Genomic DNA, 56335 nt, shown 5'->3' on the forward strand with positions numbered 1-56335 from the left:
GGCCAGCAGCCATTCGGCGGGTCGCGGGCCTCGGGCACCAACGACAAGGCCGGATCGGCGCTGAACCTGTTGCGGTGGACGTCGGCGCGGTCGATCAAGGAGACGTTCGTGCCGCCTACCCATCACGACTACCCGCACATGGAGACATGACGTGGGCCTCTTCGAGCGGTTCGCACGCCCGATGATTCTGGCCGCAGGCAGACGCGAGGGTCTGCGCCGGGCGGCCGAGCGGCTGCCCCTGACCCGCGAGGTCGTGCACCGGTTCGTCCCCGGTGACACGGTGGACGACGCACTCGACTCCGTTGCCGCGCTTCGCTATTCGGGACGGCTGGTCTCGATCGACTACCTCGGCGAGGACGTCACCGACGCCGGGGCCGCGGATCGAACGGTCGGGGCCTACCTCGAGCTTCTCAGCGCACTGGCGCGCCGGGACGAGCCGGCGACCGATGTCCGGCCTTTGGAGGTGTCGCTGAAGCTGTCGGCGCTCGGTCAGGCGCTGCCGCGTGACGGGGACAAGATCGCCCTGGAGAACGCACACGTCATCTGTGAGCGGGCGCAGCGCGCCGGTGTCTGGGTGACGGTCGACGCCGAGGACCACACCACCACCGATTCCACCCTCTCGATCGTGCGCGACCTGCGCACCGAATTCGATTGGCTGGGCGCGGCTCTGCAGGCCTACCTGCGGCGGACCGAGGCCGACTGCCTCGACTTCGCCGGGTCGCGCGCGCGCATCCGGTTGTGTAAGGGCGCCTACGACGAACCCGCATCGGTGGCCTACCGCGACCGCGACGACGTGACCGACTCCTACCTGCGCTGCCTGCAGGTGCTGATGGCCGGGGGCGGCTACCCGATGGTGGCCTCGCACGATCCGGCCGTCATCGCGGCGGTACCGGCGATCGCCGCCCAGAACGGTCGTGGCCGAGCGGATCTGGAGTACCAGATGCTCTACGGCATCCGCGACGCCGAACAGCGCAGGCTGGCCGATGCGGGCCACCAGGTGCGGGTCTACCTGCCCTTCGGCACGCAGTGGTACGGCTACTTCGTCCGCAGGCTCGCCGAGCGGCCCGCGAACCTGATGTTCTTCGGCCGGGCGCTCGTCGAGAACCGGCGCTGGGACTAAGCCGGGCGTGCCCCGACGGGCATCACCACCGTGCCGCGGCACGGCCCGGACAGGATCTCGGTGTGCCACGTCCCGAACAGGGTGCCGTCGAGGTCGGGCGCGTAGAACACCCGCGAGCGCGCGGGAGCGTACTCGCGGGGCAGCCCGTCACCGCGGAAGCACTCCCACTGCCAGTTGTAGGCGTACTGCCATCGTGACCCGTCCCAGGTGTACCGGATCGGTTGCGGGATGGACGGATTGCCGGGCGCGGGCCCGTCGACGACAGTGGCCACGCACAAGCCGCTCGAGCAGTCGGTGGCCAGTGTGTATTGCGCGCTGAAGTCCGGCTCGCGCTGCGCTGCCGCCACGCTGGTGCCCATCTTCTCCGATGCATACGTGATGATCTGATAGCGCCCGTTCCACCCCGGGTCCGCCGCGTCGGCCGACGGCGACGCCGAAAGGCCGGTGGCTGCAACGCACGACGTGCCGAGCAGCACAGCCAGGAGTCGACGGACAGACATGAGTCGGACGGTAGTAGGCCGCAGCGCCGTAGCGCCCCGCGACACGGTCCGCTCCCGGCTACGAGACGGTCACGGGTTGGTATCGGCGAACGAATGATGTTCGTGGGTAACGACCCAGCGCCCGTCACGTTTGCGCAATCCGATGGTCAGGCGCAGCCGGTTGTCCGGGTCGGCTGCCAGGTCGACGGGCTTGCCGCAGCGCAGCAGCGTCCACGCGAACGCCACGTCGGTACCTGTGGTGACCTGCAGTTCCTCGATCTCGAACACCGCGCCCTGGCGCTGCCATTCGAAGAACGGCGGCCACGACTGCCGGTACTGTTCGAGTCCCCGGTTGCCGCGGTGCGGCGGGGGTACGTCGAACATGACGATATCCGGATCATGGTCGGCCAGAACAGCACTCAGATCACCGGTGTGTACGGCATCGGTCCACTTGGCGATGAGTTCCCGGATGGCTGCTTCGTCACTCATGAAGGAATAGACCATCACCGGGTCCGGAATTCATCGCCGTTCATCGAGCAACAGCAGTGCCCATGCGGCGATCGACTGCGCGTCGGTGATCTCGCCGGAGCGCATCATCTGCTCGACCTGCCGTCGGGTGAACCACTCGCTGTGCATGTCCTGCTCTTCGTGCTCACGGTCGTGGTCACCCTCGGTGAGGCCGGTCGCCAGGAACACCCAGCCGCGCTGACTGCTCATCCCGGGCGCGACGTCGAGCAGCCCAAGGAGGGCGTAGTCGCTGGCGTGCAAGCCGGTTTCCTCGCGGAGTTCGCGCGCCGCGAGGTCGACGGGCTCGAGCTGCTCCTGGTCGGGAGCGGTGCCCTGCGGAAACTCCCACCGCCGCAGGCCCAGTGGGTAGCGGAACTGCTCGACCAGCCGGATCCGGTCGCCGTCACACGCGATCACGAGCGCGTAGTTCGGCTTGTCGACGACGGCGTAGACCCCGTCGCTGCCGTCGGGGCGGCGGATGTCGTCCTCACGCAGCGTCAGCCAGTTGTTCCGGTAGACCTGCCGCGACGCAAGCGCAACGATGTGGTTCACGCGCCCAGTATCGCCGAGCCGGTTGTGGGTAATGTCGCTGGTTATGCTGCTGGCTTCGCTGAACCCCGCCGCGGTCGCGGGCGGCGCCGACATCGACGACGCGGTGCGCATCGACGGTGCGACGCTGAGCCGCAGCGATCTGGTGGGCGCGGCCACCTCGGTCGCCGAGCGGGTCGCGGGCGCGCGTCGGGTCGCGGTGCTGGCCTCGCCGACCGCCACGACCGTGCTCGCGGTGACGGGCTGTCTGATCGCCGGTGTACCCGTCGTGCCGGTGCCCGCGGATGTCGGGGCTGCCGAGCGCAGGCACATCCTGACCGACTCCGGTGCGCAGGCCTGGCTGGGGGACAAGCCGGTGGACACCGACGGCCTGCAGCACGTGCCGGTGCGGCTGCACGCCCGCTCGTGGCACCGCTACGCCGAACCGCCTGCCGAGTCGACGGCCCTGATCATCTACACCTCCGGCACGACGGGCCCGCCCAAGGGTGTCGTTCTGAGTCGCGGTGCGATCGCTGCCGACATCGACGCGCTCGCCGAGGCGTGGCAGTGGACCCCCGGCGACACCCTGGTGCACGGCCTACCGCTTTATCACGTGCACGGGCTGGTGCTGGGCCTGCTGGGTTCGCTGCGGGTGGGAAACCGGTTCGCGCACACCGGGAGACCGACGCCGCAGGCGTATGCGGCGGCCGGTGGATCGCTGTACTTCGGGGTGCCGACGGTGTGGTCACGGGTCGTCGACGACTCGGCGGCGGCAGCGGCGTTGGCGTCGGCCCGGCTGCTGGTATCGGGCAGCGCGCCGCTGCCGGTGCCGGTGTTCGACCGACTCGCCGAACTGACCGGGCACCGGCCGATCGAGCGCTACGGCACCACCGAGTCGCTGATTACCATCAGTACCCGCGCCGACGGCGAGCGCCGACCCGGCTGGGTGGGGTCACCCGTGCGCGGCGTTCAGACCCGACTCATCGGCGAGGACGGCGGCGAGGTCCCTCACGACGGAGACACCATCGGGCAGTTGCAGGTCCGCGGGCCCACGCTGTTCGACGGCTATCTGAATCGGCCCGACGCGACGGCCGAGGCGTTCGACGCCGACGGCTGGTATCGCACCGGCGACGTCGCGGTGATCGACGGCGACGGCATGCACCGGATCGTCGGCAGGGAGTCCGTCGACCTGATCAAGACGGGCGGCTTCCGGGTGGGTGCCGGTGAGATCGAGACGGCGCTGATGGGCCATCCCGGAGTGCGCGAGGTTGCCGTGGTGGGCGTCGCCGACGCGGACCTGGGCCAGCGCATCGTCGCGTTCGTCGTCGGTGACGCCGCTCCGGAAGCGCTGATCGAGTTTGTGGCCCATGAGCTTTCGGTACACAAGCGGCCGCGCGAGGTGAGGCTGGTCGACGAGTTGCCGCGCAACGCCATGGGCAAGGTACTCAAGAAGGAGCTGACACGATGACGCTCGCGTTCGACGAGATCTGCATCGACGCGCACGACGCCACCGCACTGGGCCGCTGGTGGGCGCAGGTGCTCGGCTGGAGACACGACGTCGACGACGACGGCGACGTGGTGCTGCACGCCCCGCCCGGTGCAGGCCCCAACTGGTTGTTCCTGGCCGTGCCCGACGACAAAGTCGTCAAGAACCGCATCCACTTCGACTTCCGGCCCGACGACCAGGCCGCCGAGGTGGAACGGGTGATCGGTCTGGGCGCCCGGCACGTCGACATCGGCCAGGGCGACGAGAGCTGGGTGGTGCTGGCCGATCCGGAGGGCAACGAATTCTGCATCCTGGCCGCCCACGCTTGAGGCACCCCCCTCCTGTTGCGCGAGCGTGCGTGTCTGTACACGACACGCCGCGCAAGTTGGGCACTTTCCGCACGCTCGTCGTGGTGTCAGCGTGCGTTCTTGCCGCCTGCGGCACAACCGAACCGCCGCCGCCACCCTCACCGCCGGTCGGCCAGGAACCGCTGCGCATCGGGCCGGCCGCCCAGGACACCGTCGGCGGCTGGCTGCCCGACGGGCGCACCCTGAGCCCGTTCGACGTCGACCATCCCATCGTGGGCTGGCTGGATCCCGCGCTGCGCACGGCGGTGCAGGACGCGGCCCGGCGCGCTGCGGCCGACGGCATCGAGATGCGCATCACGTCCGGCTGGCGGTCGAAGGGGTTCCAGGAGCGGCTGTTCGCCGACGGCGTCGCGACATACGGAAGTGTCGAGGCGGCAAGGGAATTCGTCGCCTCACCCGAGAAGTCGAAGCACATCACCGGCGAGGCCGTCGACATCGCGCCGTTCGCGGCCGACCGGTCATTGATCGCCAACGGCGCGCCATTCGGCCTGTGCCAGATCTATGCCAACGAGATCTGGCACTTCGAACTGGCCGCCGTCGACGGGCGCTGCCCGCCGTTGAAGCCCAACGCGGCGGCGGGGTGAGCACGCTCAGGCAGTGGCGAGCGTGCGCGAACTGCTGAAACTTCGCGGCGTGTCTTGTGCAAACACGCACGCTCGCGCAATACCCGGTCAGTTCTGGTGCAGCGCCTCGTTGAGCGTGATGCCGGTGCCGTCGCGCTTGACCACCTCGACGGCCCCCGACACCGAATTGCGCCGGAACAGAAGGTTGTTAGCACCCGACAGCTCGCGTGCCTTGACGGTCTGGCCGTCCGCCGTCTGCACCTTGGTGCCTGCTGTGACATAGAGACCGGCCTCGACCACGCAGTCGTCGCCCAGCGAGATACCGAGCCCCGCATTGGCGCCCAGCAGACATCGCTCGCCGACCGAGATGACCTCGGTGCCGCCGCCAGACAGCGTTCCCATGATCGACGCGCCACCGCCGACGTCAGAACCGTCGCCCACCACGACGCCCGCGGAGATGCGGCCCTCGACCATCGACTTGCCGAGCGTGCCCGCGTTGTAGTTGACGAAGCCCTCGTGCATGACGGTGGTTCCCGCCGCGAGATGCGCACCCAGCCGCACGCGGTCGGCGTCGGCGACCCGCACACCCGGCGGCAGCACGTAGTCGACCATGCGCGGAAACTTGTCGACGCCGTAGACCGTCACCGGCCCGCGTCGACGCAGCCGGGCGCGCACCGACTCGAAGCCGTCCACCGCGCACGGCCCGTGATTGGTCCACACCACGTTGGTCAGCACGCCGAAGAAGCCGTCGGCGTTGAGCCCGTGCGGCGCCACCAAGCGGTGTGACAACAGGTGCAGCCGCAGGTAGGCGTCGTAGGCGTCGGTGGCCTTGTCGTCCAGCGATGCGATCGTGGTGCGAACGGCGACGACGTCGACGGCGCGGTCCTCGTCGCGGCCGGTCAGCGCACCCAGTTCCTCCGGAACCTCGGCGACGGACAACCGCACGGTGCCCGACGGCCCGTCGCCGTTCAACTCGGGCGCCGGAAACCACGTGTCGAGGACGGAGCCGTCGGCCGCGATGGTCGCCAGCCCGATACCTGAAGCAGAAGTCACGCGCGTCAGACTAACGTCAGCCCTGTGAGCCTCGACTTGCACGGCGACCCTGTAGCCTTGACCGCGGCGCTGGTCGACATCCCCAGCGAGTCGCGCGGGGAGCAACGCATCGCCGATGAGATCGAGGCGGCGCTGCGCGAGCAGACGAGCGGGTTCGAGGTCATCCGCAACGCCGACGCCGTCCTCGCCCGCACGAACCTGGGCCGCTCATCGCGGGTGCTGCTCGCCGGCCACATCGACACCGTCCCGGCGGCCGACAACCTGCCGAGCCGGCTGGCCGACGGTGTGCTGCACGGCTGCGGCACCTCGGACATGAAGTCCGGCGACGCGGTGTTTCTGCACCTCGCCGCCACCATTGCCGAGCCGGCGCACGACATCACGCTGGTGATGTACGACTGCGAGGAGATCGAGGCGTCGGCCAACGGTTTGGGCCGCATCGAATCGGAGTTGCCCGACTGGCTGCGCGCAGACGTGGCGATCCTCGGGGAACCGTCGGGCGGCTACATCGAGGCGGGCTGTCAGGGCACATTGCGCGTGATCGTAAGCGCCACCGGCACCCGCGCGCATTCCGCCCGATCCTGGCTGGGCGACAACGCGATTCACAAACTCGGCGAGGTCTTGGCGCGATTGTCGGCGTACCGGGCGCGCAGTGTGGAGATCGACGGCTGCACGTACCGGGAGGGGTTGTCCGCGGTGCGTGTCGACGGCGGCGTCGCGGGCAACGTCATTCCCGATGCGGCGTCGGTGACGGTGAACTTCCGCTTCGCGCCGGACCGCAGCGTCGACGACGCGCTCGCCCACGTGCACGACGTGCTCGACGGCCTCGACGTGCACATCGAGATGACCGATGCGGCGCCAGGGGCCTTGCCCGGCCTGACCGCACCGGCCGCCGCGGCGCTGGTCGAGGCCGCCGGTGGGCAGGTACGCGCGAAGTACGGGTGGACCGACGTGTCCCGGTTCGCCGCGCTGGGCATCCCGGCGGTGAATTACGGTCCGGGTGACCCGAATCTGGCCCACCGCGCCGACGAACGGGTCGACGTGGCCGCGATCACCGCTGCCGCCGATGTGCTGCGGCGCTATTTAACCGCTTGACGCCGCCCCTAACCTGAAGGCATGTGAGTCGACGACGCCGCCGGTGTCCCACCGGGTCGAGCCGTCCATTCGTGAATCCCACCTCGAGGCATTCCCTCTTGTGATTCACCCCGAGGCATTCCCTGGAGATCTCACATGTCTTCCATTGTCTGCTCCAACCTGTCGTTCGCCTGGCCGGGCGACTCCCCGCTCTTCGCCGGGCTCTCCTTCGCCGTCGGCGACGGTCGCACCGGCCTCGTCGCGCCGAACGGGGCCGGAAAGAGCGTGCTGCTGAGGCTGATCGCCGGTGAGCTGCCACCGGCGGCCGGCTCGATCACCGTCGACGGCACGCTCGGTTACCTGCCGCAGTCCTTGCCGTTCGCCGGCGACGCGACCGTGGCCGACGTGCTCGGAGCCGCGGCGGCCATCGAAGCCCTCGAAGCCCTGGCCGGCGGCGAGTTCGGTGACGCGGTCTTCGCCGCGATCGGCGACGACTGGGACATCGAGGCGCGCGCCCTGGCGCAATTCGACCGGCTCCGCCTTGGCCACATCACGCTCGACCGGCGGGTCGACTCGCTGTCCGGCGGCGAGATCGTCGCCATCGGCCTGGCCGGGCAACTGTTGAGGCGGCCCCGCGTCCTGCTGCTCGACGAGCCGACCAACAACCTCGACGCCGACGCTCGCCGCCGGCTCTACGCGGCGCTCGACGAGTTCACCGGCTGCCTGCTGCTCGTCAGCCACGATCGATCGCTGCTGGACCGGATGGACCGGATCGCCGAGCTTCGCGATGGCGAGATCCAGTTGTACGGAGGCGGTTTCACCGCCTATACCGAGGCGGTCGAGGACGCGCAGCGCACCGCAGCAGCCAAGGTGAGCAGTGCCGAGCAGCAACTCAGGCGGGAGAGACGCGACAGGCAACTGGCCCGCGAACGCGCCGCGCGGCGGTCGTCGACCGCAGCGCGCAACTCCAAGGACGCGGGCCTGCCGAAGATCGTCTCCGGAGCGATGAAGCGCCGCGCACAGGAATCGGCCGGGCGCATCGACGGCGTCAACGCCGCCAGGGTCGACGACGCCGCGTCCCGGGTCGCCGAGGCCGAGCGAATGCTGCGCGACGACGACGCCCTCACCCTCGACCTGCCCGATATCGAGGTACCCGCCGGGCGGAACCTGCTGACGTGCAGCGGTATTCGCGCCGTCGACGGCGGCAGGGTGTTGTTCGACGACGTCGACCTCGCCATCCGCGGCCCGGAGCGCATCGCGCTGACCGGTCGCAACGGGGCGGGCAAGTCGACCTTGCTGCGCATCTCGGCCGGGGCCGTGACGCCCGAATCGGGAACGGTTCAGCGAGCGCACGGCCGCGTGGCCTACCTGTCGCAGCGCCTCGACCTCCTCGACCCGCAGCGCACCGTCGCCGAGAGCCTGGCCGTGTCGGCGCCCGGCCTGACCACCACCCGCCGGATGCACCTGCTGGCCCAGTTCCTGTTCCGCGGCGATCGCGTCGACCTGCCGATCGGTGTCCTGTCCGGCGGTGAACGCTTGCGCGCCACGCTCGCGTGTGTGCTTCACGCCGAACCCGCGCCGCACCTGCTCCTGCTCGACGAACCCACCAACAACCTCGACCTGAGAAGCATCGGACAACTGCAATCGGCGCTTGGCGCGTACCGCGGCGCCCTGCTTGTCGTCAGCCACGACGAACGCTTTCTCGAGAGCGTCGACATCCGCCGCTGGCTGCGGTTATCCGATGGCCGGCTGGACGAATCAGCGGAACGGCGGCCACCGGAGACACGGTAGATTCGGTAGCCGGACCGGGTCACGCAGGAAGGGGGCCGCGCCTTGGCGATCGAGCCGGATTCCAGCCCGTACGGCGGGCAGACCGTGACCGGTCTCGGCTGGCCGAACGTCGACGAGGAGGTCCTCGCTGCCGCCGCGGCCTCCTACGAGCAGCTGGCGGCGAAGATCAGCGGCACCGTGGTGCCGCAGCAGCAGGGCCAGCTGATGAAGCTCTCCGACGTCTGGCAGGGCGCCGGTGCGTTGGCCGCGGGCGGTGAGGCGAGCACGATCATCGGCGGCCACGAGGCCAACGCCGCTCAGGCCGCCGCGATCGCGGCCCAGTTGCGCGCCATGGAGGTCACAGTCGTCAAGACGAAGCTGCTGGCCAACACCATCGCCCAGGAGGTCCAGCACGAGTGTGAGGCCCTTTCGGCGATGCCGTTGCGCAACGCCCAGGAACTCGTGCAGAGCCGCATCAAGATGGGGCTGTCGCAGAACATCGCGAACGTCACAGCCAACACCACCGAACTGGCCAACATGCTCGGCGTACCGCCCAGCATCCCGTTCCCCGGCGCCCCGCCGGTGCCGGGTGCCAAAGAAGCGAAGGACAGCGGGGAAGAGGCCGCCGAACAGGCTTCTCAGGGACCCACGCAGGCGATGCAGATGATGAGCCAGATGGGTGCTGTGGCCACGCAATTGCCGATGCAGCTCGGCCAGTCGCTGATGCAGCTGCCGCAACAGATGGGCCAGCAACTGCAGCAGTTGTCCCAGCCGCTGCAGCAGTTGACGTCGATGTTCGGCCAGGGCGGCAAGGCGGACTCGTTGGGTGCTGCGGGCCTGCCGTTCTCGACGTTCTCGAACCATCCCGCGGCCGGCGGTTCGGGTGCGGGCGGCGGCTCGGGCATGATGCGGGCCGCTTCGCCGCCCGGCTCCGGCGGGACGCCGCTGCAGACGCCGCAATTGGCCCACCTGGTCGGCAGCAAGGCGGTCAGCACCGCGCCCCCCGAGGGCGCGACGGCCGGATCCGCCGCGGTCGGCGGCGTGGCCCCGATGGCTGCGGGTGCCGGCATGGGCGCGATGGGCGGAATGGCGCCGATGATGGGTCAACGCGGTCAAAGTGGCGGGACCACAACGGGGTTGGCGGTGCCCGCACCGCTCGATCACGACTTGGCCGAGGACGACGTGGACGACGACTGGTGAGGACGAAGTGCGATGTCTGGTGAGGTGCGCAAGCCCGAGGGCATCGGCTGGAATGCGGCGTCGGTCGAATTGCCGCCGGTGCCAACCGTTCCCGCCGGGCCGGATTCGATGAGCTCGACCATCGCGGCGGTGCTGCCCACGCTGGCCGCCCAGCTGACCGCGAACGTCGCGACGTTGTCGGCCAAGGAGACCACCTTCTCCGGCAAGGTCGGCGCCGCGCAGGCGGCCTACCAGAATTCCGACGACGCCGGCTCGCAATCGGTGGGGCAGGTCGTCGGGATGCTCGGCCAACTCGGTCAGCAGGCCGGTCAGATGGGCCAGTCGGCGCGTGCGCCGATGCAAGCGCTGAGCGGGCAGACCGGAATGTTCGGCTCGCTCATGCAACAGGCCGTGCAGGGCCAGCAAGGGCGCGAGGACGCCGACGCACGCCAGCCGCTGCAGCGCGCCGACGACCAGGCTGTGCCCGGGGCCGGGCCTGGGCATGGCGATTCCCGCGCCGCACCGCTCACGCCGCCCACGCAGCAGCACTACGACGACGACGTCGCCCGCAACCTCTGACCTAGTAAGCCTGCGGACGCGTCTGCGCCGGCTGTGGCCGGTCAGCGGTCGATTGGCCGGGCGCGGGGCCACCGCTGGCCGAATCGCCCGCGGATGCACCAGTCGGCGCGGGCCGCTCCGGCACCGCTTCGGCTGGGCGTTCGTTCGGTTCGGGCGATGTCTCGGCGTCCTCGTCGGGCTCTTCCCCGCCCCGTCGGCTTTCCGGCTTCCCGCCCGGCCGCGGCTGGTCGGTGGCTGCGCCGCCGAGCGCCTGCATGACCTGCTGAGGTACCTGTTGCAGGCCCTGCGCGAAACCCGCGAGCGGCTGCGCCACCATGCCGGCCACCTGGCCCGCCTGCTGTCCGACCTGGCCCAGCAGCTGGCCGACCATCCCGGCGCCCGCTCCTGCACCGCCTGCCGGCGAAGCGGGCGCCGTCGATGCGCCACCGCCGCCCTGCAAGACCTCGGCCGCCGCCCGCAGTTTCTCGGCGCCTTCCTCGTCACCCTGTTCGTACAACCGAGCGGCCTTCTGCAGCAGTTCGGCGATGGTGGCACCGGACGCCGCGGTGCCCTGCACGGTGCTCTGCCGACGGCCGAGGGCACCCGACAGCGCGTTGTCCACCGCGGCCGCGATCGGGCCGTGGGTGGGCTGCGCGCCCGCCGACTCCAGCGCCGCGGCGCCCACCACCTGCGACAGGTCCGCCGCCACCTGATCGTGGATCCGGGCCGACGACCGCACCCCGTCGGTCTGTACGGACAGCTCGCTCATGGACACCTCTTCCGGCCGATATGCCTAGAAAGTCTAGGTCCGCCCGCACGCCGGGCCGCGCACGAGTTTCAGCGGTGGTCGCGGCTCTGAGCGCCGGCGTCGGCGGCCGCGCCGTGCCATCCCGCGGCGGCGTAGCGATCGGCGACCTCAGCCAGCGCCGTCGCGTCGCGGGCCGCCAGCGCCCGCCCGTGTTCCAGCGCCAATCGGCCTGCCGGACAGGGGCATTCGGCGCTGAGTCGGGAGAGGGAGTCCAGCGCTCGCAGGTCACCGAGGCGCACGCTGTCGAGCAGGGCCCGCAGGGCGACCGCGGTCTGCCCGCCGCGCTCGGCGTTGCGGACGGCCTCGCGGGCCGCGCCGACCGCGCCGTGTGTGTCGCGGCGTGCGTGCATCGTCCATGCGCGCGCCAGCGCCAACTCGGGGGCGAACAGCATCGACTTCAGACCGTGTCTCGATTCCGCACGCGCAAGGGCTTTTCCGGCGTCGACCGGTGCACCCTGCTGGCCCAGCGCCTGGGCCAGCAGCATCCAGGCCAACGGGCCCCACGAGTAGCCCGTGGGCGCCAGCGCCGCGGCCGCGCGGCGCAGCAGGTGCACCGCCTCGTCGAGTTGGCCCTTGGCGATCAGCACGTCGGCCACCAGCACCTCGCCGATCGCGCGCCCCGGCTGCTGCAACTGTGCGAAGTCGGTGAGCCGCTGGCCCAATGCCTGGGCCCGATCCAGCTCGCCGCCCATCAGCAGCGCCGTCGTCTGGCCGAATCCGCTGGTGAACCGAAGCAATCCGGGCGCGACGATCGCCCGTTCGGCCAGCGCGTCGACGTCGGCGAAACGTCCCATCCGCGCCGAGCTCAGCGCCGCGGCGGCCGCGGCCCAGCCGACCGCGGTGTCGTCGGCAGCCGGTGACGTCAACACCTCGTCGGCGATCTCCCGCGCATGCTGCGGTTTGCCCGCGTTCATGGCGAACGTCGCCGACAGCGCGTCGAGCGTCGTCCGAGCGGTGGGGGTGGACACCCGGTTGCGCGTCGCGCGCAGAAACGCCGTCGCCCGCTCCGGCTCCGACAGCATCCAGAACTGATTGGCCGCCCGCGGCAGCGCCCAGGCCATCAGGTCGGTTTCGCTCAGCGCGGCCGGATCCACCGCGTCGAGTACCGCGTCGGCCTCGCGGCCACGGCCCTGCCAGGCCAACGCGTACGCCAACGCCAGGCGCGTCCGCAGATCCGGAAACCGCTGCAGCGCCGCCCGGCCCAGCCGCTCGCTCAGCGCGAGATCGCCCAGCCGCAGCGCCTCCTCGGCGGCGGCCACCTGGTCGGCCGGCTGCTGCGGGCTGTCGCAGTCGAGGGCGAGTTCGGCGAGACGCAGTCGCGCGACCACCCCGCCGGCCGCCCGGGCGCCGAGCAGATCGACGAGTTCGGTTCGCAGCCGGCGCAGGTCGGGCCCGCCGAGCGCGTCGCGGACCGCGTCGGCGAACAGCGGGTGGGCCGGCCGCACCCGCGATCCGTCGACGACGACCGCACCCGCGGCCTGGGCCTCGTTGAGCGCCGCCGGCCCGGCAAGAGCCTCGAGCTCGTCGAGCGTCAGCGGGTCGTCGGCCGCCAGGTACTCCAGCACTCGGTGCGCCCCGGTCGGCAGGGCGCCGACGAAGTCGTCGACCACCGTGGCCAGCCTGCTGTCGTCATGGCCCGCCGGGTCGACATCGATCCGCTCCAGCAGCCCGTCCTCCCAGAGCGCCGAGACCTCCTGTGGCAGAGAGCCGGTCAGCGTCGCCGTGACGATCAGTGACACCGATCCGGTGACCGCCAACTGGTAGATGAGCGCGGCGGACAGCCGGTCGAGGAGGTGCGCGTCGTCGACGAGCAGCAGCCGGCCGTCGCCAAGCGACTCCCGCGCGGAGCGCAGCACATCCGCGGTCTTGCCGGTGTCGGACACCTCGATGAGATGGCTGACCGCGGCGAACGGCACCGCGGCCGTCGACGCCGTGGCGGTGACCCGGTCCACCCGCCGGTGGGCGGCGCCGAACTGTTCGGCGGCCGTGAGCGCCAGCGTCGTCTTGCCCACCCCGGCGGGTCCGAGCACCACGGCGCCCGTACGCTCGCGCAGGCTCGCCCCGATCGCCGAGAGGGCCGGCTCCAGCGGCGAGACGACCCAGTCAATCGGCACCGCCGGAGTCTATGGCCAAATCGATCGCCGGACTCCTCAACGCGGCCGGGGGCCGCTTGATCGTCGTCCAGCTGTATCGATGGCCGGACTCCTCAACGCGGCCGAGGGCCGCTTGATCGTCGTCCAGCTAGGTTGTGGTCGTGTCCGGCGAAACCAACGCACGCGAGGAGCAGATGGAATCCCGACGCGAGTGGGCGGTGTGTGTCTACTGCGCGTCGGGCCCGACGCATCCCGGTCTGTTGGCGCTCGCCGAACGGGTCGGCGTCGCGATCGCCGAACGCGGGTGGACGCTGGTGTCCGGAGGCGGCAACGTCTCGGCGATGGGCGCGCTGGCAGCAGCGGCGCGGTCCCGCGGCGGGCACACCGTCGGCGTCATCCCCAAGGCCTTGGTGCACCGGGAGGTCGCCGACGTCGACGCCGACGAACTCGTCGTCACCGACACGATGCGCGAGCGCAAACAGGTCATGGAGGACCGCGCCGACGCGTTCGTCGCGCTGCCCGGCGGCATCGGAACCCTCGAGGAGTTCTTCGAAGCCTGGACAGCGGGCTATTTGGGTATGCATGAGAAACCGGTGGTGATGCTCGACCCGATCGGGCATTACGACGGCTTGCTGGCCTGGCTGTACGCACTGGTCGACAGCGGTTACGTCGCCCAGGCTGCACTGGACCGACTTGTCGTCGTGGACGACGTCGACTCGGCGTTGGCGGCGTGCGCTCCGGTCCGGTGACCGCAGTCACTAGGGTGTTGCGACAAACGAACAGCGGGAGGAAGTCAAGGCATGAGCGACGACAAGTCGGGGACTCGCAGCAGCGTCGGGCTGCTGGACATCGCGAGCCAGGTACCGGGCCTGATCAAGGATGTGCCGACGATTCTGCGCGGCGTGATCACCGGCTTCGGCGCACGACCGTCGGGCAAGACATCGATCGGCAAGGTCTTCCAGGAGCGCGCTGCAGACCATGCCGACAAGGTCTTCCTCAAGTTCGAGGACCGCGAGCTCACTTACCGCGAGGCCAACGAGACGGTCAATCGCTACGCCGCGGTACTCGCCGACCGTGGTGTCGGCCACGGTGACGTCGTCGGCATCATGCTGCGCAACTCACCCGAGCCGGTGTTGCTGATGCTGGCCGCCGTCAAATGCGGGGCGATCTCGGGGATGCTGAACTACCACCAGCGCGGCGACGTCCTCGAACACAGCCTCGGGCTGTTGGACGCCAAGGTGCTCGTCGCCGATCCTGACTTCGTCGATGCGATCAACGAGTGCGGGGCTGACACCTCCGGCCTGATCACTCTCGACGAGTTCCACCGGCAGGCCGAGACCGCGCCTGCCGAGAACCCGAAGAGCGCCAGCGCGGTGCTGGCCAAGGACAAGGCGTTCTACATCTTCACGTCCGGAACCACCGGCATGCCGAAGGCGAGCGTGATGACGCACTACCGGTGGTTGCGCGCGCTGGCCGGCTTCGGCGGCCTGGGAATGCGGCTCAACAGTGGCGACACGCTGTACTGCTGCCTGCCGCTGTACCACAACAACGCGTTGACGGTCGCGTTGTCGGCGGTGCTGAACTCGGGTGCGAGCCTCGCGCTGGGTAAGTCATTCTCGGCATCGAAGTTCTGGGATGACGTCATCCGCCACGACGCCACCGCATTCGTCTACATCGGCGAAATCTGCACGTACCTGCTCAACCAGCCGGAGAAGGACACCGACCGCAAGCACCGGGTGCGCGTGATCGGCGGCAACGGCCTGCGCCCGGCGATCTGGGACGACTTCACCGAACGCTTCGGGATCGACCGGGTCTGCGAGTTCTACGCCGCCAGCGAAGGCAACACCGCGTTCGTCAACTTCTTCAACCTCGACAAGACCACCGGCATCTGCCCGACGCCGGTCGCCTTCGTCGAATACGACCCCGACAGCGGCGACCCCGTGCGCGACGACGAGGGCCGCGTGAAGAAGGTCCGCAACGGCGAACCCGGGCTGCTGCTGTCCAAGGTGAGCAACTTCCAACCGTTCGACGGCTACACCGACGAGAAGGCCAGCGAGAAGAAGCTGGTGCGTGACGCCTTCAAGAAGGGCGACGTCTGGTTCAACACCGGCGACCTGATGCGCTCGCAGGGCTTCGGCCACGCAGCCTTCACCGACCGCCTCGGCGACACGTTCCGGTGGAAGGGCGAGAACGTCGCCACCACCGAGGTCGAGGCGGCCATCTCCGCCGACAGCCAGGTCGAGGAGGCCACGGTGTTCGGTGTCGAGGTCGAGGGCGCCGGCGGCAGGGCGGGCATGGCCGCCATCCAGCTCAAGGAGGGCCAGGAGTTCGACGGCAAGGCCCTGGCCAAGGCCGCCTACGACAAGCTGCCCCCGTACGCGGTGCCGCTGTTCGTGCGGGTGGTCGAGGAACTGGCGCACACCTCGACCTTCAAGAGCCAGAAGGGCGACCTGCGCAAGGAGGGTTACGGCGGCAGCAGCGGCGAGGGCGACGAAGACGCCGACGAGATCACGGACCCGATCTATGTGCTGTCGGGCCGCGACGAGGGCTACGTCGAGTTCTACGACGACTATCTGAAAGAGGTCGCCGAGGGCAAGAAGCCCAAGAACTAGCGATTCGGGCGTGAAAGCGTGCGCTCACCGCACGAAATCGCGCCCGAATCGTCCGACCGTAGCCTGGAAAGCGTGAAGACGTTCTCGGGCCGATTCCTAGGCCGGCCCGTTGCCGGCGAACGAGCGCTGATCATGGCGATCGTGAACCGGACACCGGACTCGTTCTACGACCGCGGCGCGGCGTTCACCGACGACGCCGCCAAGTCCGCCGCGCACCGGGTGATCGCCGAGGGCGCCGACGTGGTCGATGTGGGCGGGGTCAAGGCCGGTCCCGGCGGCATCGTCGACGTCGACGAAGAGGTCGCCAGGGTCGTGCCGTTCATCGAGTGGTTGCGCGACACCTACCCCGATCAGTTGATCAGCGTGGACACCTGGCGGGCTGCCGTGGCCAAGCAGGCGTGCGCGGCGGGCGCCGACCTGATCAACGACACGTGGGGCGGCCACGATCCGGCGTTGGCCGAGGTGGCCGCCGAGTTCGGCGCGGGACTGGTCTGCTCCCACACCGGCGGAGCACTTCCACGCACCCGCCCGTTCCGGGTCAACTACGGCATCGCCGAGCGCGGCGTGGTCGACGACGTGATCGCCGAAGTCACCGCGGCGGCCGAGCGGGCGGTTGCTGCGGGGGTGGCCCGCGACGCGGTGCTGATCGACCCGACGCACGATTTCGGCAAGAACACTTACCACGGTCTTAGTTTGTTGCGCCATGTGAAAGAGCTTGTAAAAACTGGATGGCCGGTCTTGATGGCGCTGAGTAACAAGGACTTCGTCGGGGAAACTCTGGGTGTGGGTTTGACCGAACGCCTGGAAGGCACCCTGGCGGCTACCGCGTTGGCGGCCGCCGACGGCGCCTCGATGTTCCGGGTGCACGAGGTCGGACCGACTCGGCGCGTGCTCGAGATGGTCGCGTCGATCCAGGGCGGGCGTCCGCCGACACGCACCGTGAGGGGACTGGCATGACACTCACTCCGGAACTGCCGGGCACAGAGGTCCGCACCGCGCGATGGCTGACCGACCACAGCTGGAGCCGCCCGTCGTGGACCATCGGCGAACTCGAGGCGGCCAAGCGGGGCCGCGCCGTATCGGTGGTGCTGCCCGCACTGAACGAGGAGGAGACGGTCGGCAGCGTCGTCGAGACCATCACGCCGTTGCTCGGCGGCCTGGTCGACGAGCTGATCGTGCTCGACTCCGGATCGACCGACGACACCGAGATCCGCGCGCTGGCCGCAGGCGCCCGCGTGATCAGCCGCGAGGTCGCGTTGCCCGAGGTGGAGCCGCAGCCCGGGAAGGGTGAGGTGCTGTGGCGCTCGCTGGCCGCGACCACCGGCGACATCGTCGTCTTCGTCGACTCGGACCTGATCGACCCGGACCCGATGTTCGTGCCCAAGCTCGTCGGTCCGCTGCTGACCACCGAGGGCGTGCACCTGGTGAAGGGGTTCTACCGGCGACCGTTGAAGGTCAGCGGCAGTGAAGACGCCAACGGCGGCGGACGCGTCACCGAACTGGTGGCCCGACCGCTGCTCTCGTCGCTGCGCCCGGAGCTCGGCTGCATCCTGCAGCCGCTGGGCGGTGAGTACGCCGGCACCCGCGAACTGCTCACCGCCGTCCCCTTCGCGCCGGGCTACGGCGTGGAGATCGGGCTGCTTATCGACGCCTACGACCGCCTAGGCCTGGATGCGATCGCGCAGGTGAACCTCGGCGTCCGCACGCACCGCAACCGTCCCCTGACTGAACTCGCCACGATGAGCAGACAGGTCATCGCCACGCTGCTGTCGCGCTGTGGAGTGCCCGACTCGGGCACCGGTCTCACCCAATTCTTCGCCGACGGCGACGACTACACCCCGCTTACGTCGTCGGTGTCGCTGGCCGACCGGCCGCCGATGGTGACCCTGCGCCCGCGCGGGTAGCCGTCGTCCGGCGCACCCGCTGTCGGTGCGCTGAGGCAGTATCGAGGGCGTGGCCCTGGTTCTGCTCTATCTGGTCGTGCTGGTTCTCATCGCCGTCGTGCTGTTCGCGGTCGGCAGTGTGGTGTTCGGCCGCGGTGAGCCGCTTCCGCCGCTGCCCCGCGACACCACCGCCACGGTGCTGCCCGCTTCGGGTGTGACCGGCGCCGACGTCGAGGCGGTCAAGTTCACCCAGACCCTGCGCGGTTACAAGACCAGCGAGGTCGACTGGGTGCTCGACCGGCTCGGCCAGGAACTCGACCAGTTGCGCGGTCAGCTGGCGACCTTGCGCGCCACCTACGGCGCCGACGACGAGGGCGCCGACGCGGTGAGCGAAGGTGGTGCGCACGCCCTGCCGTCGGCGGAGCGGGACGAGCCATGACCGACGGCCGCGTGCGCTGCGCCTGGATCGACGAATCCCGGCTGGCTCCTAAGGATTTCACCCTCTATCGCGATTACCACGACACCGAGTGGGGACGGCCGCTGCGCGACTCGGTTGCGCTGTTCGAGCGAATCAGCCTGGAGGCTTTCCAAAGCGGACTGTCCTGGCTGATCATCCTGCGCAAACGGGACAACTTCCGGCGCGCGTTCGACGGCTTCGACGTCGAACGCGTCGCCCGCTACACCGACCGTGACGTGGAGCGGTTGATGGCCGACACCGGAATCGTGCGCAACCGCGCAAAGATCGACGCCACCATCACCAACGCGCGCGCGGTCGTCGACCTCTCCGACACCGGGGTCGACCTGGCCGAGCTGTTGTGGTCATTCGCCCCCGACGCACGCCCGCGGCCCGTCGACATGGCTCATGTTCCGGCCGTCACGACGGAGTCGACCGCGATGGCCAAGGAACTCAAACGCCGCGGGTTCCGCTTCGTCGGGCCGACGACCGCCTACGCGCTGATGCAGGCCACCGGGATGGTCGACGACCACACCGCCGACTGCTGGGTCCCGGCGGCTGAACAGGGGCGCTGATCGAGGGCCATAGCCGGGTCTGTGCACACTGAACGGCCCGGATAGGGAACAATAGACGAAGTTCAGTACCAGTTCAGTGCCGGCAGCTGTCAACGAGTGGGCAGCCCGGCCCCGATCGGGCCCGCGGGCCGGCTCATGTGGGAGGAGCACTCGATGGCGGCGATGAAGCCCCGGACCGGCGACGGTCCGCTGGAAGCAACCAAGGAGGGGCGCGGCATCGTGATGCGGGTACCACTGGAAGGCGGCGGGCGGCTGGTAGTCGAGCTGACCCCCGATGAGGCCGCGGCGCTCGGGGATGAACTGAAGAACGTCACCAGCTGAGACGGCGCTACGCGCAGACCTCGCGGTAGATTTGAAGGGTCTGCTCGGCGATGTGTGCCCAGGAGAACTCCTCGATGCACCGCTGTCGCCCGGCCTCACCGAACTGCCTCGCCGTGTGCGGGTCGGCCACCAGTTCGTTGACCGCCCCGGCGAGGCTCATCTCGTAGGTCGTCGGGTCGCTCGCGTCGTAGTGCACCAACCGCCCGGTCTGCCTGTCCGCCACCACCTCTGGGATGCCGCCGACGTCGGAGGCCACCACCGCTGTCGCGCAGGCCATCGCCTCCAGATTGACGATCCCGAGCGGTTCGTACACCGATGGACAGACGAAAACCGCTGCGGCTGAGAGAATTTCGCGTATTTTGCCGATCGGCAGCATCTCGCGTACCCAGAACACACCGGTGCGGGCCCGGGCCAGCTGCTGCACGGCTTCCGACACCTCCGCGGCGATCTCTGGGGTGTCCGGTGCTCCCGCGCACAGCACCAGCTGTGCCTCCGGTGCGAAGTGGTGCGCCGCGGCGACCAAATGCGCGACGCCCTTCTGGCGGGTGATGCGTCCGACGAACGCCACCACGGGGCGCGCCGGGTCGACACCGAGCTCGGCCAGCACCGATTCGCCCGGGTCCGCGGGCGGCGCCGGGAACCAGACATCGGTGTCTATTCCGTTGCGCACCACGTGTACCCGGTCGGGGTCGAGTTCGGGGTAGGCGTGCAGCACGTCGCGGCGCATCCCCGAACTGACCGCGATGACAGCGGCCGCGGCCTCCACGGCGGTCTTCTCGACCCACAGCGACAACCGGTATCCGCCGCCGAGCTGTTCGGCCTTCCACGGCCGCATCGGCTCCAACGAGTGCGCGGTCAGCACATGCGGCACGTCGTAGAGCAATGCGGCCAGGTGACCGGCCATCCCGGTGTACCAGGTGTGCGAATGGACGACCGTGGCCTGCGAGGACCCGTAGACCATGTTCAGGTCCGCCGACAGCGTCGACAGCGCGGGATTGGCACCCACCAGCGCCGGGTCGGGCGGGTGCACGTACGCGTCGGGCCGGGGTGCGCCCATACAGTGCACGTCGACCTTGCACAGGTGGCGCAACTGGGCGACGAGTTCGGTTACGTGGACGCCTGCGCCGCCGTAGACCTCGGGCGGATACTCCCGGGTCATCATCGCCACCCGCATGGTGACGACGGTATCGGAACCCGGCTTGTTTCATGCCCTCCGGCTGGGATACCCAACAGCCGAAATGCTTGATAGAGCGTGCGAATGGCTAGCCGCGCGCTGGGTCGGCCGATAGGTTGAGGTCATGAGGGAATTGCCACACGTGCTGGGAATTGTCCTGGCCGGCGGGGAGGGCAAGCGCCTTTACCCGCTGACGGCCGACCGAGCCAAGCCGGCGGTTCCCTTCGGCGGCGCGTATCGGCTGATCGACTTCGTGCTGTCGAACCTGGTCAATGCGCGCTACTTGCGCATCTGCGTGCTCACCCAGTACAAGTCGCATTCGCTGGACCGCCACATTTCACAGAACTGGCGGCTTTCCGGGCTTGCCGGCGAGTACATCACCCCGGTTCCTGCGCAGCAGCGGCTAGGCCCGCGCTGGTACACCGGGTCCGCCGATGCGATCTACCAGTCGATGAACCTCATCTACGACGAGGATCCCGACTACATCGTCGTGTTCGGCGCCGACCACGTCTATCGCATGGACCCCGAACAGATGGTCCAGTTCCACATCGAGAGCGGCGCCGGGGCGACGGTTGCGGGCATCCGGGTGCCGCGCGCGGAGGCCACCGCATTCGGCTGCATCGACTCCGACGAGTCCGGGCGTATCCGCAGCTTCATCGAGAAGCCCGCCGATCCGCCGGGAACGCCCGACGACCCGGAGCAGACGTTCGCGTCGATGGGTAACTACATCTTCACCACAAAGGTGCTCATCGACGCGATCCGCGCCGACGCCGAGGACGACGATTCCGATCACGACATGGGCGGCGACATCATCCCGCGCCTGGTGTCCGACGGCATGGCCGCGGTGTACGACTTCAACAACAACGAGGTTCCCGGCGCCACCGAACGCGACCACGGCTACTGGCGCGACGTGGGCACCCTCGACGCCTTCTACGACGCCCACATGGACCTGGTGTCCGTGCACCCGGTGTTCAATCTCTACAACAAGCGCTGGCCCATCCGCGGTGAGGCGGAGATGCTCGCCCCGGCCAAGTTCGTCAACGGGGGGTCGGCGCAGGAGTCGGTGGTCGGCGCGGGCAGCATCGTCTCGGCGGCCTCGGTGCGCAACTCCGTGCTCTCGTCGAACGTGGTGGTCGACGACGGCGCGATCGTCGAGGGCAGCGTGATCATGCCGGGCGTGCGGATCGGGCGCGGCGCGGTGGTGCGCCACGCCATCCTGGACAAGAACGTCGTCGTGGGTCCGGGGGAGATGGTCGGCGTGGACCTCGACAAGGACCGGGAGCGGTTCGCGATCAGCGCGGGCGGCGTCGTCGCGGTGGGCAAGGGCGTCTGGATTTAGCCCGCTCGCGTCCGGCGGCGGCGCAGCAGACGGTACGTCAACCAGCCGAGTATCAGGACGGCCACCAGCACCAAGGCCGGCAGCAGGATCGCCAGCACAACCAGACCCACGCTGGTGGCATCTTCGGCCGTACTGAGCACGGGCGCGGCCAGACCGCCGGTGGCGACGTTGGCGGCCGGGCGGGCCGCCGACTTGGCCAGCGACACCACCAACGCCACCACGACGCCGATGACGACCGGTACCCACTGGCCCGACTGTGTGAACGCGCCCGGGTCGGTCACCGCCGTCGTCTGCGCCCCGGCGCCCGACCCGAACACTATGCCGCCGGCCGTCGGGCGGACGAAGGTCTGGATCGTGTCGTTGACGCTGTCGAGGGCGGGCACCTTGTCGGCGACGATCTCGACGAGCAGCAGGGCCCCGACGATCGTCATGACCCAGCCGTTCTCCAGCCACGCCCACATCGAGGGCAACGTGACCAGATCGGTGAACCGCGACAGCAGACCCAGCGCCAGCAACGGGATGTAGGCGTTGAGTCCCGCCGCGGTCGCCAGCCCGAGGCCGGTCAGCAGTTCCACGGGTCAAGTATGCGGCGGCCTTGCGATCAGGCGGCGTCGCGCCAGGCCAGGTTGTCGGCGAAGGCGATCTCGAGAGTGCTCGCCGGCGATCGTGGCGAGCCGGGCAGGGGTGGCGCCTTTGATCGGTGGCGGGTGCCGGTCGGCGTGGTGACTTCAGAATTGTGGGCGCCGTCCTCCCTGCGCCGGGTGACGACCTGCCAGCCCGCGGCTTCCTTGGCGTAGTTGCAGGCTTCGCACTTGCCGACACCGTTGAGCTCATTGGTTTCCCCGCCCCCGGCGTGCGGAGCGGCGTGGTCGGTATGTCGGATCGGGGCGTCGCAGTATGGCGTGCGGCATGTGTCGTCGCGCAGGGCGATGAACTTCGCGAGGGCCTTCGGGAACCGTCGAGCCCGTGACTCCATGGTGACCAGCGCGCCGGACGACGGGTGCCGATAGAGCCTTCGCAGCGTGGCCCTGGAGCGATGGTCGCCGATCGCTCCGCTGGCCAATCGGCGGGCGACCGCGGCGGGGATGGGACCGTAACCGGGCACCCGTGCGGGGGTCGAGTCGCCGCCGAGCAATGACTCGTCGGTGATGACGAGGTCGACCGCGACTGGTACCGGAACGTCGGCCGGTTGGCCGGTAATGCGTTCGAACACCGTGTCGGCCATCACCTGACCGTGCCCCCGGTGGTCGAACGTCGTGTCGGCAGCGCGCTTGAGCGCGGCATAGACCGACACGCCCTGCGTCATGGGCAGCAGCACCGTCACGTAGGCCATGGTGTCGGGCGCGGGCCGGATCGTCACGGTGCGCTCGCGTTCGGCGCGGACGGCACGGTCGACAACTGCTTGTGGGTCGAGTCGATAGGCGATGGCTTTCGCATCCGCAGCGATTCGCTTGTCGCCTTTGCCTTCAAGTTCGGATTGGTCAGCGCACAGTTCAGCGTCGAGCTTCCCGCGGTCTTCGACGGTCAAGCAGGCCGACTCGCGCACGATCCTGGTGGCCCGCCATTCGGAGAGCGCTCCGGCTTCCAAGGCCGCCAGTGTGTGGGGCATCTCGTAGACGAGGGCGCGGGCGAAGCCCAGATGACGACCGCCTCTGTTGGGCGAATCGTGGCGGGCCAGGGCGACTTCGGCGGCAAGACCGCGGCCCCGTTTGGCGGCGGGCACACCGTCGGCCGCCTCGCGGGCGCGCCGCCTCTGATCGAGTGCCGCGGTGAGCCTGGCCTGCCCGGCCGCGGCGACGGACTTGAAATGCTCGAGTTCGGCGATGCCGTTCACCAGCGTCGCCTCGTCGGCGTCAGTGTCGATCGGCGCCAGTGTGTCGAACATGTGTGCGAGTCTAGCGGGCAGGGGTGACAATCCCCGGACGAGCGTCGACGTGCACCAAGGCAAGGCCGAACGCGCGAATGCAGGCCGGACGACCCGTCTCAGCCGACGTCGCGACGGCGGTACAGGGCCCCGGCGACAAGGGCCAGCGCGGCCGCGACGACGACCATGACGATCATGGCCGTGATCGGGTAGTCCATCGGCACCGTCGTGCGGCCGACCGGGGAGAGGTCGATCAGCCACTGCGGCAGGCGCAGTAGCGCACCCAGATACAACGCGGCGACCACGAACGTGACCATGAGCCATCCGATCCACGGTCGCCGCAGTGCGACGGCGACCGCGGCGACGGCCGCCATCACCGCCAACGCGGGCAGGTACGCAAGACCGGCGACGGTGAGTCGCGCGACGGTGTCCGGCTGGCCCAGGCTGATCCCCGCGCCAAGGCCGTTGCCCAGCCCGGCGCACAGCATCAGCACCACCGAAGCCAGCACCGCCGACCCGACCGCGGTCCACAACCAACGCCATCGGGATACCGACCCCGCCAGCACCGGCTCGCCAAGGCCCTTGTCCTCGTCGCCGTACACCCGAAGCACAGCGGCCACCACATAAGCGGAGGCGGCGGCGGCCAGGAACTGCGTCATGGTGGTGTGGACGCTGTCGATGCCCTGTGCGGCGATGACCCGCTGGATCATCTCGTTGCCTGGCGCCGCGTCGAGCAGCGACTGCGTCATCGATCCGAAAGCCAACCCGCCGAGGAACAATCCGACGGCCCAGCCGATGATCTGACCGCGCTGCAGTGTCAGGTGCAGGGCGAGTACGCCGTTGATCGCACGCGCCTTCTGGTGCTCGCCGGTCGACGGGATGGTCCCGTCGTCGTACTGTCGTCTGCTCTCCAGCACGGCCGCCAGTGTCACCAGCGCGACCGTCAGCGCCGGCAGCAGGGCGAGCGGCCACCACGTCAGGTCGACGAACGCGCGCATCTGCTGGGCCCACGCGATCGGGGAGAACCAGCTCAGCAGACTGCCGGAGTGGTCGATGACGTCACCGACGCCGCGGACCAGAGCGGCCACCGCGAGCGTGGCCATCGCGGCGCCGGTGGCCGCGCGCGCCTGGCGCCACAGCTGTGCGGTGACGGCGGCGACGGCGCCGAAGACCATGGCCACTGCCGTGACACCCAGGCACATCGCCGCGGTGTCGGCGATCCGGAAGCCGGTGGACGCCATCGCCAACGTCATGCTCAGCGCCAGAGTCAGGTTCACCGCGGCCACGAGCAGGAGCGCGGCCGCGGTGCGTGCATAGCGACCGACGACCGAGGACATCACCAATTCGGCTGCGCCGCTTTCCTCTTCGGCACGGGTGTGCCGGATCACGGTCAGGATGGCCAGAATCGAGGTGGCGACGATCAGGGTCAGCATCATCTCGTTGGCCATCATGGCGCCGAGATCGGTTTCGTTGCGGCCGAACATCGGCCCGCCCATGATCATGCCCGCAGGAGTCTTGAGCAGTTCGACGCGCGCCAGGCGTTGTGCCTCGTCGGGGTAGGCCAGTTTCAACGCGCTTGGCGTGTAGAACATCAGCGACGTCAGGGCGACGATCCAGATGCCGAGCCGAATGCGGTCGCGGCGCACCGCGAACCGCAGCAGGTCCGCTGTCGCGGTCCACGGCGAGCCCACGGGACGGGCCTCGTGCCGGCCGGTGCGGCGTTCGGTGGTGGCCGTCATCACTGTGCACTCCGGTACTCGCGCAGGAACATGTCCTCCAGCGACGCCGGTGTCACGGTCAGCTCCTCGATGCCCAGGTTGGTCAACCGCCCCATGGTGGCGTCGAGGTCCGCGCGGTCCACCGTGAACCGGGAGCGGCCGTCGGTGCCGTCGAAGTCGCGAACCTCAGGCAGCCGTTGCAGCGCCGATGCGTCGTCGCGGGTGCGCACGGCGACGGTGGTGCGCATCAGGTGCCGCAACTCCTGCAGCGACCCGGACAGCACCGTGCGCCCGGCGCGGATGATCGTGACGTTGTCGCAGACCTTCTCGACCTCGGCGAGGATGTGGCTGGACAGCAGCACGGCGGCGCCGCGAGCGGCCACCTCCTCGACGCAATGCTGAAACGCCATCTCCATCAACGGGTCCAGCCCGGACGTGGGTTCGTCGAGGATGTACAGATCGGCGTTGGTCGCGAACGCCGCGATGATCGCGACCTTCTGCCGGTTGCCCTTGGAATACGTGCGGGCCTTCTTGTGTGGGTCGAGTTCGAATCGCTCGATCAACTCGTCGCGGCGCGCCTCATCCACTCCGTTGCCGCGCAGGCGGACCAGGAAGTCGATGGCCTGGCGGCCAGTGAGGTTGGGCCACAACGTCACGTCGCCGGGCACATAGGCGATCCGGCGGTGCAGTGCGACGGCGTCGCGCCACGGATCACCACCCAGCAGGCGCACGCTGCCCCGGTCGGCACGCAACAAGCCCAGCAGCACCCGAATGGCCGTGGACTTGCCGGCGCCGTTGGGTCCGAGAAATCCGGTGATCTCACCGGGCGCGACCACCAGGTCGAGCCCGTCGAGCGCCTTGGTTCGCCCGAAAGACTTCTCCAGACCGTGGATTTCGACTGCGGGCCGGCTCCCACCGGTTTCAGCCCGATGCTGTGGCCTCGTCGACTGAGCCGTCATCGCCATCTCCTTCATGCGGTGTGCTGAACGGAATGCCCTTCGCGCGCTGTTCGACGAACGCGTCGTACATCGTCGAATCGGTCATCAGCCCATGGGTGTAGATCTCGAGGGCGGGCAGCACCATGTCCTCGCTGTAATCCCGCAGTACGGCACGCAGATCGGTCGGGTCGTCGTGCAGCTGCAGGTAGAGCAGGAAGCCGCCACCGCCCGCCATCGCCAGGAAGCGGGCTCTTGCGCGCGGATCGCGGCTCGGCTTGAGCATCCCGGTCCGCACGCCCTCTTCCATGTACTGCTCGGCGTCGTCCAACATCTGCCGCCAGAACGACTTCGCGAGCTCGCCACCGGACTGCATGCTGCGCACCAGATAAGCCATCGTCGGCGCGTACGACTCGATGTCGGCCATCTGCGCCAGCCAGGTGGCGGGATCGCTGGTGCGCAACGACTCGGTCTTCGCCTCGCGTACCTGCTCGGCGACGAGATCGTCGCACGCCTTGCGCAGACCTTCCTTCGAGCCGAAGTGGTGGATGACGAGCGCGGCCGACACGCCTGCGGCCTCCGCGATGCTCCGCAAACCGATGGCGAAACCGTGGCGGCCCCACTGCTCGATCGCCGCATCGCGGATGCGTGCGACGGCCGTTCGGTCGCTCGCCGTTGAACGCATGTTCAGCATATTAAACGAGCGTTCAGCCGAGCGTCAACGGCGAAATAGCATTCCCGGTTGCAAAACGGCCGGGTGAACGACCGGGAATGCTATTTCGGCAACGACTCGCGTCAGTCGCGAGCGGCGGCGAGCAGGCCGTCGCCCAACGGCACCAGCACCGGGGTCAGGCGCTCGTCCTCGGCGATCAGTCGCGCCGCCTCGCGCACCGCCGCGACCTCGGCGTCCTTGGCACCGGCATCACCGGCGCGCCCGCCAAGGGCGGCGCGGTGCACGACGATCGCGCCGCCCGGCCGCAGCAGCCGGACGCCCTCGACGACGAATTGGGGCTGGTCGATCGGATCTGCGTCGATGAACACCAGGTCGTAGGACTCGTCGGCCAGTCGGGTCAGCACCTCCTGAGCGCGCCCACTGATAAGTCGCGTGCGGCCCGGGCCGATGCCGGCCTCGGTGAACGCCTGCTTGGCGATGCGTTGGTGTTCGGGTTCGACGTCGATCGTGGTCAGCACACCGTCCTCGCGCATGCCCGACAGCAGCCACAGGCCGCTCACGCCGGCGCCGGTACCCACCTCGACGACGGCTTTGGCGCCGGTCAGCTTGGCGAACACACACAGCAGCGCGCCCACGGCGGGGGTGACCGCACCTGCGCCGATGTCGACGGCGCGTTCGCGCGCGGCGGCGACGATGGAGTCCTCGGAGATCGACTGCTCGGCATGGCCGACGATCGACTCGGCCCGGCTTTGCGGTCCGATGACGTCGTCGATGCCTGCCATGCCCGCAGCGTAGAGCCAACCTCTCGGCGGCGGTACCTCGACACGCCCGGCGCCGCGCCCGGGAACCGGCCGGTTTCCGCAGGTGAATACCGGGTACAGAGCATTCTCAGGAAATGTTCAGTTTGCTCATATGCCAGGCACGGACCGGTCGGCGACGGTAGCACCCATGGAAGACGGCGCACGCTGGCACACAGGGAATACCGGCGAGGAGTTCCGCGTTGCGGCAAGCAGTGAGCCGCCGACCCGTGATGGCGGCTGTGACCAGGAGGATCCGACGACCACCATCAAGACGGCCCCCGGTGCGCCGGTGTCGATGTCTCATCTCGAGCAGTACACCGACGGCACGTGGGTCGAGCCTTCCGATGAAATGACCGGCACCGCCGTGTTCGACGCGACGGGCGACAAAGCCACCATGCCGTCGTGGGACGAACTGGTGCGCCAGCATGCCGACCGGGTCTACCGCCTCGCCTACCGCCTCTCGGGCAACCAGCACGATGCCGAGGACCTGACGCAGGAAACCTTCATCCGTGTGTTCCGTTCGCTGCAGAACTACCAGCCCGGAACGTTCGAGGGCTGGCTGCACCGCATCACCACGAACCTGTTCCTCGACATGGTCCGGCGGCGCGGCCGCATCCGCATGGAGGCGCTGCCCGAGGACTACGACCGGGTGCCCGCCGCGGATCCCAATCCCGAGCAGATCTTCCACGACTCGCGGTTGGGTCCGGACCTGCAGGCCGCACTGGACTCGTTGCCGCCGGAGTTCCGCGCCGCGGTCGTGCTGTGCGACGTCGAGGGTCTGTCATACGAGGAGATCGGCGCCACGCTCGGCGTCAAGCTGGGCACCGTGCGCAGTCGTATCCACCGTGGTCGCCAGGCGCTGCGTGACTACCTCGCCAGCCACGGCGACGCGGAAGCGGCGAGCCGTTTCGGCGACGTGGCCAAGACGGCCTGACGGTCGTAGGTGCCTCGGAACGGCGCGCCGCGCTACATTCGAATGAGCACGTCGAGAGGATGCGAAAGGAGCGGGGCGATGGTTGACCGCGGACATGTGTTCCGCCGGGCCTTCTCCTGGCTGCCCGCCCAACTCGCCGCACAGAGCGACACCCCTGTGGGTCCGCGCCAGTTCGCCTCCACTGAGCATCTGTCCACCGAGGCCATCGCCGCCTTCGCCGACGGCGAGTTGCGGATGACGGCCCATCTGCGCGCCGCCCACCACATGTCGCTGTGTCCGCAGTGCGCCGCGGAGGTCGAAGCCCAGTGCCAGGCCCGTGCCGCGTTGCGGGACTCACAGCCGATCGCCGTACCAAGCTCGCTGCTGGGGATGTTGTCCGAGATCCCGCGCCACGCACCGCCGGAGCAGCCGGTCGAGGCGCAACAGTCCGAGTTTGCTGTCGGCACACAGCGCCCACGGCGTAAGCGCCGGTAGGCTGAACGCCGAGATCAGCGACGACCTGCGCCGGCGATGCCGGGCGCACTCACAGAGGGTGATGAACGGGTGACCAATCTGGACCAGACCGGGCGGGAGCGCTTGGAACCGCGGCCCGTTTCACGTCCGCCCGTCGATCCCGCGGCGCAGCGGGCGTTCGGCAGACCCGACGGCGTTGACGGATCGTTCATGGGGTTGGACAAGTACCGCGACCAGGGTGAGTACACGCCGACCAACCAACCGCCCGATCCGGTGCTGGCCGAGGCGTTCGGCAGGCCGCAGGGTGCGGGCGACTCGCTGCAGCGCCACCCCGCCGATGTGGGCGCGCTCGAGGCCGAGCGCGGTGCGTCGGACGCCGACGCGGCCGATGATCCGTGGCGCAACCCGGGCGCGCCGGTCGCCCTCGGCACCCCCGCCGTGCAGGAGCCGCCCCGTGCGCCGGCGAACGTCAACATGGGCAAGCTGGGCGTGCGAGACGTGCTGTTCGGTGGGCGGGTGTCGTTCGTCGCGCTGGCGGTGCTGGGCATCATCGCCTTGGTGATCGGCATCGCCGGCGGCTGGGTCGGGCGCAAGACCGCCGAGGTCGTCGAGGCGTTCACCACGTCGAAGGTCACCCTGAACACCTCGGACGCCGGCCCGCCACCCGAGGGTCTTGTCTCCAAAGTCGCTGCCGCCGTTGCTGATTCCGTGGTCACCGTCGAGGCGACCAGCGATCAGGAGGGCTCGCAGGGCTCCGGCGTGGTCATCGACGGACGCGGCTACATCGTGACCAACAACCACGTGATCTCCGAGGCCGCGACCAATCCGAGCCAGTACAAGATGCACGTCGTCTTCAACGACGGGACGGAGGTGCCCGCCAACCTCGTCGGGCGCGATCCCAAGACGGACCTGGCCGTGCTCAAGGTCGACAATGTCGACAACCTGACCGTCGCGAAGATGGGTGACTCCGACAAGCTGCGGGTCGGTGACGAGGTGATCGCCGCGGGCGCCCCGCTGGGCCTGCGCAGCACCGTCACCCAGGGCATCATCAGCGCGCTGCACCGCCCGGTGCCGCTGTCGGGCGACGGTTCGGACACCGACACGGTCATCGACGGCGTGCAGACCGATGCCTCGATCAACCACGGCAACTCCGGCGGACCGCTGATCGACATGAACGGCAACGTCATCGGCATCAACACCGCCGGCAAGTCGCTGTCCGAGAGCGCCAGTGGGCTCGGCTTCGCGATCCCCGTCAACGAAGTCAAGACAGTGGTCGAGACGCTGATCAAGGACGGCAAGATCGCGCACCCGACGCTGGGCCTGACCGCGCGGTCGGTGAGCAACGACATCGCGTCGGGCGCTCAGGTGGCCAACGTCAAGGCGGGCAGTCCCGCGGAGCGGGCCGGCATCCTGGAGAACGACGTCGTCGTGAAGGTGGGTGACCGGACCGTCGCAGACGCCGATGAGTTCGTGGTGGCCGTGCGCCAGCTCAAGATCGGCCAGGATGCGCCAATCGAGGTCGTACGCGATGGCCGTCGGGTGACCCTGACCGTGAATCCCGGTCCCGACAACACCGTCTAGCCGATGTTCGCCAACCTCGGCTGGGGCGAGATGCTCGTCCTGGTGATCGCCGGTCTGGTGATCCTCGGGCCCGAACGATTGCCCGGTGCGATCCGGTGGACGTCGGGTGCCCTGCGTCAGGCGCGCGACTACATCAGCGGAGCGACGAGTCAGCTGCGCGAGGATCTGGGTCCGGAGTTCGACGACCTGCGCGAGCCGCTGGGCGAGTTGAACAAGCTGCGCGGGATGACGCCGCGCGCCGCGCTGACGAAGCATCTGCTCGACGGGGACGACTCGGTGTTCACCGGAAAGTTCGACAAGCCGGTCAGCTCACCGGCCCCCACCGCGCAGGTCCCGCCGGCTCAGCCGACACCTCAGCCCGCCCCCGCCACGCCCGCGACCACACCGTTCGACACCGACGCGACCTGACACGGCCGCCACGTCGGGGGTCAGATGAAGTACTTCTCGTCGCCGGTCGGCAAGCCGCCGCCGTTGGTGGCGATGTGGATGTGGTCGAAATGGTTGGCAGTCTCGTTGCCGTAGTCCGCGGTCCAGCTCGGCGCACCGACGCCGGGATAGAAGCCCTGCCGCCAGATCACGTGGATGACGCCCCACCGCCTGGCGTTCGCCAGTGCGTACCCGGCGATCTGGTTGCCCAGCTTGATGCCTTCCTCGGTGCCGTGGTTGGGGATCATCACGTCGATCGCCAGGCCGTTGGGATGCCAGGGCAGGGGGTCCTGACGGAAGCCGCCGATGGTCTTGACCTCGGGGAACATCACGCTGATCGCGCGGGCCGCCCGGATGGTGTTGACCTGCAGTCCGTCCTCGGGAGCGACCCCGGCGGGCAACTCGAAGGGCAGCGCCGGGTTGGCGACCGGTGCGCTGGCCGCCAGCAACTCGGCGGGCGGTGGAGCGCCGGGAGGCGGCGGGCCCGGCGGCATAGCTTGCTGCGCGGGCGCGTCGGCAGAGGGCGCCTCGGCGGGTGGTTCGGCGGTCTGCGCGTAGAACAGCGCTGCGGAGATCACGATCGAGCCGACCAGAGCCAACACCCGGCCCCGGCCATTCGTCGACGGTGAACTGCTCACAGATGGCACTTTATCGTCGGGCGGGGTCTGCTGTGGCGAACTTTCGCCGAGATCGGGCTCGCTCAACGGCCGGCCGGATCGAGGCCCAGCGACATGCCCGCGAGGCCGCGCCTGCGGCTGGACAACGAGTCGGCTACGCTGCGGAGTTCTTTGCCGGCGGCCGAGTCCGGCGCGGAGAGCACCAGTGGAACACCCGAGTCGCCGGCCGTCACCAGTGCCGGGTCCAGGGGCACCTGCCCGAGTAGCGGCACGTCGGCGCCGACGGCGCGGGACAGCCGCTCGGCTACCTGTTCGCCGCCGCCCGCACCGAAGATCTGCATCGTCGTGCCGTCGGGAAGCAGCAGGCCCGACATGTTCTCGACCACGCCGACGATCCGCTGGCGGGTCTGCAGGGCGATGGCGCCCGCACGCTCGGCCACCTCGGCGGCCGCCAATTGCGGGGTGGTGACGACCAGGATCTCCGCACCGGGGATCAACTGGGCCACCGAGATCGCGACGTCGCCGGTGCCGGGCGGCAGGTCGAGCAGCAGCACGTCGAGGTCGCCCCAGTAGACGTCGGCCAGGAACTGTTGCAGGGCGCGGTGCAGCATCGGACCGCGCCACACCACCGGCGTGTTGCCCTGGGTGAACATCGCGATCGAGATGACCCGCACCTCGTGTGCGACGGGCGGGACGATCATCGAGTCGACCTGGACGGGCCGGTCGGTGGTGCCCATCATCCGCGGCACCGAGTGGCCGTAGATATCGGCGTCCAGCAGGCCGACCGACAACCCCCGGGCTGCCATGGCGGCCGCGAGATTGACCGTGATGCTCGATTTCCCGACCCCGCCCTTACCCGATGCGACGGCGTAAACGCGGGTCAGCGACCCGGGCTGGGCGAACGGTATGACGGGCTCGCGGGAGTCGCCGCGCAGCTGCTGGCGCAGTTCGGCGCGCTGCTCGTCGCTCATCACGTCCAGCGTGACCCGTACCGCACCGGTGCCGGGCACGTCGGCGACCGCATGACGGACGCGGTCGGTGATCTCGGTCTTCTTCGGACAAGCGTCCGTGGTCAGGTAGATCTCGACGTGCACGGAACCTTCTTGGCCGTCGTCGCCGATGGTGACGTTCTTGACCATGCCCAGCTCGGTGATCGGCCGGCGCAGTTCGGGGTCGATCACCTTGGCCAGCGCGGCCCGGATGGCGGCTTGGCGCTCGGAGGAATCAGACATCACCGTCGAGTCTAGGCCGACTCGACGGGTGTATTTAAGCGACCGGTCCGGGCAGCGGTCCTGCAGCCGGTGGGCCGGGCGGCACCGGCGCTTCTGCGGCAAGGCCCGGTGCGGGTCCCGGCGCCGGTGGTGAGCCCTGCGGCGCAGCGGGCGGCACGGCAGCAGGTGCCGGACCGGGCGCCGGTCCCGGCGGCACCGCCGCAACAGGTCCGGGCGGTGCCGCGGCGGGCGGCACCATCGGTTGGGCGATCGGCGGCCCGCCCAGCGCGGGTTGCAGCGGAGCCGGGGTGTCCTGGATGCAGAACACCGCGCACTCAGGCGCCGGCGTCATCCATGGCGGGGTCCACGGCGGCGGTTGCGCGGGCGTCTGGGGCCTGGCAGGCGCCGCAGGCATCGGTCCGGGCAGCGGCCCCAGCTGCTGACGGGGCGAGAAGCCCGGAACGCCCATCTGGCTGGCGACCGAGTCGCGTTCCAGGAGCGGCATCAGCGCCATCGGGTCGTTGGCCGGCAGGCCGAGAACGTTGAGCGGCAGTCCGGGGCCAAGACCTTCGTACTCGGCGAGCTCGGTAAGGTGCACATTGGCATCGGTGGCCTGCGGGCCGAGTGTGGGCACCGGCCCGGTGATCGGCGGCAGATCCATCGGCACCACGCCGGTCGCATACGCGCCTGCCCAGCCCAGCACGTTGCGGGCATAGGCCACCGAGTTGTTGTAGCGCAGGATCGCCGACATCACGTGCGACTGATCGCGCAGGTTCATGTTTCCGCTGCACAGGTAGCGCGCCGCGGCCAGGCTCGAGTCGTAGAGGTTCTGCACGTCGGCCTTGCCGTCGCCGTCGCCGTCCGAGGCGTAGCGCGACCAGGTGCCCGGCAGGAACTGCATCGGTCCCATCGCGCGGGCATAGGTGACGCGGTCGGCCGTGCGGCTCTGGACGATGACCTCGTTGCCGGGCAGCGTGCCGTCCAGCGTGGGCCCGAAGATCGGCCGGACCGCGGTGCCGCGGGAGTCGGTGGCACCGCCGTTGGCGTGCATCGACTCGATCCGGCCGATGCCCGCCAGCAGGTTCCAGCTCACCCCGCAACCCGGGTAGGCCGCGGCCATCATACGCTCGGCGTTGCGGTATGCCGCCAGTGCCATAGCGGGAATGCCAAGTGCCCCAGGCGCATTGACGATCGCAGCCGGCTGAGGAGAGGCCGCCGACGTCCCGGCGATGTTGAACGGGGCGGGGGTCTTGGTGACCGCCACCACCGACGCTCCCGAGCGCGCACCCGGCGAGGGTTCGACGGCCGCGAGCGGTGTCACGGCGGCGTCGCTGGTCCGGGTCGACGGCGCGGACGCACCGACGCTGCCCGCGAGGATGATCGGGGTGATGACCGCGACGCCGAGGGCGGCGCGCATGCGGTGACCGGTGAACAGCGGTTGGCTGCCACCACCGGACAACAGTGTCTGCGCCCGAGAAGTCGGTATCCGCATCACGCGTCCGGCTTGGTGCCGTACGGCCTTGAGGGCGGCTCCTCCCCTTATCTGCACTCAACCGTCCTAGGGTCGCGATCGCTTGTGAACCAAGTCACCATACCTACTCGATAACGGCCGTGTTACAGCAATGGGGTTAGCAGTTACGGCCTTATTTTCTCGACCGGTGCTCACCGGTTTCCGCCCGGGGAGCTGCGCCGTCCTCGTTGGCGGCGGCCTGAGCCTGCTGCAACGCGGCGATCATGTCCCGCAACTCGTCGAGTTCGCGGCGCAGGTAGTCGCGGGTGGTGACCTCGCCGACCGCCAGTCGCAGCGCAGCCAGCTCGCGCGCCAGGTATTCGGTGTCGGCCTTTGTCTGAGTGGCGCGCCTGCGGTCCTCGTCGAGGGCGACGCGGTCCCGGTTCTCCTGCCGGTTCTGCGCCAGCAGGATCAGCGGCGCGGCATAGGCGGCCTGGGTGGAGAACGCGAGGTTGAGCAGGATGAACGGGTAGGGATCCCACCGCAGCCCGACCGCGAACAGGTTGAGCAGGACCCACACGATCACCAGGACCGTCTGCACCGCCAGATAGCGGCCGGTGCCCAGGTACCGGGCGATCGACTCGCTGAAGTTGCCCACCGCTTCGGGGTCGAGATTGAAGGACAACCGCCGCCGGGTGATCAGCGGGGTGTCCAGCCGGCTGCGGCTCGACGTGTCGGTCATGTCGCCCCCTCGGCGCCGGTCAGCTCCGGCTCCTCGGTTTCCCGCCAGTCCTCCGGCAGGAGGTGGTCGAGTACGTCGTCGACCGACACCGCGCCGAGCAGGTGATTCTCTTCGTCGACCACCGGTCCGCACACCAGGTTGTAGAGGGCGAAATAGCGGGTGACGGCGGCCAGCGAGTCCTCGGGAGCCAGATTCGGCAGGTCGGTGTCGACCATCCCGCTGACCAGTTCGGCAGGCGGTTCGCGTAGCAGCCGCTGCAGATGTACACAGCCGAGATAGTGGCCGGTGGGCGTCGCGGTCGGTGGGCGCACCACGAACACCAGCGAGGCCAGTGCCGGGGTGAGATCGGGGTCGCGCACCCGGGCCAGCGCCTCGGCGACGGTCGTGTCGGGAGCCAGCACCACCGGTTCGGAGGTCATCAGGCCGCCGGCCGTGTCGGGGGAGTGCGACAGCAACCGGCGCACGTCCTCGGAGTCCTCGGGGTCCATCCGGCGCAGGAACTGCTCGGCGTCCGACGGCGTCATCGAACCGAGCAGGTCGGCGGCGTCGTCGGGGTCCATCGCCTCGAGCACGTCAGCGGCGCGGTCGGCGGGCAGTCGCTTGAGCACATCGGTCTGGTCGTCCTCGGGCAGCTCCTGGAGCACGTCGGCGAGGCGTTCGTCGTCGAAGGCGTTGACCACTTCGTAGCGGCGTTTGGCGGGCAACTCGCGGATGGCTTCGGCGACCTCCACGGCGCGCTGGCCCTGGAACTGCTCAAGCAGCTGAGCCACCCCTTGGTCCGGCATCGCCAGGCCCGACGGTGTCAGACCCTGCACGAGCTGCCAGTCGACGGCATGCACATTGCTGCGACGCCCCAGGCGCCGCTGTGGGCGCACCGCCACCTTGGTCACCTTCCAGTCTCGCGTGCGCGTCTGTTCGATGCCCAGATCCACGACGATCACGTCCACTCCGGACAACTCCGGCAGTTCGGGATCGTCGACCCGCACGCGCGTCTCGATGACCTGGCCCAGCACCAGCACCTCGCCGGGCCGCTGTGCGAAACGACGCAACGAGACGCTGCCGGTGGCCAGCGTCACCGCACCCGGCTCGATAGAGGTCACTCGCAATATCGGTACGAAAATCCTTCTCCGCGTCAGCAATTCGACGACGAGTCCGAGGACTCGAGGCTGGTGGCGAACGATGCTGATGCTGATCACCACGTCGCGGACACGGCCGATGGACTCGCCGTCGGGGCCCAGCACCACCAGTCCCGCGAGCCGGGCCGCATAGACCCTGTTCACCGCCGCCATGCCTCAAAGGGTAGAGAGTGTAGGCGTGGAAAACCGGTATCGACCCCGCCGAACGGTGCTTTCCGTTCCCGGGAGCAGCGCAAAGATGATCGAAAAGGCAAAATCCCTGCCCGCCGACGAGGTGTTCCTCGATCTCGAAGACGCTGTCGCGCCGGACGCCAAGGCCGAGGCGCGCACCCGGGTCGCCACCGCGCTGGCCGAGTCGGGCTGGGCCGGTCAACTGCGGGGTGTCCGGGTCAACGACTGGACCACACCGTGGACCTACGCCGACCTCATCGAGGTGGTTTCGACGGCGGGCTCCGCCCTCGACATCGTCGTGCTGCCCAAGGTCACCGACGACTCACACATCCGTGCGCTGGATCTGCTTCTCAGTCAGCTCGAAACTTCCCACGGACTGCAGGCGGGCCGCATCGGAATCGAGGCACAGATCGAGAATGCGCAGGGACTCACCAACATTGACGCGATCGCGGCCGCACCGCGGGTGCAGGCGCTGGTGCTCGGCCCGGCCGACATGGCGGCCAGCCTGAACATGCGCACCCTCGAGGTCGGCGAGCAGCCCGAGGGTTACGACGTCGGCGACGCCCACCACCACGTCCTCATGCGGATCCTCGTCGCCGCTCGGGCTCACGGCGTGCTCGCCATCGACGGGCCGTACCTCAAGATCCGCGATGCCGACGGGTTCCGCCGGGTGGCGGGCCGGTCGGCCGCACTCGGCTACGACGGCAAGTGGGTGCTGCACCCGGACCAGATCGCCGCAGGCAACGAGATTTTCAGCCCGCGGCAGAAGGACTACGATCACGCCGAGTTGATCCTCGAGGCCTACGAGTGGCACACGTCCCGCGAGGGCGGGGCCAGGGGTGCGGTGATGCTCGGTGACGAGATGATCGACGAGGCCAGCCGCAAGATGGCTCGGGTGATCGCCGGGAAGGGCCGGGCCGCAGGCATGCAACGTCAGGGCGAACGGTTCAGTCCGGGGCAGTGACGCCGACGCCGGTTCCGGCCTAGGTCCATTGCCATTGGCTGGACCACAGGCCGATGTAGAGCAGCAGGGTCACCAGCAGACCGGCGATGAAGAGGCCACCGATGACGGTGCCCGCCAATGCGATTCCCCAGCCGTCCTGACCGGTGCGCTTGGTCTCGCGCATCGCCATCACGCCGAGGATGACGCCGGGGACGGCGCTGAACCCGCAACAGGCGACGCCCAGAAGAGACGACACCAGGGCGGCGATGGCCATTCCGTTGGTACCCGGCGGCCGCAGCGGCCGGTAGGGGTCGAATCCGTACCCGGGCGGCGGGTAGTAGCCGGCAGCGGGCGGCGCAGGTGGGTAGCCCGCCGCGGGGTACAGCGGCGGCGGCAGGCTCGCGTCGCCGGGGTAGTCCACCGGCGTCTGGGGCTCGCGGTGGTCTGGGTCCCCGAATCCGTGGGGGCCGCTGCCGCTCACCGCTTAGACGCCCAGCATCGAGATGGTGACGATGATGCTGAACAAGAACGTGGCGGCGCCGACGGCGATGCCTGCAATGGCCAACCCGCGGCCGCCGTCACCGGAGTCCTTGATCTGGTTGAGCGCGACGATGCCCAGCACGATTCCGATGATCGAGCCGATGCCGCACAGTACGCCGACGGCGGAGGCGACCAGAGAGCCGATCGCCAGCGGGTTCGTCTTGCCGGTGTCCGGCGCGCCGTAGCCGCCCGAATAGGGCGCGCCGTATCCACCCGGTGCTCCGTAGGGAGCCGGGGCGCCGTACGGCGGCGGGTATGCCTGCGTGCCGAAGCTGGACGGGTCGCCGTACGGCGGCGGGTACGCGCCGTGCGGCGGGGGCGGGTAGTTGCCTGGTGGTGGCGGATAGCCCGGCGGGGGGTAGCTGGGTGGGTAGCCGGCCGAGGGGTCGTAACCGGACGGCGCCTGATGAGGCGCGCCGTAGGCGGGCGAGCCGTAGACCGGGCGTTCGAAAGTTTGGTCAGGTGAAGTGAAGGCCTGGCCGGGTTGCTCGACGGGTTGCCCGGGTGACTGGTGCGCGTGTGTCTGCCAGCCTTCACCCAGGCCTGCCGTCCGGTCGGCGGACTCGCCCGTCTGCTCGATCGGCGGAGCTTCGAAGCCCCCGGCAGTCGGCTCGGATGACGGCGATTGTGGTGCGTCGTCGCCGGGATTTGTCATGCTGATCAACCTAGCGCACGTGCCGGGCACCTTCGCGGCCGTCGCAGCGTTGGTTCAAGTGAGATTCACAAGAGATCGAACAACCCGACCGGGCACGAACAACGAGGAGATTGAGCAGCGATGACCAGTCCGTTCCAGCCTGGGCAAACACCCGGTGCAGCGCCGGGTGGCGCGAGCGTGGGCCGCCGCCCGGCGGGCCTGCCGACCCCGCCCAAGGGGTGGCCGATCGGTTCCTATCCGACCTACGCCGAGGCTCAGCGTGCGGTGGACTACCTGTCGGACCAGGACTTCCCGGTGCAGCAGGTGACGATCGTCGGCGTCGACCTGATGCAGGTCGAGCGGGTCACCGGCAGGCTGACGTGGCCCAAGGTGCTCGGCGGCGGCGTGCTGACCGGTGCCTGGCTTGGTCTGTTCATCGGCCTCATCCTCGGGTTCTTCAGCCCGAGCCCGTGGGGTGCACTGGCCACCGGCCTGATCGCGGGTGTGTTCTTCGGCCTGATCACCTCGGCCATCCCGTATGCGATGGCGCGCGGCACAAGAGATTTCAGCTCGACCCTGCAACTGGTCGCGGGCCGCTACGACGTGCTGTGCGACCCGCAGAACGCCGAACGTGGGCGGGACTTGCTGGCGCGCTTGACCATCTGACGCGTCTGCCCGTTCGGCAGTTCGCGCACGTCCCCGCCTTGCGCGTGAGGCCTCCCGATTGCGTAACGGTGCGCGACGCGCGCATCCGAAGTGTTGCAAAGCACGCGCATGTGGCAATACGGTTTGCGCGCGGGAGCTTCCCGCCCGGAGCCGCCCCGGCGGCGACATGCAACGACGGAGCCGCCCCGGCGGCGACATTGAACGAATGGAGCCGCCCCGGCGGCGACATACAACGACGGAGCCGCCCCGGCGGCGACATGGAAAGAGTGGAGCCGCCCCGGCGGCGACTTCAGACGCGGACGGAGGCAGCGGTGCGCGTCCCCAACCTGGGCGCAGGCCCACGGCGGCTCGGTGCGGTGGCGATGGCTGCGCTGACGACGGCGTCGACCGTCGCGGCCTGTGGTTCCGACGGCGGCGGAACCGTCATCAGCTTCTACACCCCCGCCCAGGAATCGGGCACCTTCACCAACGTCGCGAACCGCTGCAACGAGCAGTTCGCCGGCCGGTTCACCATCGAGCAACGCAGCCTGCCCCGCGGCGCGGACGATCAGCGGCTGCAACTGGCCCGCCGCCTCACCGGCAACGACCCCACGCTGGACCTGATGGCGCTCGACGTGGTCTGGACGGCCGAGTTCGCCGAAGCCGGCTGGGCAGTGCCGCTGTCGGAGGACCCGGCCGGGCTCGCCGAGGCCGACGCGGTCGAGAACACCCTTCCCGGCCCGCTGGAGACCGCACGGTGGGAGAACCAGCTTTATGCGGTACCCATCACCACCAACACCCAGTTGTTGTGGTACCGGGCCGATCTGGTTCCCGAGCCGCCGCAGACCTGGGACGGCATGGTGGACACCGCAACCCGCCTGCACGCCGCGGGAGAACCGAGTTGGATTGCGGCGCAGGGCAAGCAGTACGAAGGCCTGGTGGTGTGGTTCAACACCCTGCTGGAAAGCGCAGGCGGCCAAGTGCTCTCCGACGACGGGACGAAAGTCACGCTGACCGACACGCCCGAACATCGCGCCGCCACGGTCAAGGCGCTGCAGACCATCAAGTCCGTCGCGACCGCACCGGGCGCCGACCCGTCGATCACCCAGACCGACGAGACCACCGCGCGGTTGGCGCTCGAGCAGGGCAACGCCGCGCTCGAAGTGAACTGGCCGTACGTGCTGGCGTCGTTCATGGAGAACGCGATCAAGGGTGGCGTGCCGTTCCTCCCGCTGAACGAGCGCCCCGACCTGACCGGGGCGATCGGTGACACCGGCACATTCTCGCCGACGGACGAACAGTTCACTGCCGCCTTCGACGCCACCGAGCCGATTCTCGGATTCGCGCCGTACCCCGGCGTGCTGCCTGGCGAGTCGGCGAAGGTCACCCTCGGGGGGTTGAACGTGGCGGTGGCCGAGACCAGCAAGCACAAGGCGGAGGCGTTCGAAGCCATCCGGTGCCTGCGCAACGTGGAGAACCAGCGCTACACGTCCGTGGAGGGCGGCCTGCCCGCCGTGCGAGCGTCGCTGTACGACGACCCGCAGTTCCAGGCGAAGTATCCGATGTACGAGATCATCCGCCGTCAACTCACCGACGCCGCGGTGCGCCCGGCGACACCGGTCTATCAAGCGATGTCGACCCGCATCTCGGTCACGCTGGCGCCGATCACCGACATCGATCCGGAGCGCACCGCCGACGAGTTGCAGAAACAGGTGCAGCTTGCGCTCGACGGCAAGGGGCTGATCCCGTGACCACGACCGCCGATGCGCCTGCCAGGGCGATCGCGGCCGACACCGAGAACGTCAAGTCGGAGCGTCGCCTCGCCTACTGGCTGATCGCGCCGGCGGTCATCCTGATGCTGGCCGTCACCGCCTACCCCATCGGGTACGCGGTGTGGCTGAGCCTGCAGCGCAACAACATGGCCGACCCCGACGACACGGCGTTCGTGGGGCTGTCGAACTACACCACCATCTTGACCGACCGCTACTGGTGGACGGCGTTCGCCGTGACCCTGACCATCACGGTGATCTCCGTGGCCATCGAGTTGGTCCTCGGCATGGCACTCGCACTTGTCATGCACCGCACCATCTTCGGCAAGGGTGTGGTGCGTACCGCCGTCCTGATCCCGTACGGCATCGTGACCGTCGCGGCGTCCTACAGCTGGTACTACGCATGGACGCCGGGCACCGGATATCTGGCCAACCTGTTGCCCGAGGGCAGCGCGCCGCTGACCGAGCAGATTCCCTCGCTGGGCATCATCATCCTGGCCGAGGTCTGGAAGACGACGCCGTTCATGTCACTATTGCTGCTCGCCGGGCTGGCGCTGGTGCCGCAGGACCTGTTGAACGCCGCTGCGGTCGACGGGGCCGGCGCCTGGAAGCGACTGGTCAAGGTCATCATCCCGCTGATCAAACCCGCTATCCTGGTGGCGCTGCTGTTCCGCACGCTCGACGCGTTCCGCATCTTCGACAACATCTACGTGCTCACCGGTGGGGCGAACAACACCTACTCGGTGTCGATTCTGGGCTACGACAACCTTTTCAAGGCGTTCAACGTGGGCATGGGTTCGGCGATCAGCGTCCTGGTGTTCCTGTCGGTCGCGGTGATCGCGTTCATCTTCATCAAGGGCTTCGGTGCGGCGGCGCCCGGTGCGGATCTGGAGAGGCGCTGATGGCTGAGCGGGCAGGTGCGGGCCGGGCGACGGGCTGGACCGTCATCAACCTGCTGGTGATCATCTATGCGTTGTTCCCGGTGCTGTGGATCTTGAGCCTGTCGCTGAAGTCGACGGCAACCGTCAAGGACGGCAACCTGTTTCCGACCGACGTCACGTTCGACAACTACAAGGCGATCTTCCAGGGCAACGCGTTCAGCTCGGCGCTGATCAACTCGATCGGGATCGGCCTGATCACCACCCTCATCGCGGTGGTGATCGGCGGCATGGCGGCCTACGCGGTGGCCCGGCTGGAGTTCCCCGGCAAGCGTCTGCTCATCGGCGTCGCACTCCTGATCGCGATGTTTCCCCACATCTCGCTCGTCACACCGATTTTCAACATCGAGCGCCGCGTGGGCCTGTTCGACACCTGGCCCGGGCTGATCATTCCGTACATCACGTTCGCCCTGCCGCTGGCGATCTACACGCTTTCGGCGTTCTTCCGCGAGATCCCATGGGACTTGGAGAAGGCGGCGAAGATGGACGGCGCCACACCCGCGCAGGCGTTCCGCAAGGTGATCGCACCGCTGGCGGCACCGGGCATCGTCACCGCCGCGATCCTGGTGTTCATCTTCGCCTGGAACGACCTGCTGCTCGCGCTCTCGCTGACCGCCACCGAACGCGCGATCACCGCTCCGGTCGCGATCGCCAGCTTCACGGGTAGTTCACAATTCGAGGAGCCCACGGGATCGATCGCGGCGGGCGCGATGGTCATCACGATCCCGATCATCGTCTTTGTGCTCATCTTCCAACGACGGATCGTCGCCGGGCTGACGTCCGGCGCGGTGAAGGGGTAGTCGCATGGCCGAGATTGTGTTGGACCGGGTCACCAAGAATTACCCAGGCGGTGCGACGGCGGTGCACGAGCTGTCGATGACAATCGCCGACGGTGAGTTCGTGATCCTGGTGGGCCCGTCCGGATGTGGAAAGTCGACGACGCTCAACATGATCGCCGGGCTGGAGGACATCACCTCCGGCGAGTTGCGCATCGGCGGCGAACGCGTCAACGAGAAGGCGCCCAAGGATCGCGACATCGCGATGGTGTTCCAGTCCTATGCGCTGTACCCGCACATGTCGGTGCGCCAGAACATCGCGTTCCCGCTGACGCTGGCGAAGATGAAGAAGGACGAGATCGCGACCAAGGTCGAGGAGGCGGCGAAGATCCTCGACCTCACCGACTTCCTGGACCGCAAACCCGCACAGCTCTCCGGCGGCCAGCGCCAGCGCGTCGCCATGGGCCGCGCGATCGTGCGGAACCCCAAGGCGTTCCTGATGGACGAGCCGCTGTCGAACCTCGACGCCAAGTTGCGTGTGCAGATGCGTTCGGAGATCGCGCGGCTACAGGATCGGTTGGGCACCACGACGGTCTACGTCACGCACGACCAGACGGAGGCGATGACGCTGGGGGACCGGGTGGTGGTGCTGCTGGACGGCATGGCTCAACAGATCGGCACCCCCGACGAGTTGTACAACCGGCCGGCCAACCTCTTCGTCGCCGGCTTCATCGGGTCGCCCGCGATGAACTTCTTCCCGGCGACCATGACCGACGTGGGAGTGCGACTGCCGTTCGGCGAGATCACGCTGACGCAGGAGAAGTCGGATCTGATCCGCAGGCACAATCCCAAGAACGTGATCGTGGGAGTGCGGCCCGAGCATTTCGAGGACGCCGCGGTGTTGGACGGTTACGCCAGGATCCGGGCGTTGACCTTCGACGTGACGGTCGACATGGTCGAATCGCTGGGCGCCGACAAGTACCTCCACTTCAAGACCGAAGGCGCAGGCGCGCAGTCGGCGCAACTCGCGCAACTGGCCGCCGAGTCGGGTGCGGCCGAGAACGAGTTCGTCGCCCGGGTCTCCACGGAATCGACGGCCCGGCAGGGCGACACTGTCGCGCTCGCGTTCGACACGTCTAAGTTGACGATCTTCGACGCCGACACCGGTAAGAACCTCACACTGCCCGACGAAGCGGCCACGCCGGCGAGCGAGCCGGCGCGCGTTGCGGATTCGACGCCGCCGCCGGCCGAGTGATCGACGTCCTGGCCGCCGTTCGCGCACATCTGCGCGAGCAGTTCGCCGGGGCCGGCATCACGGCCGAACCCGACTCGGCCAGCGTCACGTTCCTGGGCACCGAGACGATCGACGTGCTGCGGTTCGGCCCGACCTCCGATGGCGTCACCCACTATGTCTCGCTGGGGTGTTCGCGTCACCCGATGCTTGATCCCGGCGAACTGGTGACCGACGTGCTGCACGGCCCGCGGGCCGAGGTGACGGTCGCATTACGCGGTGCATCCCCGCGCGGCCTGTCCCGGTCGATCGCGATTGTCGCCGCTGCGCCGGCGGTCGAGGGGCTGATCCTTGAGCCCGACGCACTCATCGGCCTCGAGACACCGCTGTGGGAGGGCGCCTCGTTCACGGCATTCCTGTTGGGGCGTAGCGACATCGGCGAGGTCGCGCTGACCGCACCGTTGCCGCCGGTGGCGGTGCTATCGGCCACGCCGATCACCGCGACCGAAGCGGCGTGGGTCCGGCTCAAGGGCGCCGACGCGATGCGCGAGGCGTGGGGACAGGACGGGGTCGACGTACTGGACCCACGGCGGCGAGCCGCCAAACCGACCTGAGCGGCGAGCCGCCAAACCGACCTGAGCGGCGAGCCGCCAAACCGACCTGAGCGGCGAGCCGCCAAACCGACCTGAGCGGAAAACTTCTACAGCCAGCGGTTGCGCCGGAAGGTGCGGTAGAGCAACGTGCACACGGTCGCCATCAGCAGCAGTATCGCGGGATATCCCCACACCTGCTTCAACTCCGGCATGTATTCGAAGTTCATCCCGTATATGCCTGCGATCGCGGTGGGCACGGCGGCGATGGCCACCCACGCCGAGATCTTGCGCATGTCGGTGTTCTGCTGCATCGCCACCTTGCCTACCGCGGCCTGCACCAGCGAGCTGAGCACCTCGTCGTAGCTTGTGATCCGGTCGGCGGCCTGGGTGTTGTGGTCGAGCACGTCGCCCATGTAGCGCTGCACTTCCACCGAGATCAGGTCGTCGTGATCGCTCATCATCCGCTGCAGCGCCAGCGTCAGCGGGCCGACCGCCCTGCGTAGTTCGACAACCTCGCGCTTGAGCAGATAGATGCTCTCGATGTTGGTCTGGGTGTGCGGCGAGAAGACGTCCTCTTCCATCGCGTCGATGTCCGTCTCGACGGAATCCACGACCTCGAGGTAGCTGTCGACGACGTGGTCGGCGATCGCGTGCATGACCGCGTACGGGCCAAGCGCGAGAATGGCAGGAGAGGCGTCGAGTCGCTTGCGGACGTCGGCCAGCCCGCCGTGTTCGCCGTGCCGGACGGTCACCACGAAACCCGGTCCGACGAAGATCATGATCTCGCCGGTCTCGACGATCTCGCGGGCGTTGGCCACCGAGTCGTGCTCCAGATAGGTCACCGTCTTGAGCACCAGGAACAGGGTGTTGTCGTAGCGTTCCAGCTTGGGCCGCTGGTGCGCGTGCACGGCGTCCTCGACGGCCAGCGGGTGCAGGCCGTATTCGTCGGCGACCGCCTGCATCTGATGATCGTCGGGTTCGTGTAGACCGAACCACACGAACGCGTCTCTGCCCTCTCCCCGCAGCTCCTCCACCTTGTCCTGGGCCGCCCCATGGGTGTATTTGCCCGGCAGCCTGGCGCCCTCGCAGTAGATTCCGCAGTCGACCGTCGCACGGGCCACCGGCACATGGATGGAGTCGGCGTCGAATCCTCCCGACTTCGACTTCGCCACGGGTCGCAGCGACGGCGGCAGCGAGCGAAACGACGGCATCGAGTCACCCTCCCCGGACAGCGCGCGGCCCGGATCCGCGCCCTCGTCGATGCTACGCGGCTGGTGGCATCGGCACCCTGCTAGTTTCGTCCCCGAAGCACGGGAACAAGTCATGCCATCCAAGGAGCGTCTGATCGTGAGCACATCTCCCCTCAAGGTCGCTGTCACCGGTGCGGCCGGCCAGATCGGCTACAGCCTGCTGTTCCGCATCGCCAGCGGTGCACTGCTCGGCCCCGACCGGCCGGTCGAACTGCGTTTGCTGGAGATCGAGCCCGCGCTCAAGGCGCTCGAGGGTGTGGTGATGGAGCTCGACGACTGCGCATTCCCTCTGCTGGCCGGCGTCGAGATCGGCTCGGATGCGAACAAGATCTTCGACGGCGCCAACCTGGCGCTGCTGGTCGGCGCCCGTCCGCGCGGTCCGGGGATGGAGCGCAGCGACCTGCTCGAGGCCAACGGTGCGATCTTCACCGCGCAGGGCAAGGCGCTCAACTCCGTTGCCGCCGACGACGTGCGCGTCGGCGTGACCGGCAACCCGGCCAACACCAACGCGCTCATCGCGATGACCAACGCCCCCGATATCCCGCGCGAGCGGTTCTCGGCGCTGACCCGTCTCGACCACAACCGGGCGATCTCACAGCTGGCGCGCAAGACCGGCGCGCCGGTGACCGACATCAAGAAGATGACGATCTGGGGCAACCACTCGGCGACTCAGTACCCCGACATCTTCCACGCCGAGGTCGGCGGCAAGAACGCCGCAGAGGTGGTCAACGACCAGGACTGGGTGGAGAACGACTTCATCCCGACGGTCGCCAAGCGCGGCGCGGCCATCATCGACGCGCGCGGTGCCTCGTCGGCGGCGTCGGCCGCGTCTGCCACCATCGACGCCGCCCGCGACTGGCTGCTGGGCAGCCCCGAGGGCGACTGGGTGTCGATGGCCGTGGTCTCCGACGGCTCCTACGGCGTACCGGAGGGCCTCATCTCGTCCTTCCCGGTGACGACCGAGAACGGCGACTGGTCGATCGTGCAGGGTCTCGACATCGACGACTTCTCGCGCGGCCGCATCGACAAGACGACGGCCGAACTCGCCGACGAGCGCAAGGCGGTCACCGACCTCGGCCTCATCTGAGGCCACCGTCAGGGCGTACGGGAGCGATTCCGGCGATTAGGTTACCTACCGGTTCGTCGCTAACCTGAGCGCCGTGTCGCAAGCGGTTGAAGACCTTCCAGTGACCAGAACCCCCATCGTCGTCGACGACGAAGAGATTTTCGCTGCCCATGTGGGCGGCAAGCTCTCCGTCGCGTTGAACGCGCCCCTCGACACCGAACGCGCGCTGTCGATCGCCTACACCCCGGGCGTGGCCCAGGTGAGCCGCGCGATCGCAGCCGACCACACGCTGGCCGCGCGCTACACCTGGGCAGGCCGGATGGTCGCCGTCGTCAGCGACGGCAGCGCCGTGCTGGGTCTCGGCGACATCGGCCCGGGGGCGTCGCTGCCGGTGATGGAGGGCAAGAGCGCGCTGTTCAAGGCGTTCGCCGGGCTGGACTCGATCCCGATCGTGCTCGACACGAAGGACCCCGACGAGATCGTCGACACCCTGGTGCGGCTGCGCCCGACGTTTGGCGCGGTCAACCTCGAGGACATCTCGGCGCCGCGGTGCTTCGATATCGAGCGCCGCCTGATCGAGGCGCTCGACTGCCCCGTCATGCACGACGACCAGCACGGCACCGCGATCGTCGTGCTGGCGGCGCTGATGGGCGCCGCGCGGGTGGTCGACCGCGAGATGGCGTCGCTGCGCGTGGTGGTGTCAGGGGCGGGTGCGGCCGGCGTCGCGTGCGCGAAGATCCTGCTCGCCGCCGGCGTCACCGACATCACGCTGCTGGACTCGCAAGGCATCGTGCACAAGGGCCGCGGTGACCTCAACGCGTACAAGGCCGAGCTGGCCGCGCTGACCAACCCGAACGCACTGACCGGTGGCCTGGCCGAGGCGCTCGACGGCGCCGACGTGTTCCTCGGGCTGTCCGCGGGCGTCGTGCCCACCGACCTCGTCGCCTCGATGGCGCCGAACGCGATCGTGTTCGCGCTGTCGAATCCGGATCCGGAGATCCATCCCGACGAGGCGGGTAAGTACGCCGCCGTCGTCGCCACCGGCCGCAGCGACTTCCCGAACCAGATCAACAATGTGCTGGCGTTCCCCGGTGTCTTCCGCGGTGCGCTCGACGCGGGTGCGCACCGCATCACCGAGCGGATGAAAGTGGCTGCGGCCGAGGCGATCTTCTCCGTGGTCGGCGACGACTTATCGGCCGAGCGCATCGTGCCCAGTGTGTTGGACCCGCGGGTGGCGCCCGCGGTGGCGCAGGCGGTCGCCAGTGCATCTGCCGACGTGTCAGGCGGCTAAGTGGTGAGCCGGCGCACGCTGGCGATCGTCGCGGTGCTCGTGGCGATCATCGCCGGGTGCGGGGGACCGGCGAGTCCGCCGTCCCTTGTCGTCGGCACGGCACCCGATCCCGCGTCGACGCTGATCGCCCACATCTATGCGGCCGCGCTGCGGTCCTACGGTAACCCCGCTCACGTCGAGACGTTCGACGATCCGCTGATCCGGCTCGACTCCCGGGAGGCTCACGTCGTGCCCGGGTTGACCGGCCGGTTGCTGCACAGGTTCGATCCCGACGCGACCGCACGGTCGGCGGCCCAGGTGTACCGCGAGTTGGTCTCGTCGCTGCCCGAGGGCATAGCCGCGGGCGACTACACCACCTCGGCGGAGGACAAGCCGGCGTTGGCCGTCACCGAGGCGACCGTGGAGGCGTGGGGCGGCCGTGACGTCACCGCGGCCGTCCGCAACTGCGACGACCTGCGAGTGGTGCACACCGAGGGTGCACCGCGGCCCGAGGCGATCGGCCTGTGCGAGCCTGCGGTCGCCGAACTGCCCAGCGCTGCAGCCATGTTCGCCGCCGTGCGGGCCGGCAGGTTCAACGCGGCGTGGACGACGACTGCCGCGCCGGGCGTGCCACCCGAGCTGGTGATGCTGTCGGACCGGACCTCGTTGATCCGCGCCGAGAACCTGGTGCCGCTCTACCGGCGCAACGAACTCAACGAGTCACAGGTGCTGGCGCTCAACGAGGTGGCCGGGGTGCTCGACACCGCGGCACTGGCCGAGATGCGGGCGAAGGTCGCCGACGGCGCCGACCCACACCGGGTCGCCGACGCGTTCCTGGCCGAACACCCCCTCGGCGACTGATCTCTCGCCCGCAACCCGCGGGGTGCGCTCACAACTCAGTGCGCGTTGGGCACCAGCTTCGCGACCATCGTCGAGAACAGCCGCTGATAGCCCGAACCGGTGAGGCGGACGATGATGTCGAGCACCTTGGCATCCGTGCCGACTAGCACGCGGGCCTTGTTCTTGCGCACACCGTCGAGGATGATCCTGGCCGCCTGCTCCGGTGACGTGTTGGCGAGCTTCTTGTCGAAGGTCTGGGTCAGCCCTTCCTTGTCGACGCCCTCGGCGGCCGTGGCATGACGCATGATCGCGGTCTTGATGCCGCCGGGATGCACCGTCGTCACCTTGACCGGGTGACCGGCGGCGTGCATCTCCTGACGTAGCGCCTCGGTGAACCCGCGCACCGCGAACTTTGCCGAGTTGTAGGCCGACTGCCCGGGCACCGAGAACAGACCGAACACGCTCGAGACGTTGACCACGTGGCCGTCGCCGGAGGCGATCAGATGTGGCAGGAACACCTTGGTGCCGTTCACGACCCCCCAGAAGTCGACGTCCATCACGCGTTCGATGTCCTTGAACGGCGTGATCTCGACATCACCGACGTAGGCGATGCCCGCGTTGTTGTAGACCTGGTTGACTTTGCCGAAGTGCTCAACCACCGCATCGGCGTACGACTCGAAGGCCTCGCGCTCGGTGACGTCCAGCCGGTCCGCCTTCACCGGCGCTCCGATCGCCTTGAGCCGCTGCTCGGTTTCGGCGAGACCCTCGGTGTTGACGTCGCTGATCGCCACGCTGGCCCCCGACTTGGCCAGCTCGATGGCCAGCGCCTGTCCGATGCCCGACCCGGCGCCCGTGACGACGGCGACCTTCCCGGCGAAACCCTGCATGACCACTCCCTCGCTCGTTCCCGTCAAGAGGCTAACCGGTACCGCCAGTCCGCCCACTGACGGGTTGATCCCACGTAGATGGCGCGGGCCGTTCGACTCGTTGGACTTCGACCCTTAGACGCTGAACGGCCTATCAGGCGAAGGCCTCGTCGAGGATCTCCTGCTGTTCGACGGCGTGCACCTTCGACGAACCCGACGACGGCGCCGACATCGCCCGCCGTGAGATGCGCGTGATGCCGGTCAGCTTCTCCGGCAGCACTTCGGGCAGCGTGAGCCCGAACGTCGGCCATGCGCCCTGGTTCGCCGGCTCCTCCTGCACCCAGAAGTACTGTTCGACGTTCGGGTACTGGTCGAGCGTCTCGGCCAGCCGGCGCCGCGGCAGCGGGGCGAGTTGCTCGATGCGCACGATGGCGATGTCCTCGCGCGATTCCTTGTTCTTGCGGGCGGCCAACTCGTAGTAGAGCTTGCCGCTGGTCAACAACATGCGCTTCGCCTTGCTCCGATCACCGTCGCCGTCGGTGTAGGTCGGCTCCTCGATCACCGAGCGGAACTTCATCTCGGTGAACTCGCGGATGTCACTGACCGCGGCCTTGTTGCGCAGCATCGACTTCGGCGTGAACACGATCAGCGGCCGGTGAATGCCGTCGAGCGCATGGCGGCGCAGCAGATGGAAGTAGTTGGCCGGAGTCGACGGCACCGCGATGGTCATGGAACCCTCGGCCCACAGCAGCAGGAACCGTTCGATGCGGCCCGACGTGTGGTCCGGGCCCTGGCCCTCGTGGCCGTGCGGCAGCAGCAGCACGACGTCGGAGAGTTGGCCCCACTTGGCCTCACCGGAACTGATGAACTCGTCGATGATCGACTGTGCGCCGTTGATGAAGTCCCCGAACTGCGCCTCCCACAACACCAGCGCCTCGGGGTTGCCGACCGAGTATCCGTACTCGAAGCCGACCGCGGCGAATTCGGACAGTGGCGAGTCGTAGACCATGAACTTGCCGCCGGTCGGTGTGCCGTCTTCGTTCATCGTCAGCAACTGCAGCGGGGTGAACTCCCGACCGGTCTTGCGGTCGATGACCACCGAGTGCCGTTGCGAGAAGGTGCCGCGGCGGGTGTCCTGACCGGACAGCCGGACCGTCTTGCCCTCGGCGATCAACGTGCCGAGGGCCAGCAGCTCGGCGAACGCCCAGTCGACCTTGCCCTCGTAGGCCATCTCCCGGCGCTTCTCCAGCCCCGGTTTGACACGCGGGTGCACCTCGAACCCGTCCGGCATGGCCAGATGCGCGTCGCCGATGCGCGCCAGCAGCGCCTTGTCGACCGCGGTGTTCATCCCGGCGGGGACCATCTGGTCGGATTCCACCGAACTGCTCGGCTCGATTTCGTGTTTCTCGAGTTCGCGTACCTCGTTGAACACCTGCTCCAGCTGGCCCTGGTAGTCGCGCAGCGCGTCCTCGGCTTCTTTCATCGAGATGTCGCCGCGGCCGATCAGCGCCTCGGTGTAGCTCTTGCGGACGCCCCGCTTGAGGTCGATCGCGTCGTACATCGACGGCTGGGTCATCGACGGGTCGTCGCCCTCGTTGTGCCCGCGGCGGCGGTAGCAGATCATGTCGATGACGACGTCCTTCTTGAACTCCTGCCGGAAGTCCACAGCGAGCCGCGACACCCAGGCCGCCGCCTCGGGGTCGTCGCCGTTGACGTGGAAGATCGGCGCGCCGACCATCTTGGCGACGTCGGTGCAGTACTCCGAGGACTTGGCGTCGTTCGGCGACGTGGTGAAGCCGATCTGGTTGTTGACGATGATGTGGATCGTCCCGCCGGTGCGGTAGCCGCGCAGCAGCGCCAAGTTCAGCGTCTCGGCCACCACGCCCTGGCCGGCGAATGCGGCGTCGCCGTGCAGCATCAGCGGTACGACCGTGAAGCCGGCTGAATGCTCGCTGTCGTCGATGCCGTCTTCGAGTAGGTCTTGCTTGGCGCGGACCAGGCCCTCCAGCACCGGGTCGACGGCCTCGAGGTGGGACGGGTTGGCCACCAGGGACACCTGAATGTCGTTGTCGCCGAACATCTGGATGTAGTTTCCGCCGGCGCCGAGGTGGTACTTCACGTCGCCGGACCCGTGTGCCTGCGACGGGTTCAGGTTGCCCTCGAACTCGCTGAAGATCTGCGAGTACGGTTTGCCGACGATGTTGGCCAGCACATTGAGCCGGCCGCGGTGCGGCATCCCGATGACCACCTCGTCGAGCGCATGTTCGGCGCACTGGTCGATGACCGCGTCCATGGCGGGGATGACCGTCTCGGCGCCCTCCAGCGAGAATCGCTTCTGCCCGACGTATTTGGTCTGCAGGAACGTTTCGAACGCCTCGGCCGCGTTGAGCTTGCTCAGGATGTACTTCTGCTCGGCGACCGTCGGCTTCTCGTGCTTGACCTCGATGCGGTCCTGCAGCCACTGCTGCTGCTCGGGCTCGAGGATGTGGGTGTATTCCACGCCGACGTGGCGGCAGTACGAGTCGCGCAACAGGCCCAGCACATCGCGCAGCTTCTTGTGCTGTGCGCCGGCGAAACCGTTGACCTTGAATTCCCGGTCGAGGTCCCACAGCGTCAGGCCGTGGGACAGCACGTCGAGATCGGGGTGGCTGCGGAACCGGTTCTTGTCCAGCCGCAGCGGGTCGATATCCGCCATCAGGTGCCCGCGGTTGCGGTACGCCGCGATCAGCTCGATCACCCGGGCGTTCTTGTCCTCGATGGTGTCCGGGTTGTCCGTGCGCCACCGCACCGGCTCGTAGGGGATTCCGAGCTCACGGAAGATCTCGTCGAAGAACTCGTCGTCGAGCAGCAGCTGGTGCACCGTGCGCAGGAAGTCGCCGGATTCGGCGCCCTGGATGATGCGGTGGTCATAGGTCGACGTCAGCGTCACCAGCTTGCCGACGCCCAGATCGGCGATGCGCTCCTCGCTCGCACCCTGGAACTCGGCGGGGTATTCCATGGCACCGACGCCGATGATCGCGCCCTGGCCGCGCATCAGCCGGGGCACCGAGTGCACCGTGCCGATGGTGCCGGGATTCGTCAGCGAGATGGTGACGCCGCCGAAGTCATCGGCGGTCAATTTGCCGTCCCTGGCACGCCGGACGATGTCCTCGTAGGCGGCGATGAACTGGCCGAAGCGCATGTTCTCGGTCGCCTTGATGCCCGCGACGACGAGCTGTCTGTTGCCGTCCTTACCGGCGAGGTCGATGGCCAGCCCGAGGTTGACGTGCTCGGGTGTCACCGCGGTGGGCTTGCCGTCGTTCTCGGCGAAGTGGCGGTTCATGTTCGGGAACTTCTTGACCGCCTGCACCAGGGCATAGCCGATGAGGTGGGTGAACGAGATCTTCCCGCCGCGGGTGCGCTTGAGATGGTTGTTGATGACGATGCGGTTGTCGATCATCAGCTTGGCGGGCACGGCGCGGACACTGGTCGCGGTCGGCACCTCCAGCGACGCCGACATGTTCTTGGCGACGGCCGCGGCCGCTCCGCGCAGCACCTGCATCTCCTGGCCGTCGGACGATTGCTTGGCCGCGGAAGACTTGGACTTGCCGGACTCGGCCGATTTCGACTCCGCCGGCTTGGACTCCGCCTTGGACTTCGACTGCGCGGGCTTCGATTCGGGCTTCTTCGACTCGGCCTTCGACTCCGTCTTCGATTGTGATTCCGACTTGGATTCGGTCTTTGACTCCTGGGCCTTGGCCGGCTTCGCCGACGTTGCGCCGTTGCTCTGGCCAGGCGCCGGAGCGGGTGCGGGTTCCGGCGGGCTCACGGGTGCGGACGTCCGCTGTCCGTTGCCGCTGCCGGATTGGCGTTCGGAGGTCGGTTCCGGGGAGTAGTCGACCAGGAATTCATGCCAACTGGGATCTACCGACGAGGGATCCTCGCGGAACTTGCGATACATCTCCTCGACCAACCACTCGTTCTGTCCGAATGGTGAAGGTGAGCTCACGGTAGGTACTCGCCTCGATTCCTTCGCTCCACGCGAGCGTGTCCGAGACGCTCGCTCTGTTCTGCGGTTACCCGCATTTGGCCCGACTAAAGGCTAGCCCCGAAGCACCGGCCAGACCACGGCAACGGCCCTGCGGCCCGACTTATCGTCATAGTGATATCAGCCGGTGTGTCCGCCGAACGCGCTTGGCGTCTAGTCCCGCGGCGCAGGCAGCACATGCAGTGTCGCCGGCCACCGCTGTGGCGGGTTGCCGAACGCAGCGCGTGCGTTGGCGACGATGCGCTTGCCCATCAGGCGATTTCCCACGCCGCCGACGACTGCGCCGATGCCGACCGGCAGCATCTTGCCGAAGGCGATCGCGCCGCGCTTGAGGGTGTAGCGCTTGACGAAGTACCTCAGCAGTCGCGAGTTGAGTTGCGACACCGCGGGCAGTGGCAGCGTGGCCGCGCCGTCGGCGACCCAGGCGCCCTTGGTGCGGCCCGGGCCGATCAGATCGGCGACGGCGCGCTTGCCATCCTCGCCGACAAGGACCGCGAGCACCAGGGCACGGCGGCGCTCCCGATGTTCGGCGGGGATTCCGTACACCTCGGCGAGGGCTAGCACGTAGACCGCCGTCGCCTCCAGGAAGACCACCGTTTCACCGGCGACCGACGCCATCGCCGTCAGCGTCCCGATCCCCGGGAACGCCGCCGCCGACCCGACGGCGGCGCCGCTGGCCATCACCGCGGACAGGTAGCGCGCCTCGAGTTTGCGGGCGATGTCGGCCGGCGACGCGTCCGGATTCTGCTTGCGAAGGCGGTCGACATAGGCCTTGACCGCCGGTGCCTGCACGCGCGTGCTGCGCTCGAGGATCTGGGTCAGAACCTTCGCGGCAGCGCTGGGATCCTCGCCTGCACCATGTCCAGCAGCGCTGCCGGCCGCCTTACCGGCAGGCAATTGGTTCTTGGCCTTCGACCAGGCACTCATGGGCGGCCTCCCGTCGCGACGACTGATGTCCAGGCTAACGCGTACGCAACGAACGGCGGCGACCGCTGAGTGCCCGGCAGTGATCGCGCTCACGGTTGGCCGATCCGGGAAGAAAATAATGAGAAGCGGCGCTAACCAGTTCCGTGGCAACATCACCGGCTGTGGACCTGACGACCGCCCGGACCTCGCTGCCCGAGGCGCCGGCACCCCAGGCGCCGGGCCGGATGCGGATGATCCTCGTGCTCGGCGTCATGGTCGCGTTGGGTCCGCTGACCATCGACATGTACCTGCCCGCTCTGCCGGGGATCGCCGACGAGTTGGGGGTGTCGTCGTCGGTGGCGCAACTGACGCTCACCGGGACGCTTGCCGGCCTGGCCCTCGGCCAGTTGATCGTCGGCCCGCTGTCGGACTCGCTGGGTCGGCGCCGCCCGCTCATGGTCGGGATCGTCGTGCACATGCCGGCGTCGCTGCTGTGCCTGTTCGCGCCGAACATCGCGGTGCTGGGCGTCGCGCGCGGGCTGCAGGGCATGGGCGCCGCCGCCGCGATGGTGGTGGCCGTCGCCGTCGTCGGTGACCTGTTCACCGGCAGCGCTGCGGCCACCATGATGTCGCGGCTGATGCTGGTGCTCGGGGTGGCTCCGATCGTCGCTCCGTCGCTGGGTGCGGCGGTGTTGCTCAAGGCGTCCTGGCACTGGGTGTTCGCCGCGCTGGTGGTGATCGGAGGCGCGTTGCTGGTGGTGGCTGCGCTCGCGCTGCCGGAGACGCTGCCCGTCGCGCACCGACGGCCGTTGAAGGTGCGCGGCATCGCCACGACCTACGTCGGACTGCTGGGCGACATGAGGTTCATCGTGCTGGTCTTGGTCGCTGCGCTGGGCATGTCGGGGCTGTTCGCCTACATCTCGGGCGCGCCGTTCGTCCTGCAGGGCCACTACGGCCTGGACCAGCAGGTGTTCGCGCTGGTGTTCGCCGCCGGCGCCATCGCGCTGATCGGCGCGACGCAATTCAACGTGGTGCTGTTGCGCCGCTACGCGCCGCAGACGATCACGCTGTGGGCGCTGGTGGCGGCCTGTCTCGGCGGCGCGGTGTTCGTCGCCCTGTCGCTGACTCAGGTCGGTGGCCTGGCCGGCTTCCTCATTCCAGTGCTCCTCATCCTGGCGGCGATGGGTTTCGTCCTGCCGAACGCCCCGGCCGTGGCGCTCTCGCGGCACAACGAGGCGGCGGGCACGGCGGCCGCCCTGCTGGGCGCGGCGCAGTTCGGTGTCGGTGCAGCGGTCGCGCCACTGGTCGGCGCGCTCGGCAACACCGAGCTCGCGCTGGCGCTGGTCATGACGGTCGGTATGGTGATCGCGTTGTCGGCGTTGTCCCTGA

The 56335-nt window shown here is 68.7% G+C and carries 56 protein-coding genes (2 of these 56 running past the window's edge); 32 read left to right on the forward strand and 24 right to left on the reverse strand.

Annotation, left to right across the window (positions count from 1 at the left end):
• Together pruA and K3G64_RS14770 are read left to right on the forward strand one after the other, a co-directional pair.
• Positions 1–150, forward strand: the 3' portion of a protein-coding gene (gene pruA, locus K3G64_RS14765) for an L-glutamate gamma-semialdehyde dehydrogenase (RefSeq protein WP_238885321.1). 1473 nt of this gene lie to the left of the window's left edge; 150 of the gene's 1623 nt are visible here — the last part of the coding sequence; its start codon lies beyond the left edge, outside the window; the stop codon is at positions 148–150.
• Between the two features lies 1 nt (position 151).
• Positions 152–1120, forward strand: a complete 969-nt coding sequence (locus K3G64_RS14770) for a proline dehydrogenase family protein (protein WP_238885322.1) — start codon at positions 152–154, stop codon at positions 1118–1120.
• Here K3G64_RS14770 and K3G64_RS14775 read toward each other — a convergent pair.
• The 3 genes from K3G64_RS14775 to K3G64_RS14785 all read right to left on the reverse strand — a co-directional run bounded on the left by K3G64_RS14775 (position 1117) and on the right by K3G64_RS14785 (position 2751).
• Positions 1117–1620: a hypothetical protein gene (locus K3G64_RS14775; protein ID WP_238885324.1), complete on the reverse strand. Its 504-nt coding sequence runs from the start codon at positions 1618–1620 to the stop codon at positions 1117–1119. The two genes, K3G64_RS14770 and K3G64_RS14775, sit on opposite strands and share 4 nt — an antisense overlap.
• Positions 1621–1689: 69 nt before the next feature.
• The gene (locus tag K3G64_RS14780; RefSeq protein ID WP_238885326.1) at positions 1690–2088 is read right to left on the reverse strand and encodes a YybH family protein; all 399 of its coding nucleotides are present in this window, start codon (positions 2086–2088) and stop codon (positions 1690–1692) included.
• A 30-nt stretch (positions 2089–2118) separates the two neighbouring features.
• Positions 2119–2751, reverse strand: coding sequence for an NUDIX domain-containing protein (locus K3G64_RS14785; RefSeq protein ID WP_370646945.1), 633 nt, complete (start codon positions 2749–2751; stop codon positions 2119–2121).
• On the opposite strand from K3G64_RS14785, the gene K3G64_RS14790 reads away from it, so the two are divergent.
• Genes K3G64_RS14790 through K3G64_RS14800 form a run of 3 tightly spaced genes read left to right on the forward strand, consistent with a single transcriptional unit; the run spans position 2702 to position 5072 of the window.
• A complete protein-coding gene (locus K3G64_RS14790; protein WP_238885329.1) occupies positions 2702–4102 on the forward strand; it encodes an acyl-CoA synthetase in 1401 nt (466 codons plus the stop codon). The two genes, K3G64_RS14785 and K3G64_RS14790, sit on opposite strands and share 50 nt — an antisense overlap.
• Positions 4099–4449 carry a VOC family protein gene (locus tag K3G64_RS14795; RefSeq protein ID WP_238885330.1) on the forward strand — a complete coding sequence of 117 codons (351 nt, stop codon included), beginning with the start codon at positions 4099–4101 and terminating at the stop codon, positions 4447–4449. The genes K3G64_RS14790 and K3G64_RS14795 overlap by 4 nt, the downstream gene beginning before the upstream one ends.
• A gap of 29 nt (positions 4450–4478) precedes the next feature.
• Positions 4479–5072: a M15 family metallopeptidase gene (locus K3G64_RS14800; RefSeq protein ID WP_370646946.1), complete on the forward strand. Its 594-nt coding sequence runs from the start codon at positions 4479–4481 to the stop codon at positions 5070–5072.
• A gap of 87 nt (positions 5073–5159) precedes the next feature.
• On the opposite strand, the gene dapD is transcribed toward K3G64_RS14800, so the two are convergent.
• A complete protein-coding gene (gene dapD, locus K3G64_RS14805) occupies positions 5160–6113 on the reverse strand; it encodes a 2,3,4,5-tetrahydropyridine-2,6-dicarboxylate N-succinyltransferase (RefSeq protein WP_238950678.1) in 954 nt (317 codons plus the stop codon).
• Positions 6114–6128: 15 nt separating this feature from the next.
• On the opposite strand from dapD, the gene dapE reads away from it, so the two are divergent.
• The 4 genes from dapE to K3G64_RS14825 all read left to right on the forward strand — a co-directional run bounded on the left by dapE (position 6129) and on the right by K3G64_RS14825 (position 10703).
• Positions 6129–7196 carry a succinyl-diaminopimelate desuccinylase gene (gene dapE / locus K3G64_RS14810; protein WP_238885331.1) on the forward strand — a complete coding sequence of 356 codons (1068 nt, stop codon included), beginning with the start codon at positions 6129–6131 and terminating at the stop codon, positions 7194–7196.
• A gap of 135 nt (positions 7197–7331) precedes the next feature.
• Positions 7332–8966, forward strand: coding sequence for an ABC-F family ATP-binding cassette domain-containing protein (locus K3G64_RS14815; protein WP_238885332.1), 1635 nt, complete (start codon positions 7332–7334; stop codon positions 8964–8966).
• Positions 8967–9008: 42 nt separating this feature from the next.
• Positions 9009–10145, forward strand: a complete 1137-nt coding sequence (locus K3G64_RS14820; RefSeq protein WP_238885333.1) for a hypothetical protein — start codon at positions 9009–9011, stop codon at positions 10143–10145.
• Between the two features lie 12 nt (positions 10146–10157).
• Entirely contained in the window at positions 10158–10703 is a 546-nt protein-coding gene (locus tag K3G64_RS14825) for a hypothetical protein (protein WP_238885334.1), read from the forward strand.
• Position 10704: 1 nt separating this feature from the next.
• Here the strand turns inward: K3G64_RS14825 and K3G64_RS14830 are convergent, their stop codons facing one another.
• Entirely contained in the window at positions 10705–11451 is a 747-nt protein-coding gene (locus K3G64_RS14830; protein ID WP_238885335.1) for an ESX-1 secretion-associated protein, read from the reverse strand.
• Between the two features lie 68 nt (positions 11452–11519).
• Positions 11520–13604 (reverse strand): ATP-binding protein, encoded by a 2085-nt coding sequence (locus K3G64_RS14835; RefSeq protein ID WP_238885336.1) that lies wholly within the window; start codon positions 13602–13604, stop codon positions 11520–11522.
• Positions 13605–13777: 173 nt separating this feature from the next.
• Between K3G64_RS14835 and K3G64_RS14840 the strand changes: the two genes are divergently transcribed.
• The 7 genes from K3G64_RS14840 to K3G64_RS14870 all read left to right on the forward strand — a co-directional run bounded on the left by K3G64_RS14840 (position 13778) and on the right by K3G64_RS14870 (position 19428).
• A complete protein-coding gene (locus K3G64_RS14840) occupies positions 13778–14332 on the forward strand; it encodes a TIGR00730 family Rossman fold protein (RefSeq protein WP_238950680.1) in 555 nt (184 codons plus the stop codon).
• A 51-nt stretch (positions 14333–14383) separates the two neighbouring features.
• On the forward strand, positions 14384–16195 hold the full coding sequence (fadD6, locus tag K3G64_RS14845) for a long-chain-acyl-CoA synthetase FadD6 (protein ID WP_238885337.1): 1812 nt from the start codon (positions 14384–14386) through the stop codon (positions 16193–16195).
• Positions 16196–16327: 132 nt separating this feature from the next.
• Complete coding sequence (gene folP / locus K3G64_RS14850; protein ID WP_238950682.1) at positions 16328–17152, forward strand: dihydropteroate synthase; 825 nt, start codon at positions 16328–16330, stop codon at positions 17150–17152.
• On the forward strand, positions 17149–18099 hold the full coding sequence (locus K3G64_RS14855) for a glucosyl-3-phosphoglycerate synthase (RefSeq protein WP_238885338.1): 951 nt from the start codon (positions 17149–17151) through the stop codon (positions 18097–18099). Before folP ends, K3G64_RS14855 begins: the two co-directional genes overlap by 4 nt.
• A 49-nt stretch (positions 18100–18148) precedes the next feature.
• The gene (locus K3G64_RS14860; protein ID WP_238885340.1) at positions 18149–18517 is read left to right on the forward strand and encodes a DivIVA domain-containing protein; all 369 of its coding nucleotides are present in this window, start codon (positions 18149–18151) and stop codon (positions 18515–18517) included.
• Positions 18514–19107 (forward strand): DNA-3-methyladenine glycosylase I, encoded by a 594-nt coding sequence (locus K3G64_RS14865; RefSeq protein WP_238885342.1) that lies wholly within the window; start codon positions 18514–18516, stop codon positions 19105–19107. The genes K3G64_RS14860 and K3G64_RS14865 overlap by 4 nt, the downstream gene beginning before the upstream one ends.
• A 153-nt stretch (positions 19108–19260) precedes the next feature.
• Positions 19261–19428: a DUF3117 domain-containing protein gene (locus tag K3G64_RS14870; RefSeq protein ID WP_005059648.1), complete on the forward strand. Its 168-nt coding sequence runs from the start codon at positions 19261–19263 to the stop codon at positions 19426–19428.
• 7 nt (positions 19429–19435) lie between these two features.
• Here the strand turns inward: K3G64_RS14870 and glgA are convergent, their stop codons facing one another.
• On the reverse strand, positions 19436–20602 hold the full coding sequence (gene glgA, locus K3G64_RS14875) for a glycogen synthase (RefSeq protein WP_238885344.1): 1167 nt from the start codon (positions 20600–20602) through the stop codon (positions 19436–19438).
• A 124-nt stretch (positions 20603–20726) separates the two neighbouring features.
• Here glgA and glgC point away from each other — a divergent pair, with 124 nt between their 5' ends.
• On the forward strand, positions 20727–21941 hold the full coding sequence (glgC, locus tag K3G64_RS14880) for a glucose-1-phosphate adenylyltransferase (RefSeq protein ID WP_238885345.1): 1215 nt from the start codon (positions 20727–20729) through the stop codon (positions 21939–21941).
• On the opposite strand, the gene K3G64_RS14885 is transcribed toward glgC, so the two are convergent.
• The 6 genes from K3G64_RS14885 to K3G64_RS14910 all read right to left on the reverse strand — a co-directional run bounded on the left by K3G64_RS14885 (position 21938) and on the right by K3G64_RS14910 (position 27913).
• Positions 21938–22516, reverse strand: a complete 579-nt coding sequence (locus K3G64_RS14885) for a DUF4126 domain-containing protein (protein WP_238885346.1) — start codon at positions 22514–22516, stop codon at positions 21938–21940. The genes glgC and K3G64_RS14885 overlap by 4 nt on opposite strands.
• Positions 22517–22542: 26 nt before the next feature.
• Positions 22543–23826, reverse strand: coding sequence for an HNH endonuclease (locus tag K3G64_RS14890; RefSeq protein ID WP_238885347.1), 1284 nt, complete (start codon positions 23824–23826; stop codon positions 22543–22545).
• A gap of 98 nt (positions 23827–23924) precedes the next feature.
• The gene (locus K3G64_RS14895) at positions 23925–25544 is read right to left on the reverse strand and encodes an ABC transporter permease (protein ID WP_238885349.1); all 1620 of its coding nucleotides are present in this window, start codon (positions 25542–25544) and stop codon (positions 23925–23927) included.
• Positions 25544–26482 carry an ABC transporter ATP-binding protein gene (locus K3G64_RS14900; protein ID WP_238885351.1) on the reverse strand — a complete coding sequence of 313 codons (939 nt, stop codon included), beginning with the start codon at positions 26480–26482 and terminating at the stop codon, positions 25544–25546. The genes K3G64_RS14895 and K3G64_RS14900 overlap by 1 nt, the downstream gene beginning before the upstream one ends.
• Entirely contained in the window at positions 26445–27143 is a 699-nt protein-coding gene (locus K3G64_RS14905; protein WP_238885353.1) for a TetR/AcrR family transcriptional regulator, read from the reverse strand. The genes K3G64_RS14900 and K3G64_RS14905 overlap by 38 nt, the downstream gene beginning before the upstream one ends.
• A gap of 110 nt (positions 27144–27253) precedes the next feature.
• On the reverse strand, positions 27254–27913 hold the full coding sequence (locus tag K3G64_RS14910; RefSeq protein ID WP_238885355.1) for an O-methyltransferase: 660 nt from the start codon (positions 27911–27913) through the stop codon (positions 27254–27256).
• A 166-nt stretch (positions 27914–28079) separates the two neighbouring features.
• Between K3G64_RS14910 and sigE the strand changes: the two genes are divergently transcribed.
• The 4 genes from sigE to tatB all read left to right on the forward strand — a co-directional run bounded on the left by sigE (position 28080) and on the right by tatB (position 31307).
• Positions 28080–28865 carry an RNA polymerase sigma factor SigE gene (gene sigE / locus K3G64_RS14915; RefSeq protein ID WP_238885357.1) on the forward strand — a complete coding sequence of 262 codons (786 nt, stop codon included), beginning with the start codon at positions 28080–28082 and terminating at the stop codon, positions 28863–28865.
• A gap of 78 nt (positions 28866–28943) precedes the next feature.
• A complete protein-coding gene (gene rseA / locus K3G64_RS14920) occupies positions 28944–29339 on the forward strand; it encodes an anti-sigma E factor RseA (RefSeq protein ID WP_238885358.1) in 396 nt (131 codons plus the stop codon).
• Positions 29340–29408: 69 nt separating this feature from the next.
• On the forward strand, positions 29409–30899 hold the full coding sequence (htrA, locus tag K3G64_RS14925; protein WP_238885360.1) for a serine protease HtrA: 1491 nt from the start codon (positions 29409–29411) through the stop codon (positions 30897–30899).
• Positions 30900–30902: 3 nt separating this feature from the next.
• The gene (gene tatB, locus K3G64_RS14930) at positions 30903–31307 is read left to right on the forward strand and encodes a Sec-independent protein translocase protein TatB (protein ID WP_238885362.1); all 405 of its coding nucleotides are present in this window, start codon (positions 30903–30905) and stop codon (positions 31305–31307) included.
• Positions 31308–31327: 20 nt separating this feature from the next.
• Here tatB and K3G64_RS14935 read toward each other — a convergent pair whose 3' ends face one another.
• The 5 genes from K3G64_RS14935 to K3G64_RS14955 form a co-directional block, all read right to left on the reverse strand.
• Positions 31328–31963: a glycoside hydrolase gene (locus K3G64_RS14935; RefSeq protein ID WP_370646948.1), complete on the reverse strand. Its 636-nt coding sequence runs from the start codon at positions 31961–31963 to the stop codon at positions 31328–31330.
• A 62-nt stretch (positions 31964–32025) separates the two neighbouring features.
• Positions 32026–33174 carry an Mrp/NBP35 family ATP-binding protein gene (locus tag K3G64_RS14940; RefSeq protein WP_238885366.1) on the reverse strand — a complete coding sequence of 383 codons (1149 nt, stop codon included), beginning with the start codon at positions 33172–33174 and terminating at the stop codon, positions 32026–32028.
• A gap of 34 nt (positions 33175–33208) precedes the next feature.
• Positions 33209–34702, reverse strand: a complete 1494-nt coding sequence (locus tag K3G64_RS14945; protein WP_370646949.1) for a lytic transglycosylase domain-containing protein — start codon at positions 34700–34702, stop codon at positions 33209–33211.
• A gap of 94 nt (positions 34703–34796) precedes the next feature.
• Positions 34797–35345: a DUF1003 domain-containing protein gene (locus K3G64_RS14950; protein WP_238885368.1), complete on the reverse strand. Its 549-nt coding sequence runs from the start codon at positions 35343–35345 to the stop codon at positions 34797–34799.
• Entirely contained in the window at positions 35342–36634 is a 1293-nt protein-coding gene (locus K3G64_RS14955) for a magnesium transporter MgtE N-terminal domain-containing protein (RefSeq protein ID WP_238885370.1), read from the reverse strand. The genes K3G64_RS14950 and K3G64_RS14955 overlap by 4 nt, the downstream gene beginning before the upstream one ends.
• A 25-nt stretch (positions 36635–36659) precedes the next feature.
• Here K3G64_RS14955 and K3G64_RS14960 point away from each other — a divergent pair, with 25 nt between their 5' ends.
• Complete coding sequence (locus tag K3G64_RS14960) at positions 36660–37616, forward strand: HpcH/HpaI aldolase/citrate lyase family protein (protein ID WP_238885372.1); 957 nt, start codon at positions 36660–36662, stop codon at positions 37614–37616.
• A 19-nt stretch (positions 37617–37635) separates the two neighbouring features.
• Here the strand turns inward: K3G64_RS14960 and K3G64_RS14965 are convergent, their stop codons facing one another.
• A complete protein-coding gene (locus K3G64_RS14965) occupies positions 37636–38076 on the reverse strand; it encodes a DUF4190 domain-containing protein (RefSeq protein ID WP_238885374.1) in 441 nt (146 codons plus the stop codon).
• 3 nt (positions 38077–38079) lie between these two features.
• Entirely contained in the window at positions 38080–38790 is a 711-nt protein-coding gene (locus tag K3G64_RS14970; RefSeq protein ID WP_238885376.1) for a DUF4190 domain-containing protein, read from the reverse strand.
• 120 nt (positions 38791–38910) lie between these two features.
• Between K3G64_RS14970 and K3G64_RS14975 the strand changes: the two genes are divergently transcribed.
• From K3G64_RS14975 to K3G64_RS15000, 6 genes are all read left to right on the forward strand, one after another.
• Entirely contained in the window at positions 38911–39435 is a 525-nt protein-coding gene (locus K3G64_RS14975; protein ID WP_238885378.1) for a general stress protein, read from the forward strand.
• Positions 39436–39797: 362 nt separating this feature from the next.
• A complete protein-coding gene (locus K3G64_RS14980; protein WP_238950686.1) occupies positions 39798–41165 on the forward strand; it encodes an ABC transporter substrate-binding protein in 1368 nt (455 codons plus the stop codon).
• Positions 41162–42085, forward strand: coding sequence for a carbohydrate ABC transporter permease (locus K3G64_RS14985; protein WP_238885380.1), 924 nt, complete (start codon positions 41162–41164; stop codon positions 42083–42085). Before K3G64_RS14980 ends, K3G64_RS14985 begins: the two co-directional genes overlap by 4 nt.
• A complete protein-coding gene (locus tag K3G64_RS14990) occupies positions 42085–42921 on the forward strand; it encodes a carbohydrate ABC transporter permease (protein ID WP_238885382.1) in 837 nt (278 codons plus the stop codon). Before K3G64_RS14985 ends, K3G64_RS14990 begins: the two co-directional genes overlap by 1 nt.
• Positions 42922–42925: 4 nt before the next feature.
• A complete protein-coding gene (locus K3G64_RS14995) occupies positions 42926–44152 on the forward strand; it encodes an ABC transporter ATP-binding protein (RefSeq protein ID WP_238885384.1) in 1227 nt (408 codons plus the stop codon).
• Positions 44149–44742, forward strand: a complete 594-nt coding sequence (locus tag K3G64_RS15000; protein ID WP_238885385.1) for a suppressor of fused domain protein — start codon at positions 44149–44151, stop codon at positions 44740–44742. The genes K3G64_RS14995 and K3G64_RS15000 overlap by 4 nt, the downstream gene beginning before the upstream one ends.
• Positions 44743–44828: 86 nt before the next feature.
• Here the strand turns inward: K3G64_RS15000 and corA are convergent, their stop codons facing one another.
• Entirely contained in the window at positions 44829–45932 is a 1104-nt protein-coding gene (corA, locus tag K3G64_RS15005; protein ID WP_238885386.1) for a magnesium/cobalt transporter CorA, read from the reverse strand.
• 136 nt (positions 45933–46068) lie between these two features.
• Here corA and K3G64_RS15010 point away from each other — a divergent pair, with 136 nt between their 5' ends.
• From K3G64_RS15010 to K3G64_RS15020, 3 genes are all read left to right on the forward strand, one after another.
• Entirely contained in the window at positions 46069–47058 is a 990-nt protein-coding gene (locus tag K3G64_RS15010; RefSeq protein WP_238885387.1) for a malate dehydrogenase, read from the forward strand.
• A gap of 100 nt (positions 47059–47158) precedes the next feature.
• A complete protein-coding gene (locus K3G64_RS15015; RefSeq protein WP_238885389.1) occupies positions 47159–48328 on the forward strand; it encodes an NAD(P)-dependent malic enzyme in 1170 nt (389 codons plus the stop codon).
• A 3-nt stretch (positions 48329–48331) separates the two neighbouring features.
• Positions 48332–49168 carry a glycine betaine ABC transporter substrate-binding protein gene (locus K3G64_RS15020; RefSeq protein WP_238885391.1) on the forward strand — a complete coding sequence of 279 codons (837 nt, stop codon included), beginning with the start codon at positions 48332–48334 and terminating at the stop codon, positions 49166–49168.
• Between the two features lie 35 nt (positions 49169–49203).
• Here K3G64_RS15020 and K3G64_RS15025 read toward each other — a convergent pair whose 3' ends face one another.
• The 3 genes from K3G64_RS15025 to K3G64_RS15035 form a co-directional block, all read right to left on the reverse strand.
• Positions 49204–50034 (reverse strand): SDR family NAD(P)-dependent oxidoreductase, encoded by an 831-nt coding sequence (locus K3G64_RS15025; RefSeq protein WP_238885393.1) that lies wholly within the window; start codon positions 50032–50034, stop codon positions 49204–49206.
• A 133-nt stretch (positions 50035–50167) separates the two neighbouring features.
• Positions 50168–53953, reverse strand: a complete 3786-nt coding sequence (locus K3G64_RS15030; RefSeq protein ID WP_238950688.1) for a multifunctional oxoglutarate decarboxylase/oxoglutarate dehydrogenase thiamine pyrophosphate-binding subunit/dihydrolipoyllysine-residue succinyltransferase subunit — start codon at positions 53951–53953, stop codon at positions 50168–50170.
• A 240-nt stretch (positions 53954–54193) separates the two neighbouring features.
• Positions 54194–54967, reverse strand: a complete 774-nt coding sequence (locus tag K3G64_RS15035) for a hypothetical protein (protein WP_238885395.1) — start codon at positions 54965–54967, stop codon at positions 54194–54196.
• 143 nt (positions 54968–55110) lie between these two features.
• On the opposite strand from K3G64_RS15035, the gene K3G64_RS15040 reads away from it, so the two are divergent.
• A protein-coding gene (locus K3G64_RS15040) for a multidrug effflux MFS transporter (protein ID WP_370646950.1) crosses the window boundary here: on the forward strand, positions 55111–56335 show its 5' portion. The gene runs 113 nt beyond the window's last position; 1225 of the gene's 1338 nt are visible here — the first part of the coding sequence; it begins with the start codon at positions 55111–55113; its stop codon lies beyond the right edge, outside the window.

Source organism: Mycobacterium sp. IDR2000157661 (assembly GCF_022317005.1).
In the GTDB taxonomy this organism is placed as follows: domain Bacteria; phylum Actinomycetota; class Actinomycetes; order Mycobacteriales; family Mycobacteriaceae; genus Mycobacterium.

Coding starts and splice junctions, on each gene's coding strand:
- K3G64_RS14890 (WP_238885347.1), bottom strand. CDS start 23,826: ATGTTCGACACACTGGCGCCGATCGACACTGACGCCGACGAGGCGACG.
- K3G64_RS14830 (WP_238885335.1), bottom strand. CDS start 11,451: ATGAGCGAGCTGTCCGTACAGACCGACGGGGTGCGGTCGTCGGCCCGG.
- glgC (WP_238885345.1), top strand. CDS start 20,727: ATGAGGGAATTGCCACACGTGCTGGGAATTGTCCTGGCCGGCGGGGAG.
- K3G64_RS14940 (WP_238885366.1), bottom strand. CDS start 33,174: ATGTCTGATTCCTCCGAGCGCCAAGCCGCCATCCGGGCCGCGCTGGCC.
- K3G64_RS14950 (WP_238885368.1), bottom strand. CDS start 35,345: ATGACCGACACGTCGAGCCGCAGCCGGCTGGACACCCCGCTGATCACC.
- K3G64_RS15035 (WP_238885395.1), bottom strand. CDS start 54,967: ATGAGTGCCTGGTCGAAGGCCAAGAACCAATTGCCTGCCGGTAAGGCG.
- rseA (WP_238885358.1), top strand. CDS start 28,944: ATGGTTGACCGCGGACATGTGTTCCGCCGGGCCTTCTCCTGGCTGCCC.
- K3G64_RS14980 (WP_238950686.1), top strand. CDS start 39,798: ATGGCTGCGCTGACGACGGCGTCGACCGTCGCGGCCTGTGGTTCCGAC.
- K3G64_RS14970 (WP_238885376.1), bottom strand. CDS start 38,790: ATGACAAATCCCGGCGACGACGCACCACAATCGCCGTCATCCGAGCCG.
- fadD6 (WP_238885337.1), top strand. CDS start 14,384: ATGAGCGACGACAAGTCGGGGACTCGCAGCAGCGTCGGGCTGCTGGAC.
- K3G64_RS14910 (WP_238885355.1), bottom strand. CDS start 27,913: ATGGCAGGCATCGACGACGTCATCGGACCGCAAAGCCGGGCCGAGTCG.
- K3G64_RS14895 (WP_238885349.1), bottom strand. CDS start 25,544: ATGACGGCCACCACCGAACGCCGCACCGGCCGGCACGAGGCCCGTCCC.
- glgA (WP_238885344.1), bottom strand. CDS start 20,602: ATGCGGGTGGCGATGATGACCCGGGAGTATCCGCCCGAGGTCTACGGC.
- tatB (WP_238885362.1), top strand. CDS start 30,903: ATGTTCGCCAACCTCGGCTGGGGCGAGATGCTCGTCCTGGTGATCGCC.
- K3G64_RS14865 (WP_238885342.1), top strand. CDS start 18,514: ATGACCGACGGCCGCGTGCGCTGCGCCTGGATCGACGAATCCCGGCTG.
- K3G64_RS14995 (WP_238885384.1), top strand. CDS start 42,926: ATGGCCGAGATTGTGTTGGACCGGGTCACCAAGAATTACCCAGGCGGT.
- K3G64_RS14825 (WP_238885334.1), top strand. CDS start 10,158: ATGTCTGGTGAGGTGCGCAAGCCCGAGGGCATCGGCTGGAATGCGGCG.
- K3G64_RS14855 (WP_238885338.1), top strand. CDS start 17,149: ATGACACTCACTCCGGAACTGCCGGGCACAGAGGTCCGCACCGCGCGA.
- K3G64_RS15025 (WP_238885393.1), bottom strand. CDS start 50,034: ATGCAGGGTTTCGCCGGGAAGGTCGCCGTCGTCACGGGCGCCGGGTCG.
- K3G64_RS14955 (WP_238885370.1), bottom strand. CDS start 36,634: ATGGCGGCGGTGAACAGGGTCTATGCGGCCCGGCTCGCGGGACTGGTG.
- K3G64_RS14815 (WP_238885332.1), top strand. CDS start 7,332: ATGTCTTCCATTGTCTGCTCCAACCTGTCGTTCGCCTGGCCGGGCGAC.
- K3G64_RS14900 (WP_238885351.1), bottom strand. CDS start 26,482: ATGACGGCTCAGTCGACGAGGCCACAGCATCGGGCTGAAACCGGTGGG.
- K3G64_RS14790 (WP_238885329.1), top strand. CDS start 2,702: ATGCTGCTGGCTTCGCTGAACCCCGCCGCGGTCGCGGGCGGCGCCGAC.
- K3G64_RS15030 (WP_238950688.1), bottom strand. CDS start 53,953: ATGTATCGCAAGTTCCGCGAGGATCCCTCGTCGGTAGATCCCAGTTGG.
- K3G64_RS14975 (WP_238885378.1), top strand. CDS start 38,911: ATGACCAGTCCGTTCCAGCCTGGGCAAACACCCGGTGCAGCGCCGGGT.
- K3G64_RS14905 (WP_238885353.1), bottom strand. CDS start 27,143: ATGCGTTCAACGGCGAGCGACCGAACGGCCGTCGCACGCATCCGCGAT.
- K3G64_RS14780 (WP_238885326.1), bottom strand. CDS start 2,088: ATGAGTGACGAAGCAGCCATCCGGGAACTCATCGCCAAGTGGACCGAT.
- K3G64_RS14840 (WP_238950680.1), top strand. CDS start 13,778: ATGGAATCCCGACGCGAGTGGGCGGTGTGTGTCTACTGCGCGTCGGGC.
- K3G64_RS14775 (WP_238885324.1), bottom strand. CDS start 1,620: ATGTCTGTCCGTCGACTCCTGGCTGTGCTGCTCGGCACGTCGTGCGTT.
- K3G64_RS14785 (WP_370646945.1), bottom strand. CDS start 2,751: ATGTCGGCGCCGCCCGCGACCGCGGCGGGGTTCAGCGAAGCCAGCAGC.
- K3G64_RS14795 (WP_238885330.1), top strand. CDS start 4,099: ATGACGCTCGCGTTCGACGAGATCTGCATCGACGCGCACGACGCCACC.
- sigE (WP_238885357.1), top strand. CDS start 28,080: ATGGAAGACGGCGCACGCTGGCACACAGGGAATACCGGCGAGGAGTTC.
- K3G64_RS14990 (WP_238885382.1), top strand. CDS start 42,085: ATGGCTGAGCGGGCAGGTGCGGGCCGGGCGACGGGCTGGACCGTCATC.
- folP (WP_238950682.1), top strand. CDS start 16,328: ATGGCGATCGTGAACCGGACACCGGACTCGTTCTACGACCGCGGCGCG.
- corA (WP_238885386.1), bottom strand. CDS start 45,932: ATGCCGTCGTTTCGCTCGCTGCCGCCGTCGCTGCGACCCGTGGCGAAG.
- K3G64_RS14870 (WP_005059648.1), top strand. CDS start 19,261: ATGGCGGCGATGAAGCCCCGGACCGGCGACGGTCCGCTGGAAGCAACC.